Raw genomic sequence first — 55,071 nt, 5'->3', positions numbered from 1 at the left:
ACGAAGGGCCGCATCCAGACTTCTTCACCCGTATCGGGGTCGCGCGCAAACAACTGGCCGACCACGCCGAACTCATCGCCGGAGCTGCCGTGAATCAGCAGCACCTTGCCGGTGGTCTTGTCTTTGATCAGCACCGGGGCGCCGGTCATGGTGTAGCCGGCGGCGTGATCGCCGAACTTCTTGTTCCACACCACTTTGCCGGTGTTCTTGTCCAGGGCGACCAGCCGCGCATCGAGGGTGCCGAAGTAAATCTTGTCGCCAAAGATCGCCGCCCCGCGATTGACCACATCGCAGCACGGACGAATGTTGTCCGGCAGGCGATGGTTGTAGGTCCACAGGCGCTTGCCGGTCTTGGCATCCAGGGCGAACACCCGCGAATAGGAACCGGTGACGTAGACCACGCCATCGCTGACGATGGCCTGGGATTCCTGGCCGCGCTGCTTCTCATCGCCGAACGAATAGGACCAGGCCGGCGTCAGCTTGAACACGTTCTTGTCGTTGACCTGAGCCAACGGGCTCCAGCGTTGAGCGTTGGTGCCCATGCCGTATTGCAGCACGTCCTTGGTGGTCAGGTGATCGTTGGCAATGTCTTCCCACGTCACGTCGCGGGTGGGCGTGGCCGGTGCGGTTGCGGCGTGACTTGCAGCACTCAGGGACAGGCTGCCCACCAGCAGAAAAGCCTGCACGGCGATAGACAGAGGGGAAAGGGCGGGTAGCGATCTTATTGTCATGGTTGCGGTTCCCAGTGGAGGTTTTGGCCTGCACAGGGTGGTGCGCCCGGCCGGTTGCCGGATACGGAAAAAGTCCCGCTGTGGCCGGGAAGACTTCCCGAACGGCACCTGATTTGGGTGTGCGTCACAAGCCCTACTACCAAGGGACTAGAAGGCGACCACCAAAGCAGCATGGGGATTGCGCGAGGCCGGTACCAATATGGGTGCCATAGCCTCTTCAAAGAGGTTTTGCGTGCAATCTTGAGGGCATAACAATGACAACAAAACGCAACGCCTTGCTCGTTGCCGGACTGCTGGCCGGCTTTATCAGTGCAGGCTCCGTCTGGGCCCACGGCAACGTGGTACCGCAGGCGATCGCCACCCCAGGCCTGACCCCGATCAAAGATGCCGGCGTGCAGGTGGATGCCGACGGTTGGGCGGCGGTGAATCCGTATCGTGCCTCCCCGGAACATGAGAAAGCCGTGGAAATCGGCTCCTCGGCCTATAACCAGAACTGCGCCGCCTGTCATGGCCTGGAAGCCAAGTCTGGCGGCATCGCCCCCGATTTGCGCATGCTCGATGTTGGCGAAGCGGGGGATGAATGGTTCGTCGAACGCGTGCGTCACGGCGCTGTGCGGGATGGCCGGGTCTACATGCCGAAAATGGCGGATTACCTGAGCCAGGAAGCGTTATGGGCGGTGCGCACCTACCTGGACACCGTTCACGTCGAGGAGTAACTCCATGCGCCTGCTCGCTGTATTTTTCAGCGCTGTGTTGCTGTGCTGCCAGGTCGTGCAGGCGCAGGTCCGTACCTATGACGAAATGATCGCTGCCGGGGAGTTGAAAGTGGCGGTCTACAAGGACTTCGCCCCCTACAGTTTTGAAGACGCCGGCCAGCCGCGCGGGGTGGATGTCGAGCTCGCCGGAGCCTTGGCCAAAGCGCTGGGCGTGCGCCTGACGCTGATCTGGGCGCCCGCCGGCGAGAAGCTCGATGACGACCTGCGCGACTACATCTGGCGGGCCAGCCAGCTGCATGATCTGCAACTGGCCGACCTGATGATGCGCGTGCCGTATGACCGCGATTACGCGCAAAAACGCAACGAACTGGGTGAGCTGGAAAACGGCCATGTGGTGATGTTCGGGCCGTACCAGAACGAACAATGGCAGGTCGCCTATGATCGCCGCCGTCTCGACAAGGTAGGCAGCGTCGCCGTGTTCGAACACCATCCGATTGGCGTCGAAGTCGACAGCGTGCCGTCGTTCTACCTGACCTCGGTGTTTAACGGCATGCTCGCCGGCAAAACCCACCACTATCCCGGTGTACCGCAAGCCTTCGCCGCGATGAAGGCCGGTGAAGTCGATGCGGTGATGGCCATGCGTGGCGAGATCGACTGGCAAGTTCACCAAGCCAACGATCCACAAGTGGCGCTGGCGCAAAACGCTTACCCAAACATGGGCAAGCAACTCTGGGAGATCGGCATGGCGGTGCATGAAAGCAACCGGCAACTGGCCTATGCCGTGGAAGAGGCGCTGGAGGGCTTGATCCGTGAAGGGGCGGTCAACACCATTTACGGTCATTACGGCCTGCGCTATGACGTGCCCGAGATGTACCAACCGTGAACTGGCGAGCGAGTTGCCTGTTGCTCTGCTGGTTGCCCCTGGCGGCGCACGCTGCCGGTATCGAGCCGGGCAAAGACCCGGTGCCTTCGGTGATGTGGGCCTTCTACCACAAGCAGATGCTCGGCAATGCACCGTTCGTGTTCGATGACCGGGTCAAGCTGCTGGCGCCGCCGTTCGCCGAAGATGCCCGGCAAGTGCCATTGGAAATCGACGCCCGGGCGTTCAACGGCGAGGTGGTGAAAATCCTCGCTTGGGCGGAACTCAATCCGCTGCCGAAAATAGTCGATTTCCAACCGCTGGATCGCGTATTGCCGTGGCTGTCGATCCGCATCCGTATCGAACAAGCCACGCCGTTGCGCGCGGCGGTGCTGACCCGTGACGGCCTCTGGCATGTCGGCTCGACACTGATCGATGCGGCGGGCGGTGGTTGCACTGCGCCCAGCGTCGTGCGCACCGAGCCTGGCTGGGAAGAGCACATCGGCGAAGTACTGGGCGGTCGTTATCCACGCGGTGAGTTCAGCCGGGTGCGCTTGCAAGTGGCGCATCCGATGGACAACGGCATGGTCAGCGGCATCCCTGAATTCTTTATCAACCATGCTGAATTACGCGACGGGAATGATCAGCTGCTGGCCCGACTGGAGCTGTTTCCCGCCGTCAGCGAGAACCCCAACCTGGCCTTCGACATCGAAGGGGCAGGGCAGACGCGCCTGGTGCTGCGCGACAACAGCGGCAATCAATTCGATGCGGCCATACCCTGACCCCAAGGAGCGCGTGATGCGCTGGATGCTGCTGTTGTTCATGAGCCTGAGCCTGCCGGCCCTGGCGGACCTCGACTATGTGCTCAAGCCCCGGCAAATCGCCGAAGACACCTGGCTGCTCGAAGGCAGCACCGACAATTTCGCCAAGGCCAACGGCGGCAACATCGTCAATACCGCGTTCATCGTCACTGACCGCGGGGTGGTGGTGATCGATACCGGGCCGTCCAGGCGCTACGGCGAAGCGATGCGCAAAGCCATCGCCGCGACCACTGATAAACCGGTGATCGAGGTGTTGCTGACCCATCACCACCCGGACCATGTGCTGGGCAACCAGGCCTTCAGCGACGTGCCAATCGGTGCGTTGGCCGGCACCACCGAGCTGTTGCATCGGCAGGGTGACGCCATGGCCGAAAATATGTATCGACTGGTGGGGGACTGGATGCGCGGCACCGAAGTGCTGCTGCCGACCCGGACGCTGGAGCCTGGCGTATTGAATTTTGGGAATCACGATCTGCGCCTGCTGAGCCTGGGTGGGCACACCGGTGCGGATCTGGCTATTCTCGACCAGAGAACCGGCGTGCTGTTTGCCGGGGACCTGGTGTTTTATCAAAGGGCGCTGACCACGCCCAACAGTCCGGGGCTGTCGGTGTGGCTGGCGGACATCGCCACGCTACAAGGCCTGCCGTGGACGCTGATCGTGCCCGGCCATGGACCGGTGGCCACGGACACAAAACCGTTCGAGCAAATGCGCGACTACCTCACCTGGCTCGATCAGCTCATGCGCGACGGCGCCGCCAATGGCAGTGACATGAGCGAGATGATCCGCAGCCCCATTCCCGAGCGGTTTGCTGGCATCAGCCTGAGTCGCTATGAGCTGATTCGCAGCGTCAGCCATCTGTATCCGCGCTATGAGCGCGCGCAGATGACGCGAGTCGATTCCACCGCAAACAAATGACCCACACAACTTTTTTGTGGGAGCGAGCCTGCTCGCGAAAGCAGTGTGCCGATTGACAATAATGTTGCCTGACACGGCGCCTTCGCGAGCAGGCTCGCTCCCACAGGGGCCGGTGTCGACTTACATTACCGGTGTTCATTTGCTCCGACCCGCTACTAAGGAACTAGCAATCTCCACACTGCGGGCAATTGTTGCGAGGGCGGCGGCGCCCAAGAATCTGCACCAGACCGGGAAAATTTCCCGGGTATAACAAAAACCGCAGAGGCAGCCGTCATGACCCAACCCGCACGTCGCCAACCCTTCGTCTTGAGCCTGTTGCTCAGTGCCATGCTGTTGTCCGGCCAGGCATTGGCCGGCGTCACCGACCAGGACATTCTCCAGGACCCCAAGAACCCGGAGCAGATCGTCACCAACGGTCTGGGCGTCCAGGGTCAGCGCTACAGCCCGCTGGACACCCTCAACGTCAGTAACGTGAAGGACTTGCGCCCGGTCTGGGCGTTCTCCTTTGGCGGGGAAAAACAGCGCGGTCAGCAAGCACAGCCGATGATCAAGGACGGCGTGATGTACATGACCGGCTCCTACTCGCGGGTGTTCGCCGTGGATGCGCGCACCGGCAAGAAACTCTGGCAATACGATGCGCGCCTGCCCGATGACATCCGTCCTTGCTGTGACGTGATCAACCGCGGCGTCGCGCTGTACGGCGACCTGGTGTTCTTCGGCACCCTCGACGCCAAGCTTGTGGCCCTGAACAAGGACACCGGCAAAGTGGTCTGGAGCAAGAAAGTTGCCGACCACAAAGAAGGTTATTCGATCAGCGCCGCGCCGTTGGTGATCAACGGCAAACTGATCACGGGCGTGGCCGGTGGCGAATTCGGCGTGGTCGGCAAGATCGAAGCCTACGACCCGAAAAACGGCGATCTGCTGTGGACCCGACCTACCGTCGAAGGCCACATGGGTTACACCTACAAGGACGGCAAAGCGGTAGAGAACGGTATCTCCGGCGGTGAAGCCGGCAAGACCTGGCCCGGCGATCTCTGGAAAACCGGCGGCGCGGCGCCTTGGCTCGGCGGTTACTACGACCCGGAAACCAATCTGCTGCTGTTCGGCACCGGCAACCCGGCGCCATGGAACTCGCACCTGCGTCCTGGCGACAACCTCTACTCGTCGTCGCGCCTGGCGCTCAACCCGGACGACGGCACCATCAAATGGCACTTCCAGAGCACGCCTCACGACGGTTGGGACTATGACGGCGTGAACGAGCTGGTGTCGTTCAACTACACCGAAGGCGGCAAAGAAATCAAAGCCGCCGCCACCGCTGACCGTAACGGTTTCTTCTACGTGCTGGACCGCACCAACGGCAAATTCATCCGTGGCTTCCCGTTCGTGGACAAGATCACCTGGGCCACTGGCCTGGATAAAGAGGGCCGGCCGATCTACAACGAAGCCAGCCGCCCTGGCGCACCGGGCACCGAAGCCAAAGGCAGTTCGGTGTTCGTCGCCCCGGCGTTCCTCGGCGCGAAAAACTGGATGCCGATGGCCTACAACAAGGACACCGGACTGTTCTACGTGCCGTCCAACGAGTGGGGCATGGACATCTGGAACGAAGGCATCGCCTACAAGAAAGGCGCGGCGTTCCTCGGTGCAGGCTTCACCATCAAGCCGTTGAATGATGACTACATCGGTGTGCTGCGCGCCATCGATCCGAAGACCGGCAAGGAAGTCTGGCGCCACAAGAACTTCGCGCCGCTGTGGGGCGGGGTGCTGACCACCAAGGGCAACCTGGTGTTCACCGGTACGCCGGAAGGTTTCCTCCAGGCGTTCAACGCCAAGACCGGCGAGAAAGTCTGGGAATTCCAGACCGGCTCCGGCGTTCTCGGCTCGCCTGTGACCTGGGAAATGGACGGCGAACAATACGTTTCGGTGCTGTCCGGCTGGGGTGGCGCCGTGCCGTTGTGGGGCGGCGAAGTAGCCAAGCGCATCAAGGACTTCAACCAGGGCGGGATGCTCTGGACCTTCAAGCTGCCCAAAGACCTCGTCGTGGCCAAACACTAACCCTGAATCCACCGCATTGATCGTTCCCACGCTCTGCGTGGGAATGCAGCCCGGGACGCTCTGCGTCCCAAGAGCCGAACGCGGAGCGTCCGTTGAGGCATTCCCACGCGGAGCGTAGGAACGATCAAGAACCGAAGCGTTTTCTACGACCAAATAACGAGAGTCCCCCTGCCAACGGCGCATTCGTCTGGCACGCGGGGCTCTCTACTATCGGTTCATCGCCTGTTTGCCCGACAGGCATCGACCCAGACAGAGGCCCACCATGATCTACGCACAACCCGGAACACCCGGCGCCGTCGTTTCCTTCAAAGCGCGCTACGGCAATTTCATCGGCGGCGAGTTCGTTGCCCCGGTCAATGGCGAGTACTTCACCAACACCTCGCCGGTCACCGGTGAAGTCATCGCCGAATTCCCGCGTTCCAACGCCGCCGACATCGAAAAAGCCCTCGACGCTGCCCATGCGGCGGCGGATGCCTGGGGCAAGACCTCGGCCCAGGATCGCTCGTTGGTGCTGCTGAAAATTGCCGACCGTATCGAACAGAACCTGGAAATCCTCGCTGTCACCGAAACCTGGGACAACGGCAAGGCCGTGCGCGAGACCCTGAACGCCGACGTGCCGCTGGCCGCCGACCATTTCCGTTATTTCGCCGGCTGCATCCGCGCCCAAGAGGGCGGCGCCGCCGAGATCAATGAGCTGACCACCGCCTATCACTTCCACGAGCCGCTGGGCGTGGTCGGGCAGATCATCCCGTGGAACTTCCCGCTGCTGATGGCCGCCTGGAAACTCGCCCCGGCCCTGGCTGCCGGCAACTGCGTGGTGCTCAAACCCGCCGAACAGACGCCGCTGTCGATCATGGTCTTCGCCGAGCTGATCGCCGACTTGCTGCCCCCCGGCGTTTTGAACATCGTTCAGGGCTTCGGCCGTGAAGCGGGTGAGGCGCTGGCCACCAGCAAGCGCATCGCCAAGATTGCCTTCACCGGTTCCACGCCGATTGGCGCGCACATCATGAAATGCGCGGCCGAGAACATCATTCCGAGTACCGTCGAGCTGGGCGGCAAGTCGCCGAACATCTTCTTCGAAGACATCATGCAAGCCGAGCCGCAGTTCATCGAGAAGGCCGCTGAAGGCCTGGTGCTGGCGTTCTTCAACCAGGGTGAAGTCTGCACCTGTCCGTCCCGGGCCCTGGTGCAGGAGTCGATCTACGACGACTTCATGAAAGTGGTGATGACGAAGATCGTCAAGATCAAGCGCGGCAACCCGCTGGACACCGAAACCATGGTCGGCGCCCAGGCGTCCGAGCAGCAATACGACAAGATCCTCTCGTACCTGAAAATTGCCCAGGAGGAGGGTGCCGAACTGCTCACCGGCGGCGCGGCCGAGCGTCTGGAGGGCGACTTGTCCAGCGGCTATTACATCCAGCCGACCCTGCTCAAGGGCCACAACAAAATGCGCGTGTTCCAGGAAGAAATCTTTGGCCCGGTGGTGGGTATCACCACCTTCAAGGACGAAGCCGAAGCTCTGGCGATTGCCAACGACAGCGAGTTCGGTCTCGGCGCCGGCCTGTGGACCCGCGACATCAACCGCGCCTACCGCATGGGCCGGGCGATCAAGGCCGGGCGTGTCTGGACCAACTGCTACCACCTGTACCCGGCGCATGCGGCGTTCGGTGGCTACAAGAAGTCCGGTGTCGGCCGTGAAAACCACAAGATGATGCTCGACCATTATCAGCAGACCAAAAACCTGCTGGTGAGCTACGACATCAACCCGATGGGCTTTTTCTGATCCCCTAGGCACACCGTAATCCCCTGTGGGAGCGAGCCTGCTCGCGAAGGCGGCCTGACAGTCAACATCCATGTTGAATGTGCTGGCCTCTTTGCGAGCAGGCTCGCTCCCACATTGGTTTTTGTGTGCCTGAAGACCCCCTACCAACGCACGCCGCCACCTCGTTCGAAAGTAGCATTCGGTCGTCTCGTGCCCCGTGCATTAATGGCTTTACCGGAATGTCCCGGCACAAGAAGAGGATTGACCCATGTGGAATAAACCCGCGTTTACCGATCTGCGCATTGGTTTTGAAGTGACGATGTATTTCGCCAACCGTTGATTGTCCACCCGGCCAGCCGTCGCGTTGGCCGGGCCTGCCTTCTGGAGCCTCCCATGCACATCCGCGTTCTCGGTTCCGCCGCTGGTGGCGGTTTTCCGCAATGGAACTGCAACTGCCGCCAATGCGCCGGGATGCGCAATGGCAGCCTGCGGGCGCAACGGCGCACGCAGTCGTCGATTGCCCTGAGCGACAACGGTGTGGAGTGGGTGCTGTGCAATGCGTCACCGGACATTCGCGCGCAGCTTGAAGGTTTCCCGGAACTACAACCGGCCCGTCGCTTGCGCGATACGGCGATCGCCGCAGTCGTCCTGCTGGACAGCCAGATCGACCATTGCACTGGTCTGTTGAGCCTGCGCGAAGGCTGCCCGCATTCGGTCTGGTGCACCGAACGCGTGCATCAAGACCTGAGCAGTGGTTTTCCCTTATTCACCATGCTTGAGCACTGGAACGGCGGGTTGCACTGGCAACCGGTCGGGCTGGACGGTGAACCATTCCGCATCAAAGCCTGCGAACACCTGCAATTTCGCGCGATTCCGCTGGTGAGCAACGCGCCGCCGTACTCGCCCAATCGCGGCCATCCGCAACCGGGCGACACCATCGGTTTGTTTATCGAAGACCGGCGCAGCGGCGCCAGCGTGTTCTACGCCCCGGGCCTTGGGCAAATCGACGACGAGGTGCTGAGCTGGATGCAACGCGCCGATTGCCTGCTGCTGGACGGCACCCTGTGGCGCGACGACGAGATGCGCGTGTGTGAAGTCGGCCAGAGCCTGGGCAGTGAAATGGGGCATCTACCGCAAAGCGGTGCTGGCGGGATGCTTGAAGTGCTGGAAGGGTTTACCCGTCAACGCAAAGTGCTGATCCACATTAACAACACCAATCCGATCCTCGATGAAGACTCGGCTGAGCGCGCGTTGCTGGCGCGGCGGGGGATTGAGGTGGCTTTTGATGGCATGAGTATTGAGCTGTAGCTCATGGCCTCTTCGCGGGCGAGCCTCGCTCCTGCAAGTTTTGTGTCGTGCGCCACTTCTGCAGTCGGCGAAACCTTGCAGGAGTGAGGCTTGCCCGCGAAGGTGTCAGCCGTAACACCGAGAAATCCGGAGAACCGCAATGACTGACCAACCCATGTCCCCCGCCGAGTTCGAGCAAGCCCTGCGCGCCAAAGGCGCCTATTACCACATCCACCACCCGTTCCATCAAGCCATGTACGCCGGCCGTGCTACCCGCGAGCAGATTCAGGGCTGGGTCGCCAATCGCTTCTACTACCAGGTGAACATCCCGCTCAAGGATGCCGCGATCCTCGCCAACTGCCCGGACCGCGACGTGCGCCGTGAATGGCTGCAACGCATCCTCGACCACGATGGCGTCCCCGGCAGCGAAGGCGGCATTGAAGCCTGGCTGCGTCTGGGTGAAGCGGTGGGGTTGGACCGTGAGCAAATCCTTTCTCAGGAATTGGTGCTGCCTGGCGTGCGCTTCGCGGTGGACGCCTACGTCAATTTCGCCCGTCGCGCCTGTTGGCAGGAAGCGGCCAGCAGTTCGCTCACCGAACTGTTCGCGCCGCAGATCCATCAGTCCCGACTCGACGCCTGGCCCACCCATTACCCGTGGATCGACCCGGCCGGTTACGACTATTTCCGCACGCGCCTGAGCCAGGCGCGGCGCGATGTCGAGCATGGTTTGCGCATCACCCTGGCGCACTACGTCACGGTCGAAGGCCAGCAACGCATGTTGGAGATTCTGCAGTTCAAGCTCGACGTGCTGTGGAGCATGCTCGACGCGATGAGCATGGCCTATGAGCTGGGTCGGCCGCCGTATCACACCGTCACCAAGCAGAATGTCTGGCACCGGGGGATCGCCCTGTGAACCTGATCGAACAGCCACCCGGTCCGCCCTTGTGGTTATTGGCCGAGCTGACCTACCGCTGCCCGTTGCAGTGCCCGTATTGCTCCAACCCGCTGGATTTCGCCCAGCAAGGCGAGGAATTGAGTACCGAAGAATGGATTCGGGTGTTCCGCGAAGCCCGGGAGATGGGCGCGGCGCAACTGGGTTTTTCTGGCGGTGAACCATTGGTGCGACAGGACCTGGCCGAGCTGATCAAAGCGGCGCGGGACATGGGTTATTACACCAACCTCATCACCTCGGGCATCGGCCTGACCGAGCAGAAAGTCCGCGACTTCAAGGTCGCCGGGCTGGACCACATCCAGATCAGCTTTCAGGCCGCCGACGAACAGGTCAACAACATGCTCGCCGGCTCGCGCAAGGCCTTCGCCCAGAAGCTCGCCATGGCCCGAGCAGTCAAGGCCCAGGGTTACCCGATGGTGCTGAATTTCGTCACCCACCGGCACAACATCGACCAGATCGCGCAGATCATCGACCTGTGCCTGGAACTGGAAGCGGACTTCGTCGAGCTGGCCACCTGTCAGTTCTACGGCTGGGCCGAACTCAACCGCGTCGGCCTGTTGCCGACCCGCGAGCAATTGCAGCGTGCCGAGCGCATCACCAACGAATACCGCGAGCGGCTCGAGGCCCAAGGGCATCCCTGCAAGCTGATCTTCGTCACCCCGGACTACTACGAAGAGCGCCCCAAGACCTGCATGAACGGCTGGGCCAACCTGTTTCTCGACATCACCCCGGACGGCACGGCACTGCCTTGTCACAGCGCCCGCCAGTTACCGGTGGAGTTTCCCAACGTGCGCGAGCATAGCGTCTCGCACATCTGGACCGAATCCTTCGGCTTCAATCGCTTTCGTGGCGATGACTGGATGAAAGAGCCGTGCCGCTCCTGCGATGAGAAGCACAAGGATTTGGGCGGCTGTCGCTGCCAGGCGTTCATGCTGACCGGTGATGCCGAAAACGCTGACCCGGTGTGCAGCAAGTCGGCGCACCACGGGGTGATCCTCAAGGCCCGCGACGAAGCGGACGCGCCGGGGCAGGGCATGGAGCATCTTACGTTGCGTAACGAGAAAGCATCGCGGCTGATCTATCGCGGATAAACCAAGACGACACAAATCCCCTGTAGGCGTGAGCCTGCTCGCGAAGAGGCCTGCACATTCAACATCTACATTGCCTGACCCACCGCTTTCGCGAGCAGGCTCGCTCCCACAGGGGATTTACGGTGAATACAATATCGGCCTGCTTGCTACCCATTGGTCTGATTGCATTCGCGTCGGGATGGGTTAGTGTGGTTCTACCTTCAAAACAATAAAAACAGGCTTTCCAATGAGCCAGAGTCTCAGCCAGCTGCGTAAATTCGTTTCGCCTGAAATCATCTTCGGTGCCGGTTGCCGGCATAACGTCGGCAACTGCGCCAAAACCTTTGGTGCGCGCAAGGTGCTGGTGGTCAGCGACCCCGGTGTGATTGCCGCCGGTTGGGTGGCCGATGTCGAAGCCAGCCTGCAAGCCCAGGGCATCGACTACTTTCTCTATAGCGACGTGTCACCCAACCCGCGGGTCGAGGAAGTCATGCTCGGCGCCGAGTTGTACAAGGAAAACCACTGCGATGTGATCGTTGCGGTCGGCGGTGGCAGCCCGATGGATTGCGGCAAAGGCATCGGCATCGTCGTCGCCCACGGGCGCAACATCCTTGAATTTGAAGGCGTGGACACCATTCGTGTGCCCAGCCCGCCGTTGATCCTGATTCCGACCACCGCCGGCACCTCGGCCGATGTCTCGCAATTCGTGATCATTTCCAACCAGCAAGAACGCATGAAGTTCTCCATCGTCAGCAAGGCCGTGGTGCCGGACGTGTCGCTGATCGACCCGGAAACCACCCTGAGCATGGACCCGTTCCTGTCGGCCTGTACCGGCATTGATGCGCTGGTGCATGCCATCGAAGCGTTCGTCTCCACCGGCCACGGGCCACTGACCGACCCGCACGCCCTGGAAGCGATGCGCCTGATCAACGGCAACCTGGTGCAGATGATCGCCAACCCGGGCGACATCGCCCTGCGCGAAAAAATCATGCTGGGCAGCATGCAGGCCGGCCTGGCGTTCTCCAACGCGATTCTGGGCGCGGTGCACGCGATGTCCCACAGCCTCGGCGGCTTCCTCGATTTGCCCCACGGCTTGTGTAACGCGGTATTGGTGGAACACGTGGTGGCGTTCAACTACAGCTCGGCGCCGGATCGCTTCAAGGTGATCGCCGAGACCCTCGGCATCGATTGCCGTGGCCTCAATCACCGGCAGATCAGCGGACGGCTGGTCGAGCACCTGATCGCCCTGAAACACGCGATCGGCTTCCATGAAACCCTGGGGTTGCACGGGGTCAGCACCGCGGACATTCCGTTCCTGTCGCAACACGCCATGCACGACCCCTGCATCCTCACCAACCCGCGCGAATCCAGTCAGCGTGATGTCGAGGTCGTCTATGGCGAAGCCCTCTGACGAGCAGCAACGCGCGCTCGCCGGGCTACTGGGATTAGGCAGCCACTCGGCGCGCAAGAGCCATTACCCGGAACTCGCCGCACGGCTGGACGAGCTGGAAGCCGAGCGCAACCGCTACAAGTGGCTGTTCGAAAACGCCGTGCACGGGATCTTCCAGGCCAGCCTGCTGCAAGGCATGCGCGCCGCCAACCCGGCACTGGCACGAATGCTTGGCTATCAGGACCCGCAAGAAGTGTTGTTTTCGCTGGCGGACCTGGCGAGCAACCTGTTTGTCGGCGGTGCCCGGGAGCTGGAGAACATCGGCGAAATCCTCCGCCACCAAGGCAGCCTGCACGGTTATGAAACCCAATTGCGGCGCAAGGACGGCAGCAGCCTCGACGTGTTGATGAACCTGTTGCTCAAACCCGATCAGGAAGGGCTGGTAGAGGGCTTTGTCGCCGACATCACCGAACGCAAAATCGCCCAGCAGCGCCTGCAACAACTCAATGACGAATTGGAGCAGCGGGTGACCGCGCGCACCGACGAACTGCTCGAAGCCAATCGCAACCTGCAACAGCAGATCACCCAGCGTAAACAGATCGCAGAAGCGTTGCGCGACGCCCGGGACGCCGCCGAAGCCGCCAACCGCAGTAAGGACAAATACCTCGCTGCCGCCAGCCATGACTTGCTGCAACCGCTCAACGCCGCCCGTTTGCTGATCTCGACGTTACGCGAGCGCAAATTGCCGGATGTCGAACAGGTGCTGGTGGAGCGCACGCACCAGGCCCTGGAAGGCGCTGAAGATTTGCTCACCGATTTGCTCGATATTTCCCGGCTCGATCAGGCCGCCGTCAAGCCGGACGTCGCGTTGTACCGCCTCGACGAATTGCTCGCGCCGCTGGTCTCGGAGTTCCAGTCGGTGGCCGAGGCCGCCGGGTTGAACCTGCGGGTGCACATGGGCGACTACGCCATTCACACCGACTTGCGCTTGATGACCCGCATCCTGCGCAACTTTCTCAGCAACGCCTGCCGATATACCGATGAGGGCTGCATTCTGCTGGGGGCCAGACGGCGCGGCAACATGCTGCGCCTGGAAGTGTGGGACACCGGGCGCGGGATCGCGGCGGACCGGCTGGACTCGATCTTCCTGGAATTCAATCAACTGGACGTCGGGCGCGCCGCTGACCGTAAGGGCGTGGGGCTCGGACTGGCGATTGTCGAGCGTATCGCCAAGATCCTCGGCTATAAAATCGGCGTACATTCGCGCCCGGGACGCGGTTCGATGTTCAGCATTGACGTGCCGATTTCCCATGAGATTCCGCTACCGATCAGTCTGGCCGCGCCGCAGCCGGGTACGGGTAACCCGTTGCCGGGCCGGCGCCTGCTGGTGCTGGACAACGAAGTGAGCATTCTGGAGAGCATGAGCGCGTTGCTCGGGCAGTGGGGGTGCGAGGTGGTCATTGCCACGGATGAACACTCAGCGCTGGCGGCCTTGCAGGGGCGGGCGCCGGAACTGATTCTGGCGGACTACCACCTCGATCACGGGGTGGTGGGCTGTGATGTGGTGCGGCACTTGCGCGAGCATTTCAACCGGACGATTCCAGCGGTGATCATCACCGCCGACCGCACCGACCAATGTCGGCGCTCGTTGCAGCGACTCGACGCGCCGCTGCTGAACAAGCCGGTGAAACCCGGCAAGCTGCGTGCAGTGCTCAGTCAGATGTTGGGCTGATCAAGCCGGCGATAGTGCAGGCTGAAACCCAGTTCGGTGGATTGACCTTGCTCCAGCAGACGCAGCCCCGGCCGACCCGGCAAGTGGTGGGCGTTGACCGGATGGCTGACCGGTTCGATGCAGAAAAAACCCAGGCCCACCGGGCAGTAGAGCAGGTAGTTATCGCTGCCGGTGGCCTGGCATTCCAGTTCATAACCGAGCTCGGGTTGCTGGATCAGGCAATGACCGTCCCATTCGCAGAAACCGTTGTCGACCAGCGTGTCCGGCAGGGTTTTGAGCTGATGAAAGTCCCACTCGTCGGGCACGTCCATCCGTTCGGTCGGCAGTTTCGATTGATCGCATAACCAGACTTTTTCCGCTTGGGCCTGTAGTCGCGTGCCGGCGGTGCGCGGAAAGTACGGGTGCAGGCCGAGCCCATGCCACGCGGGGTGTTTGGCCAAGTGGGTGACGTGCAGATCGATACTCAATCGGCCCTCTTTCAGATGAAACCGCTGCCGGGCGCGATAGGCGAAGGGGGCAATGCTGTTGAGTTGCAGGACGACTTCGTCATGGGTCTGCGACATCACCTGCCACGGTTGTTGCCAGGCGCTGCCGTGAATCGGTAACGGATCGGTGAGGCTGTTGGGCGTCAAGGCGAGCCAGCCTTCGGGGCAGTCAAAACCTCCTTCGGCGATGCGGTTAGACCAGGGGACCAGGGGATAGCAACCCAGTTTGCCCGGCAGGCCGGTGTTCAGCGCATGGGCGTCGTTGTGGCGCAGCAGCGGTTGCCCGGTACTGCGAACGGTCCAGTTGACAACGCTGCCGCCGAGTTCGGGGGCGAGGGTGAGGTGGGTGAGTTCGTCTTTGAGTTCGAGAATTTCTGGCGTCATGTTGACCCGCGATATTCAGGTTTTTCGGTAATGGGTGAACAGGCTGTTTGTAGGCGCCAGGCTTGCCGGCGAAGGCGCACTCAGGGACGCTTTCGCCGGCAAGCCTGGCTCCTGCAGAAAAGGTTTTACAACACCAAATTTGGCAACCACAGCGACAGCGCCGGAATGTAGGTCACGGCCAAAAGCACCAGGAACAGCACGGCATAGAACGGCAGCAGTGCCTTCACGGTTTTTTCGATACTGACTTTGCCCACGGCCGACCCCACAAACAATACCGCGCCCACCGGCGGCGTGATCAATCCGATCCCCAGGTTCACCAGCATGATCATGCCGAACTGCACCGGGTCAACGCCAATGCCCAGAATCACCGGCATCAGGATCGGCGTCAGGATCAGGATCAGCGGCGCCATGTCCATCACGGTGCCGAGCAACAGCAGCATGACGTTGATGCACATCAGAATCACGTAACGGTTGTCCGACAGGGTCAGGAACATCGTGGTGATCTTCGACGGAATCTGCATCAGCGTCATGATGTAGCCGAAGCTCGCAGCGAAGCCGATCAGGATCATCACGATCGAAATCGTCCGCACGGTGCGGTGCATCAGCTTCGGCAGTTCACTCCACTTGTAGTCGCGGTAGATGAACATGGTCACGAAGAACGACCACAGCACCGCAATCGCCGCCGATTCGGTGGCGGTGAAAATACCCGAGAGAATCCCGCCGAGGATGATGACCATCGCCATCAGGCCCCACATGGCTTCGCCGCAGATTTTCAGCGCCTGCTTCAAGGGGATGACTTCGCCCTTGGGGTAGTTGCGCTTTTTCGCGAAGATCAGGCACAGCACCATCAGGCACGCGCTCATCAGCAGGCCCGGGACGACGCCGGCCATGAACAGCGACGCAATCGACACCGTGCCGCCAGCGGCCAGTGAGTAGAGCACCGAGTTGTGGCTGGGCGGGGTCAGTAGCGCTTGCACCGAGCCGCTGACCGTGACGGCCGTGGCAAACTCCCGCGGGTAGCCGCGGCGTTCCATCTCAGGAATCAGCACCGAGCCGACCGAGGCGGTGTCCGCCACCGAAGATCCGGAGATTGCGCCGAAGAAGGTCGACGCCATGATGTTGACCAGCGACAAGCCGCCACGGACAAACCCGACCAGCACACCGGCAAAGGCCACCAGCCTGCGGGACATGCCGCCCTCGGCCATGATCGCGCCGGCCAGTACAAAGAACGGAATCGCCAGCAACGAGAATTTGTTCACGCCGCCGGCGACCTGAATCATCAGCGCCTGGAACGGGATGTCGATCCACCACGCACCGATCAGGGCGGAAAGCCCCAGTGCGTAAGCGACCGGCATGCCGATCAGGATCAGTGCAATAAAACTGCCCAACAGAATCAACGCGTCCATTCAGGCAGCCCCTTCGCTTTCTTCAACCAGGTCGAAACGCACGACCCGACGGTTGCTCTGGTCACCGAGCAAGAGTTTTTCCAGGACAAAGATCAGCGTCAGCAAGCCGCCAATCGGGATCGGCATGTAGGTAATGCCCACGCGCAGCGTCGGCATGGCGCTCATGAACTGGTTCCAGGTCGACAGGCAGAGCTTGGTGCCCCAGATAGTCATGAACAGGCAAATAGTCGCCATCAGCAGTTGCGAGACAATCGCCATCGCATTGCGCACTCCGGGGGGCATGCGGTCGGTGAGCATGGCCACGGCCATGTGCGCGCCGGCGCGGTAGCTGGCAGCGGCGCCGATGAAGGTGAAGACCATCATCAGCAAGATGGCGGTGGGCTCCGGCCAGCTTGAGCCGGTGCCGAGGACGTAACGGGCAAAGACGCCCCAGGGAATGATCAGGGAAATGGTCAGGACCGACAGACCGGCTACCCAGATGCAGGTCATGTAAATTTTGTCGTTGATGCGTAGCAGTAGATTCTTCATCGGGTTTCACCGTAACCGGGCGCGCACTGACATATACCCACGTCAATGGCGCCGGGCCTTTCATGAGGGCAAGGAGGGTTACTGAACGGCTTCGATGCGCTTGATCAGGTCGGCATAAGGTGCGCCGTATTTTTCGCGGATCGAGGCGGTTGCCTCATAGAAAGGTTTCTTGTCGACGGTGATGAACTTGACCCCGGCGGCCTTGAGTTTTTCTTCACTGCTGGCCGTCTTCGCATCCCACAAGATGCGTTCTTGCGCCTGTGCGGCTTTGGCGGCTTTCTTCACCAGCGTCTGCTGCTCGGGGGTGAGTTTTTCCCAGGTGATTTTCGACATCACGATAGGCTCGGGCAGGATCAGGTGGCCGGTCAGGCTGTAGAACTTGGCGTTTTGATAGTGGTTGTGCTCAAGCAGCGTTGGCGGGTTGTTTTCTGCGCCATCGATCACACCGGTCTGCAAGGCACTGAAGATTTCGCCAGTGTCCATCGCGATACCGTTACCGCCCATGGCGTTGATGGTTTCGATGAACATGGGATTGCCCATTACGCGGATCTTCATGCCTTTGAGATCTTCGGGGTTGTTGACCGGTTTTTTGGTGTAGATGTTGCGAGTACCGCCATCCATCCACGCCAGGGCAACCAGGCCAAACTCGGAATCGGTGATTTTGGCCAGGATCTCGTCGCCGACTTCACCGTCAATGACCTTGCGCATGTGCGCCTGGTCGCGGAACACGAACGGCATGTTGAACACATTCACGTCCGGCACCACCGGCCCGACGATACCGAGGCTGACCCGCGCCATCTGAATGGCGCCGACCTGGGCTTGTTCAACCACTTCTTTTTCCGAGCCGAGCACACCGCCGGCGAACATCTTGAAGGTCAGGGCGCCGTTGCTGTCGGCCACCAGAGTTTTACCCAGTTGCTCCTCGGCCACCACGGTCGGATAACCAGTGGGGTGGATGTCGGCGAACTTGATTTCCAGCGCCTGAGCGGCACTGCTGAGGGTGAAGGCCAAAGGGAGTGCAGCGGCGAGCAAGGTGCGTTTGAAGTCCATGGGGGTGTCTCCAGTTTGTTATTTTTTTTGTATTCAAGGCGCAAGGGTGTAGCAGAAGCGGTTAAAGCAGATCGTTGAACAGCGGTTCCGGTAAGCCTTTGACGCCGGGATTGAGCGCAAACACGCCGCCGGCCAGTGAGTGCGGGTCATCGTCGTCACCGGGGCGGATCGAGGTCACGAACAGCGTGTCCAGTCGACTGCCACCGAAGGCGCACATGGTGGGTTTTTTCACGGGCACGGCGAGGGAACGGTCCAGTCGACCGTCCGGGGTGAAGCGGTGAATCAGCCCGGCGTCGTTGGCGCAGATCCAGTAGCCGCCTTCAGCATCAACGGCGGCGCCGTCGGGGCGTCCGGGGAATTGATTCATGTCGACGAACAACCGCCGATTGGATGGCGTGCCGCTGTCGATGTCGTAATCGAAGGCCCAGATCTGCTGGACCAGGGGATGGGAATCAGACAGGTACATCGTCCGGCCGTCCGGGCTGAAGCCCAGGCCGTTGGGCACAATGAACCCACCGAGTTGCGCTTCGAGCGGTCCGCGTTGCCCGGCGCTGTAGCGATACAACGTACCATCGGCGGCGTTGGCGCCCATGTTCAGCACCATGCTGCCGGCCCAGAAACGGCCCTGACGATCACAGCGACCGTCGTTCAGGCGCATGTCGACGCGGGCGTGATCGACGTGGGCCAGCAGTTCGCTGTCGAGGCTGCCGTCGTTGTGCGGCTGCAAATGGAAGAAGCCGCTTTCCATCCCGGCCACCCAACCGCCATCGCGGTGACGGGCGATGCAGGCGAGCATTTGTGGGGTTTTCCAGGCATTGACATGACCGCTGTCGGCGCTCCAGCGCTGCAATCCACCGGCAGGAATATCCACCCAGTACAGGGCGTTTTCCTCGGGGACCCAGACCGGGCTTTCTCCTACCGCGTTACGGGCATCAACAATCAATTCGGCTTGCATGGCAACTCATTCCCTTGGATTTTTGTTGTGGGGATCAAGTGAAGTCAGCGGCTTCAGTCACCGAACGGGCCGGACGCCACAAACGCGCCACCCTGGTAAACCATGCCCGGGTCGTCCGCCGCAGGCATCGGCTGCGCTTCGACTTTTTCGCGGAACACTTCAGAGCTGTCCTGCGGTGCATAGCCCAAGGCGGTCGCGAAACGGTTGTCCCACCAGACGTTCTTGTTGTCGGACATGCCGTACACCACGGTGTGCCCGACGTTCGGCGCGTACAGCGCGCGTTCGAGCAAGTGGGTCAGGTCGCCGAAACTCAGCCAGGTGCTCATCATTCGGCGGTTCTGCGGTTCCGGGAACGAGGAGCCGATGCGGATGCTGACGGTCTCGATGCCGTAGCGATCGAAATAGAAACTGGCCATGTCTTCGCCGTAGGACTTGGACAAGCCGTAATAGCTGTCCGGGCGGCGAGGGCAGTGGGCGTCGATGATTTCGCCTTGCTTGTAGAAGCCGATGACGTGGTTGGAACTGGCGAAAATCACCCGTTTCACGCCATGGCGGCGTGCGGCTTCGTAGATGTGGAAGACGCCACAGATGTTGGCACCGAGGATCTCTTCAAACGAGTGCTCCGTCGAGACGCCGCCAAAGTGCAGGATCGCGTCCACCCCTTCGACCAGTTGGTGGACGGCCTGCTTGTCCGCCAGGTCGCATTTAACGACTTCTTCGCGGTCATCGGTGGCGGGGGACATGTCGGCGATGTCCGACAGGCGAATGACGTTGGCATAAGGGCGCAGGCTTTCGCGAAGCACTTTACCGAGGCCACCGGCGGCACCGGTCAGCAACAGGCGATTGAAAGGGGCTGTGGAAGTGGTGGTCATGGGAGTCCCTTGGGGCGCTATTATTGTTGTAGGTTGTCGTATGACTTTGTTGAAGTATCGTAAGGCTTTCCGAGTCTTGTCAACGCGACTTTGGTTGAAAATGACGGAGGGTCATTTCACACATCCCTGTGATAAGAGGATCTTCTGACCACAGGATTGATGTGAGCCTGCAAGGGATGTCTGCCTTACAGCAACGAAATCGGGTAGCTGATGAAAATGCGGTTTTCATCGAATTCGTTGGTGCTGAAGCTCTTGCGGATGGTCGCGTTGCGCCATTTGACGTTGAGGTTCTTCAGCGGGCCGCTTTGCACGGTGTAGGCCAGTTCCGACTCGCGGCCCCACTCCTTGCCATCGGTGATCGTCCCGGTGTGCACGTTATCGCCGCTGATGTAGCGGTTCATCATCGTCAGGCCAGGGACGCCGAGGGCGACGAAGTTATAGTCGTGACGCAACTGCCAGGATTTTTCCTTGGCGTTGTCGTAGCTGGAGTTGTAGCTGTCGTTGGCCAGGGTGCCGCCGCTGGTGCCGTTGACCCGCATCCAGACATCGTCGCCGCTGAGTTTTTGCAGGCCGACGTAGAAGGTGTTGCCGCCATATTTGGCCGAGAGCATGGCGAATGCGGTTTTGTTGTCGAGGTCGCCAGCGAAAGCGCTGCCGTCTTCCTTGCCGATGAAGTAACCGAGGTTGGCGCCCAGGGTCCAGTCGCCGATGGGCTGGCTGTGGCTCAGGTTGAAATATTGCTGCTGGTAAATGTCGCTGAGTTCCGAGTACCAGACGCCGACCTGGGTGCGCTTGTCGTTGAACGCGTATTCGCCGCCGCCGAAGTTGAAGCGGTCCGAGGTGAATGCGGCCTTGGTGTTCATGGACATGTCTTCCATGCTCGCATCGTTGCGCGGGCTGTTCTGGCGGAACTGGCCGCCGTAGAGCGTCAGGCCGCTGATCTCGGTGGACGTCACCTGGCCGCCACGGAAGGTTTGCGGCAGCGAGCGGCCGTCGTCGGAGCGCAGGATCGGCAGCACCGGCATCCATTCCCCGACCTTCACTTCGGTTTTGGAGATTTTGCCTTTGAGGGCCACGCCCATGCGGCCGAAATTGTCGGCCGGGCGGCCGTCGTCGTGGATCGGCAGCAGCTGGGTGCCGCCTGTGCCTTTGCCGCCGTCGAGTTTTTGCGAGTACAAGCCCAGCACATCCACACCGAAACCGACCGGGCCCGGGGTGAATCCGGACCTGGCGTCGAGGATGAAGTTTTGCGTCCATTCCTCAGCCTTGCCCTGGGGATAGGCCGGGTTGGTGTAATTGCGATTGATGTAGGCGTTACGCAGGTTCAACGTGGCTTTGGCGTCATCAACGAAACCTTCTGCATAGCTGGTCATCGGCAAGGCGAAGGCCAGGCCGCTGCAACCGATCAGGCTCAGGGTGGTGCGGCATACAAAGGTCGGGCGAGGGGTGCTGGCGAAGGAATTGCGGACGAGTTTGCTCACAGTGACGCTCCCTTGTTTCTTGTTGTTTTTATTTTTTGTCATACGTCGTCGTACAACATTGGGGCGATTATTTGCGGGGCGTTCAGGGATTGTCAATCAGAAGTTATACGATGACTTGCGCCGGTGTGCTCGAATCCCTGTGGGATCCGGTTCGGCTCACGATTATCGGGGGCAAGGAGCCGAGGAAGCACCGCCGCTGCCTCGGAGGCCGGTCGAAAGGAGCGCCAGTTTACCTGCGAGTGAAGTTTCGTTTTTCCCTTGTCGCCGCGAGGTAGAGCGGATGCTAGTCTTGGCCAACGCTGTTGTCAGGGAGCCCTCATGGGCAATCACAAGATCGAGATTCGTCGCAGTAACGTCGAGAAGATTTTGCTGGGGGCCGAAAAGGTCTTCGCCGAAAAAGGCTTCGGCGGCACCGCCATGGCCGACATTGCCGCCGAAGTGCAACTGCCGCGCTCCAACCTGCATTACTACTTCAGCACCAAAAGCGAGCTGTACAGCGCCGTGCTGTTGGGTTTGCTGGAAGTGTGGAAGCAGGACGCGCTGTGCTTCGAGATGTTCGACGATCCGCGCGTGGTGCTCAGCAGCTACATCCGCGCCAAGATGAACCACTCGCGCAGCCGGCCTTATGGGTCAAAAGTCTGGGCCAATGAAATCATCCACGGCGCCCCCACCCTGGGCGTGGCGCTGGACGCGAGCCTGTACGACTGGGCCAAGATGAAAGAAGCGAAAATCCGCCAGTGGGTGGACGACAAACGCATCCTGCCGGTGGAGCCTTCAAGCCTGCTGTACATGATCTGGGCGTCGACCCAGCATTACGCGGACTTTGATCATCAGGTGAATATCCTCAACGACCATCAGCCACTGTCGGACATGCAGTTCGAACGGGCGGTGCAGACGGTGACGAGTGTGATTTTGCGGGGGATCGGGTTGGAGCCTTGAGGTTTGCGGTGCAGCTGACAGCCTCTTCGCGGGCAAGCCTCGCGCCTACAGGGCCAGCGTCGATTAATTAATCGTGGATCGACACAAAACCTGTAGGAGCGAGGCTTGCCCGCGAAGACGCAGGCGAAGGCTCAGGCGACGCAGATCTCAAACGGCAACATGGTAGGGATTTCGTGGGTCATGATTCCAATCCAGAAACGGCTTGCCGTTCTCCATCGGCACCATCTCGATGCAATCCTCCACCGGGCAGGTGATCTGGCACAGGTTGCAGCCGACGCACTCATCATCAATCACTTCATACTTATGCGTTCCGTCCGCTTGCTTCAAACTGGCCACCGCCTGGTGCGAGGTATCTTCGCAAGCAATGTGGCAGCGTCCGCAGCCAATGCACGCGTCCTGATCAATCTTCGCAATCACTTGATAGTTGATGTCCAGGTACTTCCAGTCCGTGGTATTGCCCACTGCGCGACCGGAAAACTCCGGGATGCTGGCGTAACCCTGACTGTCCATCCAGCGTGACAGACCGTCCTTCATCTCCTCGACAATCCGGAAGCCATGCAGCATCGCCGCGGTGCACACCTGGACCGAGCCGCTGCCCAGGGCGATGAATTCCGCGGCATCACGCCAGCTGCCAATGCCGCCAATGCCGGAGATCGGCAAACCCTGAGTCTGCGGATCACGAGCGATTTCGGCGACCATGTTCAGCGCAATCGGCTTCACTGCCGAACCGCAATAACCACCGTGGGTGCTTTGGCTGCCCACGGCGGGATTGGCGACCATGCGCTCCAGATTGACGCTGGTGATCGAGTTGATGGTGTTGATCAGCGACACCGCATCGGCCCCGCCGCGATGGGCCGCACGGGCGGCGACGCGAATGTCGGTGATGTTCGGCGTGAGCTTGACGATCACCGGCAGCGAGCAATAGGTCTTGCACCAACGGGTGACCTGCTCGACGTACTCCGGCACCTGGCCGACCGCCGCGCCCATGCCGCGTTCCGGCATGCCGTGGGGACAACCGAAGTTCAATTCGATGCCGTCGGCGCCGGTGGCTTCCACCAGCGGCAGGATGAACTTCCACGACTCTTCGACGCAGGGCACCATCAGCGACACGATCAGCGCGCGGTCCGGCCAGTCCTTTTTGACCTGGGTGATTTCCCGCAGGTTGATCTCCAGCGAGCGGTCGGTGATCAGCTCGATATTGTTGAAGCCCACCACTTCACGGTTGGCACCGAAGAGCGCGGAGTAACGCGATGACACGTTCACCGCTGCCGGGTCTTCACCCAGGGTTTTCCAGACCACGCCGCCCCAGCCAGCCTCAAAGGCACGAACAACGTTGTAGGCCTTGTCGGTCGGCGGCGCGGAGGCCAGCCAGAACGGATTCGGCGATTTGATGCCGGCGAAGACAATCGAAAGATCGGCCATTTACGCAGCCTCCACGTTGAGCATCAGTTGAGCGTTGATGGCCTCGGCCGCCCGTTTGCCATGCTGCACGGCTTGCACGGTGAGGTCCTGATCGAGGCTGGTGCAGTCGCCACCGGCATACACGCCGGGAATGCTGGTACGCAGCTGTTCATCGACCTGGATTCGATCACCCTGGCGTTTGAGTTCGCGTGCCAGCGGATCGGCGAGGGCGCTGGCGTCGAAGGCCTGGCCGATGGCTTTGAAGATCGCGTCGGCGGCCAGCTCGAAGGTTTCGCCGGTGGTTTGCAGACGACCGTCCACCAGGTGCGTGCGGGCGAAGCGCATGCCGCGCACGTTGCCTTGGTCATCGAGCAGCACTTCTTCGGGTTGCGCCCACGTCAATAAGCGCACCTGATTGGCCTTGGCGATGTCCTGCTCGTGACCGGTGGCGCCCATTTCCTCGACACCACGGCGGTACACCAGATTCACGTCGTGAGCGCCGAGGCGGGCCATTTGCACGGCCATGTCGATGGCCGTATTGCCGGCGCCGAGGACGATGCAATGATCGGCCAGCGGCAGTTGGCTCAGGTCATCGGCCTGACGCAGTTCGCGGATGTAATCGGTGGCAGCGAGCAGGCCGGGTGCGTCTTCATGAGGCAAACCGAGTTGCTTGCTGGCGGCCAGGCCGAGGCCAAGGAACACCGCGTCGAATTGCTGATGCAGTTCGCTGAGGGTCAGGTTTTCGCCGAGTTTCTGGCCGTGACGGATTTCGATGCCGCCAATCTGCAGCAGGAACTCAAGCTCCTTCTGCGCATAGTCATCCACCAGTTTGTACTTGGCGATCCCGTATTCGTTGAGGCCGCCAGCCTTTTCCCGTGCTTCGAAAATCACCACGTCGTGGCCATGCATCGCACTGCGGTGAGCGCAGGACAACCCGGCCGGGCCGGCACCGACCACAGCGATGCGTTTGCCGGTGGTGGCGGCGCGCTGGAAGGGGTGTTCGCTGAAGTGCGCGTTGTCGACGGCGTAACGTTGCAACAGGCCGATCAATACCGGTGCGCACTCGTGGTCGTTGTTGCGCACGCAGGCTTGCTGGCAGAGGATTTCCGTCGGGCACACCCGTGCGCAGCTGCCGCCGAGGATGTTCGCGGAGAGGATTTTCTGCGCGGCGCCCTGGACGTTGTCCTGATGGATGTTGCGGATGAATGACGGGATATCGATCTCGCTCGGGCAGGCATTCACGCACGGCGCGTCATAGCAATACAGGCAGCGCGAAGCTTCCAGATGCGCCTGACGGTCGTTGAGTGGCGGTGCCAGGTCGGTGAAATGGCCGGCGAGGGCGGCCGCATTCTCATAGGGATGCGGGAGGTGGTTCAGGGACTTGATCACGGTGTTGGCCTCACGGTTATTGAGGTACTGCCTCTGATGGGCATTGGTTTTGTGTTGTCGCGGCCGGCCTCTTTGCGGGCTAGCCTCGCTCCTGTTTTTTGGATTGCGTGCCACTGTAGGAGCGAGGCTTGCCCGCGAAGGCCGAAGGTCTCGATTTTCAGCGTTTCACGGCAGTCGGCTTATTCTGCTCAGCCCGCTTGCTCAGCAAGTCAAACACCGCCGGATACGCCGGCCGTTCGACATACCGCCCGGCACCACGCTCAGCGCGCAGATCACCATCGGCCCACACCACTCGGCCCTGGCTCACGGTATGGCTCGGCACACCGCGCACGGTCTTGCCTTCGAAGATGTTGAAGTCGACCTGCTGGTGGTGAGTCTTCGCCGAAATGGTCCGCGTGCCCTCCGGATCCCACAGCACCAGGTCCGCATCAGCGCCCACGCGGATCGCACCTTTACGCGGGTAGAGGTTGAAGATCTTCGCGGTGTTGGTGGAGGTCAGCGCCACGAAGTGCTGCATCGACAAACGGCCGGTGTTGACCCCCTCATCCCAGAGCACAGCCATGCGGTCTTCGATACCGGCAGTGCCATTGGGGATTTTGCTGAAGTCATCTCGCCCGGCGGCTTTTTGTTCGGCACAGAAGCAGCAGTGGTCGGTGGCGGTGGTGTGCAGGTTGCCTGATTGCAAACCGTGCCAAAGCGCTTCCTGGTGGCCGCGAGGACGGAAGGGCGGGCTCATCACGTAACCGGCGGCGGTCTGCCAGTCCGGGTGTTGGTAGACGCTGTCGTCCAGCAGCAGATGCCCGGCCAACACTTCGCCGTAGACCTGCTGGCCCTTGCTGCGGGCGTAGGTGATTTCGTCCAGCGCTTCCTTGGTCGAGACATGCACCAGGTACAGCGGCGTGCCCAGGGTTTCAGCAATGCGGATTGCCCTGCTCGCGGCTTCGCCTTCCACTTGAGAAGGTCGCGACAGTGGATGCGCTTCGGGACCGGTGATGCCCTGGGCCATCAACTTGCGTTGCAGGTGATAGACCAGCTCACCGTTTTCCGCGTGCACGGTCGGAACCGCGCCCAACTCCAGGCAGCGCTCGAAACTCGCTACCAGGGTGTCGTCAGCGGCCATGATCGCGTTCTTGTACGCCATGAAATGCTTGAAGCTGTTGACCCCATGCTGGCTGACCAGCTCCGCCATTTCCTCGCGCACCTGTTCGCTCCACCAGGTAATGGCGACATGGAAACCGTAATCCGACGCCGACTTCTCGGCCCAGCCGCGCCACTGATGAAACGCCTCCATCAAGGATTGCTGTGGGTTGGGAATCACGAAGTCGATAATCGACGTGGTGCCACCGGCAAGGCCTGCCGCAGTGCCACTGAAAAAGTCTTCACTGGCCACGGTGCCCATGAAGGGCAGTTGCATGTGCGTGTGCGGGTCGATGCCGCCGGGCATCAGGTATTGGCCGCTGCCGTCGAGCACTTCGGCGCCGGCCGGAACATCAAGATTGTCGCCGATGGCTTTTATCACGCCGTCGGCGCAATAGACGTCGGCGCGATAACTTTCATCATGGGTAATAACGGTGGCGCCACGGATCAACAGAGACATTCCGAGTTCCTCGCAGGCAATGACCGACTTATGTCGGTTCTAAATGTTTTATATGAAGCCGGCGCAAACAGGTGTATTCCTGTCAGCGCTGTCAGGAATAGAAACTAGTCTGAGTTTATGGAATGAGCAAGAATATTTTTTATAAGCTTATTGCTGTTTTAACATATTGATAAATAACGATTAAATTGTGAAATCACCAAAATGGTGTGGTCCTGAACCATTTTGACGCACTTGACAGGTTCTCAAAATGAACGAGATTTCTTATGTGAAATCAGCTGCTTGAGGATGGTCTATGGTTGATGCGCAACTTTGAAAAAAAAGACCCATGCACCAGATTGAGCCCTGACGGTTCGGACAACTTGCCCGGCATTCGGCCTGAGTGAACAGGCAAGTAACCGAGGGACTATTTGGACGGTATATAAAAACTGATAAACATCAGTTGGTTGCGAAGTTTTTGTGGAACTGCCCGATGCGCAAACGGGGTGCCCGGCACGCTTATTGATGCCAACAGCCCCTGATGAGCAAAAAATAATTCAAAGAACAGTGGAGCGGCCATGCAACAGATCAGATCGCAAGTGACCGAGCGCGACGGCTTGTTTGAGCTCGAAGCCGGCAGCGACGTCCTCGACAGTCCCCGTTACAACCACGACATGGCGCCGACCAAGGTGCGTGAACGAACCTGGAACAAATGGCACATTACCGCCCTGTGGGTTGGCATGGCGATTTGCGTGCCGACCTACACCCTCGGCGGCGTACTCACTGCTTATTTCGGTCTGAGTGTCGGCGAAGCACTGCTGGCGATTCTGTTCGCCAATATCATCGTATTGATCCCGCTGACCCTGAACGCCTTCCCCGGTACCAAGTACGGCATTCCGTTTCCGGTGCTGCTGCGTTCGTCCTTCGGCATCCTCGGCTCCAACGTTCCTTGCCTGATTCGGGCGCTGGTGGCGTGCGGCTGGTTCGGCATTCAGACAATGTTTGGCGGACTGGCCATTCACCTGTTTCTCGGCTCGGTGTTCGATGGCTGGAAAGCCCTCGGCGGCACCGGCGAGGTGATTGGCTTCATGGTGTTCTGGGCCTTGAACCTGTGGGTGGTGATTCGCGGTGCGGACTCGATCAAATGGCTGGAAACCCTCTCCGCACCGCTGTTGGTGCTGGTGGGCGCAGGCCTGCTGGTGTGGGCCATGCCGAACGTGTCGATGACCGAACTGATGGCGATCCCGCCCAAGCGCCCGGAAGGGGCCAGCGTGGTCAGTTACTTTGCCGCCGGGCTGACCGCGATGGTCGGGTTCTGGGCCACGTTGTCCCTGAACATTCCGGACTTCAGTCGTTATGCGAAAAGCCAGAAGGACCAGATCATCGGGCAAATCATCGGACTGCCCCTGACCATGTTCCTGTTCGCCTCGCTGGGCGTGGTAATGACGGCGGCCTCGGTCAAACTGGTGGGCGTCAGCGTCTCCGATCCGGTCACCCTGATCGGTCACATTCAGAGCCCGGTCTGGGTCGCGGTAGCCATGGCGCTGATCATCATTGCCACGTTGTCCACCAACACGGCGGCCAACATCGTGTCGCCGACCAACGATTTCCAGAACGTCGCGCCCAAGCTCATCAACCGCACGAAGGCGGTGATCCTCACTGGCCTGGTCGGCCTGGCGCTGATGGCCCATGAGCTGTTGAAGAAGCTTGGATTGATCGTTTCGGATCTGAGCCTGGAGACGGTTTACTCCAATTGGTTGCTGGGCTATTCGAGCCTGTTGGGGCCGATCGCCGGGATCATGGTGGTGGACTATTTCCTGATCAAGAAACAGCAACTGGACCTGGCCGGTCTGTATCGCGATGACGTGTACCCGGCGTGGAACTGGTTCGGGTTTATCGCCTTTGGCGTGCCGGTGGCGTTGACGCTGCTGTCCCTGGGCAGCGATGCGTTCAGCTGGTTCTACAGTTATGGCTGGTTTACCGGCTCGGCGCTGGGGGGGCTGATTTATTACGGGTTGTGCTCGATGCGGCCTAGCGCGTCAATCGCGAAATCTGCGGTGTGAGCACTGGCCTCTTCGTGGGCAAGCCTCGCTCCTACAGGTTCGCGTATTCCTTGCAGGAGCGAAGTTGCTAGCGAAGACGGCCTCAAAAACACCAAACAAATATTCATAAGAACTGCCTGAGGAGATCACCATGAACGCTGCTGTAGACGTTCTGCAGTCCACCCATCAGCACATCAACCGCGACCGCTTGTGGCAGTCGCTCATGGACCTGGCCAAACTCGGCGCCACGGTCAAGGGTGGCGTCTGTCGCCTCGCCCTGACCGACCTCGACCGTCAGGCCCGGGACATTTTCGTCAACTGGTGCGAGGAGGCCGGATGCACCGTCAGCGTCGACGCCGTCGGCAACATCTTCGCCCGCCGCCCCGGCCGCAACCCGAACCTGCCCCCGGTGATGACCGGCAGCCACATCGACACCCAACCCACGGGCGGCAAGTTCGATGGCTGCTTCGGTGTGCTGGCTGGCGTCGAGGTGCTGCGCACCCTCAACGACCTCGGCGTGGAAACCGAAGCGCCGCTGGAAGTGGTGGTCTGGACCAACGAAGAAGGCTCGCGCTTCGCCCCGTGCATGATGGGCTCCGGCGTGTTTGCGGAAAAATTCACCCTCGAAGAAACCCTGGCCAAGGTCGATGCCGATGGCGTCACCGTTGGCGAAGCGTTGAATGCCATTGGTTACGCCGGCCCACGCACGGTCAGCGGCCATGCCGTCGGTGCCTATTTCGAGGCGCACATCGAGCAAGGCCCGATCCTCGAAGACGAACACAAAACCATCGGCATTGTCATGGGCGCCCTCGGCCAGAAATGGTTCGACCTGAAACTGCGCGGCGTCGAAGCCCACGCCGGCCCGACGCCAATGCACCTGCGCAAGGACGCCTTGGTCGGCGCTGCCGTGATTGTCGGCGCAGTGAACCGCGCCGCTCTCGGCCATCAACCTCACGCCTGCGGCACCGTCGGATGCCTGCAAGCCTATCCCGGCTCACGCAATGTCATCCCCGGCGAAGTGCGCATGACCCTGGATTTCCGTCATCTGGAACCGGCGCGCCTGGACTCGATGATCGCCGAAGTCCGTGAAGTCATCGAAACCACCTGCGAGGAGCACGGCCTGACCTTCGAACTGACACCCACCGCCGACTTCCCGCCGCTCTACTTCGACAAGGGTTGCGTCGAAGCAGTACGCGGGGCTGCGCAGGGTCTGGGGCTGTCGCACATGGACATCGTCAGCGGAGCAGGGCACGACGCGATCTTCCTCGCTGAACTCGGCCCGGCCGGGATGATCTTCGTGCCGTGCGAAGGCGGCATCAGCCACAACGAAATCGAAAATGCCGCGCCGGATGATCTGGCGGCAGGGTGTGCGGTGTTGTTGCGGGCGATGCTGGCCGCGTCGGCGGCGATTGCCAGCGGCCAGCTGGCGGCCTGAAGCGCGAACATGATCGTAGACTTTGGCAGCGCCTGCGCCGCTGGAGCCTACGATCTACTGTGATTCGGTTACACGTCTGCCCGGATACGAGAAACCCCGGGTAGATCGGATCTACCCGGGGTTTCCTGTTTCAAACGGCCCAAAGCCGTTAATCAATAGCGCTGATACTTCGAACCAAACTCAGGGCGGTTTTCCGCGACGTAGAGTTTGCTGGCCTGACTGTCTTTGTGATCAACGCCGACAGTGTTCACGTTCAATGTTGCCGGTTGGCTGACTTTGGCTGCCGCAACGACTTGCGAGGTGGCATGTGGGGCGGCGATGGCGGATGTAGCGCCAAGAACCGACAGGGCGAAACCAAGACCAATGATGCTTTTCATGATGTTGCTCCAGTAGAGTGGGGAGAAGATGTGGCCACTGTAGTGCTGGAGCGTCCCGATGAGAAAACACCCTTGCGCATAGTTGATATCGAGCGCGTTGATCCACTGTCAGCGGGGGGGTGCTGGGCCAACGCTGCCTGAGTCGTTCGAGACGTCCGTCGCGTCTCATTTCATCCAGCGCCTGTTGCCAGCGCGCCATCACCACCACGCCGCCTGGGGCCGGCTCGCTTCCACATTTGATCTCTGGCGGTTTGCAGAGTTTGATCAGTAACGCTGATATTTGGAGCCGAACTCAGGGCGATTCTCCGCGACGACAACCCCCCCTTGTACGGCATTCTTCGGGCTGATCGACGCGACACGTTCGCGCAGTTCTTGCAGGCGATCCGCGCCACCTTCAGCCACACGCTCACGAAGCTCTTGCAGGCGATCAGCGCCGCCTTCGGCAACGCGGTTCTCGATCAGGCGATCGGAGCCACCTTCAGCAACACGGTTGTTTTGCAGGTTTTCAGAGCCATATTCTGCGACGCGATTCTGTTGCAACCGGTCCGAGCCACCTTCCACCAACAGTTGCTGGATCTGGCTGTGGGACGCAGCGCTGACGGTATTGGCCGACGCCAGGTTCGACAGGCCGAGGCCGCCAACCAATGCCAGACCGAGTACCAGGGACGAGACTTTCGAGAAGTTGAACATGGGTGATTCTCCGTGCGCTTGAATGTGTGTGGGTCGGTAGCTGCTGCTATCCGGTGAACACAGTTAAACGCCCGGGTGTATCGGTGATGTGTGCTTGAACGCGCTGAAATCGGCTTATACGTATCCGTTCGGGGTTCTTATACAGACGGATACAAAACCCTTGCCCCAAGCTGCGACAAGGGTTGTGCCGCGAGGGTGAGCTCGGCGCACAGGCCGCCGCCTTCGCATGGCGTTGAACGCCTTGGCGGCATGGGCGACTTCGGTCGGGCCTTTTTCGTCCAGATGCACCGCGTGGGTGTTCGGATCCAGGGTGTCCACTGCCTGGGCGAGGCGGGTGAGGGGGCGGATGGCGACCCTGACCGCCAGCCAGGTGCAGATCAATAAGAGGGTCAGTTGCACCAGCAGCACCAGCAGCACCATCGGCAGCCACGAGGACAACGGCATCACCGATGGCCGGACGTCGATGGTCAGCGGGCTGCCGTCGGCGAGTTTCAGGTGTGCCTGGAAGTGCTGTTGCGCACCTTGGATGCGAGTAAACGCCAAGGCATATTGCGCACCGACAGCGTCCGTGGCCAATGCAGGTAGCGTTTCATGATTCGGCGCCGAGCAATTCCACGGGATAGGAGAACACGTAGCCTTCGCTGCGCACGGTTTTGATGTAGGTCGACTCCCGGGAGTCATCCATCAGCCGTTGGCGCAGACGGCTCACCAGCAAGTCGATGGAGCGGTCGAACAGGTCGGCGTCGCGGCCCTGGGTGAGGTTGAGCAACTGGTCGCGACTGAGCACGCGCTGCGGGTGATCGAGGAATACCCGGAGCAAGCGGTACTCGGCGCCACTGAGTGCAACCATCGTGTCGTCTTCGTCCAGCAAGTGGCGGGCGGTGGTGTCCAGGCGCCAGCGGCCGAAGCCCAGCAACCGGCCGCTTTCGGTGATGAGCAGGTTGGGCGGCAGCATCCGGGTGCGGCGCAGTACGGCGTTGATCCGCGCCAGCAGTTCGCGGGCGGAGAACGGTTTGGTCAGGTAATCGTCCGCGCCCATTTCCAGGCCGAGGATGCGGTCGGTTTCGTCGTTGCGGGCGGTGAGCATCAGGATCGGCGTGGCCTTGTGTTTGCCTGAGCGCAGCTCGCGGCACAGCAGCAGGCCGTCATCGCCGGGCATCATGATGTCGAGCACGATCAGGTCTACGGTGTTGGTTTCAAGAAAGCTGCGCATCTGCCGGCCATCGGCAACCACGGTGGTGCGCAGGCCGTTCTTTTTCAGGTAATTACCGACCAGTTCACGGATCTCGCGATCGTCATCGACGATCAGGATGTGGTTCACGTGTTCCATTGCTCAAACCTCTTGTTATTCGCACGTCGCGCATTCTAGGGAGCCACGCCGCACCTGCCTGCCGGCCTTTGTATCTCACTGTATCTGGAGATGACTTTGATACAGGGGCATACAAGTCGGTTTTTTTCAGGGGCGGGTGTATTGAACTGTATCGGCTGCCCTGTGTGACACCTTACGCCTTAGTAGTCCCGGTTTTACGACACATGGAAGATACCTCCGGCCGTTTAAATGGGGATATCAAGAAGGTGATTTCCACTGTAGAAGACGGCGGGGAAAATTGCGGGATTGTGAATGCGCGGATGACGTATCTGGATTTGAGCGGTACGCAGAAGGTATGGGATTACAGCAAGTTTGCGGCGTGTGGCAATCAGGGCGGCTGATCTTGGCGGCCTTCGGGCCGAACAGATTCCCCGGATTTACCCGTTCAACCTGTAGGAGCGAGCCTGCTCGCGATAGCGGTCGTACAGGCAACAGCACAGTTGGATGTACCGGCCTCATCGCGAGCAACCTTGCTCTCACAAGGCCGACTCGCGATGTTACAGCTCACATAAGCTTTGTTATGCAACCACCTGATAGCACGGAACATAAGCCGCGCCACCCGGCAGTTTCATCCGGTGCTGCGCAACGAAGGCCTTGAGCAATTGATCAAGCGGATGCATGACCGCCGCATCGCCACGGATCTGGTAAGGGCCGTGTTCTTCGATCAGGCGGATGCCCTTGTCCTTGACGTTGCCGGCGACGATGCCGGAGAACGCGCGGCGCAGGTTTGCCGCCAGTTCGTGGGGTGGCAGGTCGCGGCTGAGTTTGAGGTTGGCCATGTTTTCGTGGGTCGGGTCGAACGGGCGCTGGAAGCCTTCGTCGATTTTCAGCAGCCAGTTGAAATGGAACGCGTCATTGCGCTCGCGGCGGAACTGTTTGACCGCTTTGAGGCCTTGGGTCATCTGGCGCGCGACTTCGGCCGGGTCGTCGATGATGATTTCGTAGTGTTGTTTCGCGGCGTCACCCAGCGTTGCGCCGACAAACGCGTCGAGTTGCTCCAGATACGGCGCCGCATGTTTCGGCCCGGTGAGCACCACGGGGAAGGGCAGGCCTGCGTTGTCCGGGTGCATGAGGATGCCGAGCAGGTACAGGAACTCTTCGGCTGTGCCGGCGCCGCCCGGGAAAATGATGATGCCATGGCCCACGCGCACGAAGGCTTCCAGGCGTTTCTCGATGTCCGGCAGGATCACCAGTTCGTTGACGATCGGGTTCGGCGCTTCGGCGGCGATGATGCCGGGCTCGGTCAAACCGAGGTAGCGGCCACCGTGGATGCGTTGCTTGGCGTGGGCAATGGTCGCGCCTTTCATCGGGCCTTTCATCACGCCGGGGCCGCAACCGGTGCAGATGTCGAGGCTGCGCAGGCCCAGTTCATGGCCGACTTTCTTGGTGTATTTGTATTCTTCGGTGTTGATCGAGTGGCCACCCCAGCACACCACGATCTTCGGCTCGACACCGGGGCGCAGGGTGCGGGCGTTGCGCAGCAGGTGGAAGACGTAGTCGCTGATGCCCTGGGAGGTGCTCAGGTCGATGCGCTGGGCGTCGAGCTCGTTTTCGGTGTAGACGATGTCACGCAGGGCGCTGAACAGCATTTCCCGGGTGCTGGCGATCATTTCGCCGTCGACGAAGGCGTCAGCGGGGGCATTCAGCAGTTCCAGGCGGACGCCGCGGTCCTGCTGGTGGATGCGGATTTCGAAATCTTTGTAGGCTTCAAGGATGGTCTTGGCGTTATCAACATGGGCGCCGGTATTGAGGATGGCCAGGGCGCACTGGCGGAATAAGGTGTAGGTGCTGCCGGATCCGGCTTCGCTCAGTTGCTGTACTTCACGTTGAGAAAGGGTTTCCAGGCTGCCTTTAGGGCTGACGGAGGCGTTGATTACTTGTCGTTGGGTCATTCAATGATCCTTAAAACGATGCCGTTCAAACAGGCAAATGGCATCCGAATAGTGTGTATCCAAGAAAGAAGATGGCACGAACTGCGCTGTATCGCCATGTTCCCCGTTTGACGATGAAAAGATGAAGAGGCGCCCAGCATAGCTAAATCCTGCACAGGGGCGATAATGCCCCGCAGTCTTTTCGCTCACCGAGCCTTTTACCATTGATGCAAGGAACCCCGTCACGATGTTCGAAATCCAGCCGATGAACGCCGAACTCTTTCGAAAGCAGACGCGGCGCAGCACGGTCATTATTGCGCTGATATTTCTGGCGCTGGCGATGGTGCTGTCCACTGCGGCGGTGGCGTTGTTTGGCGAGCCGGGGGGCGACAATCTGCGATTTAACGTCGGCGGCGTGTTTGTCGCGGTGCTGCTGATGGTGGCGCTGATGCGTGGCATGTTCTGGTCTCAGGCCTGGATGGCGCCGGCGGTGTACGGCTGGCAGCTCAAGCGCAGCCTGATGAGCATCACCAATGTGATGCATCAAGTGACGGCGGCGGTGGAGGCGGGTGATCCGACGGCCATGAAACTGCTGCGTTTCTACCATCTGGGCTTGAGCCAGATGCACGAACTGGACGGCAACTCCAGCGACCATGGGCAATTGAGCCGGGAAGTGGAGCAACACAAGGCGCGGATGGAAGCGCTGGGCCTCGATACCGAACAGACACAACTGAACCCGGCCTGGCTTGAAGCAGTGAAGCAGACACCGACGTAAATCCCGTGGGGTCGCATCCTCACCCCACACAAACCCGTCACAACGCGAGCAAATCGCCTATCTTGTTTCTGGTGGAGCATAGCGGTCCGAGTGTCAGGCACGACTGGATGGCGCTAAAAGGGCGAACGGGAAAAGTCGCCATGTCATAACGAGTCAGGGAGCGTCATGGGGCATCCGTCCATCAACGACCGAATTGAACACAGCCGGCCCGTCGCGCCTTGGGGGGCCGAGCAAATCGAGTCCCGGCGCAGGGTCCGCTACGCGGTTGTCCTGCTCGTGGCGGTGTGCCTGTCCTTGACGGCCATTGTGATCTGGGAAGCCTGGAACTCGCGCCAGTACCATTTGCATGACAAAGAAGTGGCAATGTCCAACCTTGCCCAGACCCTGACGTCGCAAGCGCAGTCGTCAATCAAACAGGCCGATACGCTGCTGTTTGCCTTGGTGGACCGCGTCGAAAACGAGGGCGTGGCCTCAGCGCAGCTGCCCAGATTCAGACGTTTGCTCGCCGCCCAACGCAGTGAGCTGACCCAGCTCCATGGTCTGTTCGTATTTGACGAAAAAGGGGGGTGGATCGCCAATTCCAACGGTGCGGATATACCCGGTGCGAACAATTCCGACCGTGAATACTTCATCTACCATCGTGATCATACTGACCGGGGACCTCATATCGGACCGTCGATCAAGAGTCGATCGACCCGCGAATGGATCATGACCGTGTCACGCAGGATCAATCATCCAGATGGCAGTTTCGCCGGTGTGGCGCTGGCAACGATCTACCTCGACCATTTTCTCGCGCTGTACGACAGCATCGACATGGGCCAAAACGGCGTGATCAACCTGATCGCCGACGATGGCAGCATCGTCGTTCGCCGGCCATTCAACGAAGCCGACGTCGGCACCAGCGTCGCCAAGGGGCCGCTGTTCATGCAGCTGTTGCCCAAGGGCAATTCCGGCACGGCCACCGTCAAGTCATATGTTGATGGTGTGGAGCGAGTGGTGGGGTTTCGGCGGGTTGATGGTTATCCGCTGATCGTCTTTGCCGGCCTGGACAAGCGAGACGTCCTGGCCGGCTGGCGCGAGGAGTCCATCCTCAGCGCTGGCATCGTGCTGTTGCTTTTGGTGTTTCTGGGAGGGCTCGGCTATCGCCTCATTCGCTTCATGAAGCAGCAGAATCATTTTCAGAGCGTGCTGCTTGATGCCCGGGAAAAGCTCATCGAGGTCAACCGCAGCCTTGAACTGCTGGCGCTCGAAGACGCACTCACCGGGCTCTCCAACCGGCGTCAGTTCGATCTGTTCATCCTCGCGGAAATGGGCCGGGCCCGGCGCACGGTGACCCACCTCGCCATGCTGATGATCGATGTCGATCACTTCAAGAGCTTCAATGATCGTTATGGGCACGTGGCGGGTGATGACTGTCTGCGCAAAATCAGCGCGATTATCAAGGACAACATCAAACGCCCCGGCGATCTGGCCGCCCGCTATGGCGGCGAGGAGTTCACGGTGGTGCTGCCCGGCACCGACTATGTGGGGGCGTTTCTGGTCGCCGAAAAAATTCGTCGCGGGGTGCAGCAGGCCGGCATCGTACACAGCGAATGCCCTGAGGGTATGGTGACGGTCAGCGTGGGGGTTTGCGCCTACAACCCGGCCTCGCAGGATCAGCCCGACGACCTGGTCACCGCTGCGGACAAAGCGTTGTACGTGGCCAAGGCCAGTGGGCGGAACATGAGCGTCATCGCCAACTGACTTCAAACGAAGCGGTCACTGCCCTGGACCGCAGGACACGGTAGAAGGCGCTTTGCCCAGGCCCGCGACAGGCTGCCGGTTTCGCGGATGGCTTGAAGCAACGTCAGGTCTTCAATCGACAGCATTTTCGATTCTCGGCGGGTATTTCAGGCTGCCCGGCGTAACTTCCACAACCTGATCAGCCGAAGATAGACCATGACGTTGATCACCAGCACCACGCTGCCCAGCGCCAGTTGAATCGCCGGTGTCAGCCCTGCGGGGTAAATGACCGGCCACACGTAGTGTTCGATGAAGCCACCGCCGTAACCGGTTTGCCCAGCGGCTTGGCGCATGACGTTTTCCCATTGAGTCAGGGGACACATCAGGTGGAAGACTTCCACACTCACGCCCCACACAACAGCGGGCAGGTGCCACCAGATCAGCGGTCGCCATTTGAGCACCAGCAGCCCGCCGAATAGCACGAACAGAATGAACAGCAAATGAAACAGCACCAGCCCATCGGCGGCGATCCGGTAAAGCATGTCGACTCCCTGACGCGTTAGGCGAATGGCTCCATGGTACTCGGGTTCTGTTCCTTGCTGCTGCCCAGAGCCATTCGGCAAGTGCTGCCCGCAAGTGCGCAAGATTGTTCAAGCCATCGAACGCAACTGCTGGCACAGTCTGGCGTCTTCCCCTGGTTGTAGAGCTTTATGTCGAACTCACTCATGCCGCGCAGTGCCTTTCTTCGCGGCGCTGTAGCGATCATGCCGTTGTCCCTGGCGACCGCGCCCTGGGGCCTGCTGGCCGGGTCCATGGCCATCGAGGCCAATCTCACGCCGCTGCAAGGTCAAGGGTTGTCGAGCATCGTGTTTGCCGGTGCCGCGCAATTGGTCGCCATCGGCATGCTTAAGGGCGGTGCCGGGATCTTTTCGATTTTGCTGACCACGCTGTTACTGACCTCCCAGCATTTGCTGTACGGAATGAGTATGCGTTCGGTGATTTCACCGCTGCCGGGTCGCTGGCGCGTGGGGCTGGGGTTTTTGCTCACTGACGAGCTGTTCGCCCTGACCAGCCAGCATGACAAACAGCAGTTCAATCGCTGGTACGCCCTGGGCGTTGGCCTGACGTTTTACATCGCCTGGAACCTGTTCACGCTGGCCGGCATCGTCCTCGGCAGCAGCATTCCCGGCCTCGAACACCTGGGGCTGGACTTCTCCATCGCTGCGACCTTCATTGCCCTGATCACCCCGGTGGTACGCAACGTTCCGACGGTGGTCTGCGTCGCGGTTTCGCTGTTTTGTTCCGTGTTGTTCAGCTACTGGCAATGGGGCTCGGCGCTGGTGCTGTCGGGGTTGGCGGGCATGACTGCAGGCTTCATCTGCAACAAATTCCATGGGGGGCGCACATGATGGTCTGGGCTGTAATTATCGGGATGGGCGTGCTCGTCTTCCTGAACCGCTACGTATTCCTCGAACCACGACTGCCGCTGCGCTTGAGCAGTAATGCCCGGCAGTTCCTCGGTTTTGCCGTGCCGGGGATGTTGACCGCGATCTGCGGACCGATTGTGTTCATGCCGGACAAACAGCTGAATCTGCAGTGGGACAACCCGTACCTGATCAGTTCGCTGGTGGCAGTGGGATTGGTGCTGTACACCCGCAATACCTTGCTCAGCATGCTTTTGAGCATGGGGTTTTTCTTTTTGCTGCGCTGGTGGCTTTGAGTCGCGCTTCGGAAACTGTTCTACGCTTAAAGGGAATTCCTTCAGGAAGCGAGGCGCGTATGGCCAATGAACCAAAACGTCCTGATCTGGATGAAGATGAGGATGAACCGACTCAAGAAGAGCTTGAGCGACAGAGGCGTTCGACACCGGACTGGAAGCACCCCGACGATGGTAAAGAACTGTCAGATCGTGACCAAGAGCGTCCGCTGAAGCCCTGACGGGTCCGCATCCCCCACCGCTGATCTTCAGTCAAGCAAGCGCCCTCGCCACAAAAGCAGGTGTGTCTGAAGTACTTTGCTTGATTGAACAGTCATTCGCGATCAAGCGGGGCGGGTAAGGCCGTCAGATCGCCTCATTCCAACGTATCTGCGTGATACCCAGTTGTTGAGCGCTCAAACGCGCCGTTTCGGGGGAGGCGTGTGCGGCGATCTTTCCGTCGGATTGCGGAAAGGCATGCGCCGAGGCTGAACGAATTGCGTCAACATCGGAGAACTGTTCAGCCAGTTTGAAAAAGTGCTGACGAACGCCATCGAGCAAATAATGCACGGCATAGGGAACGAGTTCGCTCATGTATTCCTCCTTAAATTCGCCAGGGCTTTGATTCAGGCATCGAACGGGCAATTCGCAAAGTCTGGGGTGCAATCCTTGTGCGGATAAGAGCTGAAAAAAAGAGGCCTCGATGGGCCTCTTCTTCAGAGTGCAACAATGTCCGGTTCGTTCAGTCTTGTGCTGAACTCAGCAGCGCCTCACTTCAAATATCGTCCAGTGACGGAAAATCCGGGTGGGAGGCCCGGTAGCCCAACGTCTTGTCGATCCAGGCATTCAATTCGTTGACCATGACCGGCGGCTTGCCAGAGTAGGCTGCGAGGGTTGAGCGCAGGATGTCGTTGATATTGGGGATGGAACGCAGGTTTCGGGTCTTTATGTATTGCCCGATAAAGCAGTCAAGTTGATAGCGTTCTGTCAGCGACAGGTACACGCACTCCAGACCGCCGACTTGATTAATGACAAGATCTTCGCGCAACTTAGTTCTCTGCAGGCTCGTTGGATTTAGGGATTTCCTTGTTTATTGACTCTTTGGTCAATTAGGTGCTGCCAGGGGAAATGCGGCGCGCATGCTATCTGTAGCACTACTAAATGTATGTACAACAATTCAATTGTCAGACAAGCGGTTAATGCATCGTTTTGCCGCATTCCTTTTAGTGTTTCTTGGATGAAACAGTCCGTGTAACGTTTATGCCGTTCGGCTATTCAGAAACCGGAAATGGATCCAATTCAAGTCAGCTTATTAACCAACATTGCACTCTGGTTCCTGACATTTCCCACTGCCTTATCGACCCTGTACCACTCGAACACTTCACTGACTTCGCCTTGCATGAGCACCATCTGCTCGGCACGCTCTTTAGGCGTAGCCGGGTCCAGCCATTCATGTGCCAGTTGCACAGACAACACCACTGGTCGCCGGTCATGAATGTCGAGCATGCCGCCAGCGCTGTCCGCCGTGATGATGACGAAACCGTCGTCGCCGCGCGGCTCGCTGCCACCGTGAGGGAACTGGCCGATCGCCGCGCAGTAGATCGGCGCCCGATCCCGTCGACGAATCAGCCACGGCTGCCGCGTCGTTTTGCCGGCATCCACCCATTCGAACCAGTTGTCGATCGGCACAATCGCACGGTGCGGCCAGATCGCCCGGAAGAACGGGCCATGAGCGACTTTCTCGACCCGGGCATTGATTGGCGCCGACCGGTCCTTCGCCCAGTGCGGCCGCCATCCCCAGCGCACCGAATCGGCGTGCAACCCGTCAGGCTCAAGGTGCAGGAGGGCGAGTTGAGTGGTGGGCGCAGCGTTGTAGCGGGCCAGCGGTTCATTACCGACATGGTTGATCAGCGCGTCGGGAAGGCTCAGCACCGCGACAAAGTCGTGAATGCCACGGTACTGCGAGAGTCGTCCGCACATCGGTTAATCCTCAGGCTTGAGCTTTTAGTGTAGGAGCACGGGTACCGTCCTTCGCGAGGATGCTGTGGTTGAACGGCCAATTCCTGACGAATGTAGCTCTGGCGATGGTTCCAGGAGTCGTTGGCGCGGTAAGCCACGAGGGTGAGCGCTGGAACCAAACACTGTGTACCCTGATCCAACCTCGGCCTGCAGCGACCTGCGGGCTGACAAGGGATCAATGGGCGAAGGGTTTTTGCCGTTTTAACGTGATGACCATTACGGTATGGCCCAAGGCAAACCATGAAACAGTTGTTCAAGGCTCTCACTACGCTAGCCATTGCTGTCGGGCTCGCTGGCTGCATCGCTTCACCGATCGAGCTGACCCCGCAGACCGAACAGCGTCTGCGCGCGCAGCCACCGATCCGCTTTGTGCTGACCTTCGACGACGGTCCCAGCGCATCAAGTTTCTGGAACCCGAGCATGACGGTGCTCGACAGCCTCGCGCAGAACCCGGTGCAACCGGGGATCAAAGCGGTGTTCTTCGTGCAGACCGGCGCGCCACGGGCCGGCGACAGCGACATCGGGCGCGGGGTCATGCACCGGGAGCAGGCTGAAGGGCATGTGCTGGGTTTCCACACGGCGACCCACTCGCACACCAATCACCGCTCGCTGAGCCCGCAAGAGCTGGAGCAATCATTGAGCAAGGGCAGTGCTGACATTGCCGCAATCACCGGCGCACCGCCCACCCTGGTGCGTCCGCCGTTCTGGAACTACGACACACGTGTGTTCGCCGCCTATCAGCGACATGGCCTGCACCTGTTGCTGACCGACCTGAGCGCCAACGACGGCAAGATCTGGGGCTTCAACGCCAGCCCGCGGCGACGGGCCAACATGTTGCGGCAACTGTCCGAAGTGCGTGAGCGCATTGCACTGGGCGAATTGCCGACGGTGGACGGTGTGATTCCGGTGGTGGTGACCTTCCACGACCTGAATCGCTACACCGCCCGGCATGCCCGCGAATACCTGCAAATCCTCCTCGACAGCGCCCGTGCCACGGGGGTGACGGTGGCGCAGAAGCCGTTTTACGACGACAGGGCGGCGCTGCAACGGGCGGCTTTGGCGCGCACCGTCAGAAGCGGTTCAGAGGCAGTGAAGTTGCCGGGGATCTGGAATTGGTTGTGGGACGGGGATTCTCATTAGAACTTCAGCAAAATGAGAAACAGCTAACACTTAATGTCAGGCCGGCGGGCGCAGATGGGCGAAAATGGATCTATCCTCAGCGGGTCGAATCCGATGAGCCGCCAAGGAGGCGTCAGTCATGGTTTCTATTTCAGTCCTTTGCAACATTGTAGAGTCCGGTTTTAAGCCGCTTTCCTGCGAGTGCACAGTGAATCCCAATGGATTGTTGCGGATCAAAGTGTACGACCGGGCCACCGGGCGCATCGATTTGCTCATTCCCTGTGTAACGCCCGCCAGGCTGACCACCGTTCGCGCGATCTCCGACCTTATTGGCGAATTACGCACCGAACTGCGTGCCGGGCGCCGGGCCTTCGCCGGTTAGCGGGGCAGCAGTTCATCAATCATTTTCAAGCAATGATTCAACCCCGGCGTCACATCGCCCACGCGCCGACTGAGAATGATCGGTGACGTCGCGTTGTCTTCCAGCAACGGGGTGAAACCAATGTCGTCGCGGTGCAGCAACTGCACCGACGCGGGCACCAGTGTGACCCCGATACCGGCCCCTACCAGACCGATTGCTGTTTGCAGTTCGTTGGTCCATTGCGCCACGTGGATGCTCACGCCGTAGGATTCGAACAGCGCAATAACGTGGTCGGCGTAGCTGGGGCGTGGATTGCCGGGGTACAGCACAAAAGGCTCTTTCGCCAGTTGGCGCAGACTGATCGGCCCGGCCAGCAGCGGGTGGCCGGCAGGCAGGGCGGCGACCAGCCGGTCTTCGGTCAATACCGTCTGGATGATCGCCGGGTCGTCGATGCGGATCCGCCCGAAACCGATGTCTATGCGCCCGGCCTTGAGCGCCTGCACCTGTTGCAGCGTGGTCATTTCCGAAAGCCCGAGCTCAAGCTCCAGAGGCTCGCCACTGCGCAAGCGACGAATCAGTTCCGGCAGCACGCCATACAGCGTCGATGGCGCAAAACCGATGCCCAGCCAGGTCTTTTCCCCCAGGCCGATGCGCTTGGTGTTGTCGCAGACCTTGGCCAGCTGTTCGAGCAAGGCGGTGGAGTGTTCATGGAAGAAGCGCCCGGCGTCGGTCAGCTTCAGCGGACGGCCACGCTCGAGCAATAACACCCCGAGTTCATCTTCCAGTTGCTGGATCTGTCGGCTCAACGGGGGCTGGGCAATGTGCAGCAGTTCGGCGGCGCGGGTGAAATTGAGGGTTTGAGCCAACACCTGAAAATACCGCAGGTGACGCAATTCCATGGTGCCTCCAGGCATTGAGCGGCTGAATACCTTTAAGGTATCGATCCAGACCAATTCTATATTGGCCGTCGGCAAAAAGCCGTATGAGAATCCATTTCAGAACTTAAAGAACCTGACGGGTATCGACATGCGTGCAACTGCCATTGAATCGATCGAGACGATCATCGTCGATCTGCCGACCATTCGCCCGCACAAACTGGCCATGCACACCATGCAGAACCAGACTCTGGTGATCATCCGCGTGCGCTGCGCCGATGGCATCGAAGGCATTGGTGAGTCCACCACCATCGGTGGCCTGGCCTATGGCAATGAAAGCCCGGACAGCATCAAGACCAATATCGACAAACACTTCGCGCCACTGCTGATCGGTGAGAACAGCGGCAACATCAATGCGGCGATGTTGCGCCTGGAGCGCAGCATTCGAGGTAACACGTTTGCCAAATCAGGTATCGAAAGCGCCTTGCTCGACGCCCAGGGCAAACGCCTTGGCCTGCCGGTCAGTGAGTTGCTGGGCGGTCGCGTTCGTGATGCGCTGCCGGTGGCCTGGACCCTGGCCAGCGGCGACACCGACAAGGACATCGCCGAAGCGGAAAAAATGCTCGACCTGCGGCGCCACCGGATCTTCAAACTGAAAATCGGTGCCGGAGAAGTCAATCATGACCTGGCCCACGTTATTGCCATCAAGAAAGCCCTGGGCGATCGCGCCAGCGTGCGGGTCGATGTCAATCAGGCCTGGGACGAGGCGGTCGCACTGCGCGCCTGCCGGATACTGGGCAGCAACGGCATCGACTTGATCGAACAGCCGATCTCACGCACCAACCGCGCGGGCATGGTGCGACTGAACGCCATGAGCCCGGCGCCGATCATGGCCGATGAATCGATCGAGTGCGTGGAAGACGCTTTCAATCTGGCACGCGAAGGGGCCGCTTCGGTGTTCGCCCTGAAAATCGCCAAGAACGGCGGGCCACGGGCCGTGCTGCGGACCGCCGCCATCGCCGAAGCTGCCGGTATCGGTCTGTACGGCGGCACTATGCTTGAAGGAGGGGTCGGCACGCTGGCCTCGGCCCATGCCTTTATCACCCTGAATAAACTGGCCTGGGACACCGAGCTGTTCGGCCCGTTGCTGCTGACGGAAGACGTGCTCAGCGAGCCGCTGGTCTATCGCGACTTTGCGCTGCACGTGCCGCAAACACCAGGCCTTGGCCTGAGCCTGGATGAGGAACGCCTGGCGTTTTTCCGGCGCGACAAAACATCCACTTCCGTTCATCAAGCCTGAGGAGAGCATCATGCTATTTCACGTAAAAATGACCGTGAATCTGCCGGTCGACATCAACCCGGATCTCGCCACCCAGCTCAAGTCCGATGAAAAAGCCCTGGCCCAGCGCCTGCAAGAGCAAGGCAAATGGCGGCACCTGTGGCGCATCGCCGGGCACTATGCCAATTACAGCGTTTTCGACGTCGACAGCGTTCAGGAACTGCACGACCTGCTGATGCAATTGCCGCTGTTTCCGTACATGGCGATCGAGGTCGATGCGATGTGCCGGCATCCTTCTTCCATTCGCGAGGATGACCGCTGAACCCAGCCTGTTCAGTTCGCTACGCCCATAATTACAAGATGAGGAACCCCAAAAAATGAACGTCAAGATTTCCCACACTGCCAGTGCCCAGAAGTTTCTCGAAGACGCCAGCGGCTTGCTCAACGACGCTGGCGACCCGCGGGTCAAAGCCTTGGTTTACCGTATTTTGCGTGATTCGGTAAACATCATCGAAGACCTCGCCGTGACCCCGGAAGAGTTCTGGAAAGCGGTCAATTACCTCAACGTGCTGGGCGCGCGCCAGGAGGCCGGTTTGCTGGTGGCCGGCCTCGGCCTGGAACACTACCTGGACTTGCTGATGGACGCCGAAGACGAGCAGGCGGGGAAGGCGGGCGGTACGCCGCGGACCATCGAAGGCCCGTTGTATGTGGCGGGCGCGCCGTTGTCCGAGGCTGAGGCACGACTGGACGATGGCGTTGATCCGGGCGTGGTTCTGTTCATGCAGGGCCAGGTACGCAACACCGCTGGCGAACCTTTGGCCGGCGCAGTGGTGGATGTCTGGCACGCCAACACGGGCGGCACTTATTCCTACTTCGATACCACGCAATCGGAATTCAACCTGCGCCGCCGCATCGTCACCGATGCCGAGGGCCGCTACCGTTTCCGCAGCATCGTGCCGTCGGGCTACGGTTGCCCGCCGGACGGTCCGACCCAGCAATTGCTCGATCAACTGGGCCGTCATGGCCAGCGTCCGGCGCACATTCACTTCTTTATCTCCGCGCCGGACCATCGTCACCTGACCACCCAGATCAACCTCGATGGCGATCAGTACCTGCATGACGATTTTGCCTACGCCACCCGCGACGAGCTGATCGCCCACATCACCTTCAGCGACGACCCGCAGCGCGCGGCAGCCCATGGTGTCAGCGGCCGGTTTGCCGAGATCGACTTCGATTTTACCTTGCAGACCTCCGCGCAACCTGACGAACAGCAGCGCCACGAACGGGTTCGCGCGCTCGAGGATTGATTGCCTCGATCGTCGAATCTTTGTGGGAACGAGCCTGTTTGCGAATGCGGGGTGTCCGTCAACGTTGATGTTGAGACTGATGGCCCTATCGCGAACAGGTTCGCTCCCACATTGACCAAGTTACATCAGGGCGAACGCGGTCAACTGTGGGAGCGAGCCAGCTCGCGATAGGGCCAGAACCTTCCACAGGTCAGCCCACTGACACACCGCTGCAAATATGGCCTTAGAATGACCCGACGCAATCGATAACAACAACGAGAGTAACCCGATGATGCAGGCGCAACTGTTGAGTCCGCGCAGCAGAGTATTCGACCACGCCGACCCTTACGCGGTGTCGGGTTACGTCAATCAGCATGTCGGCAATCATTGCATCCTCATGCCCAGGGCCGGCCGTCCACTGGCCAGCCTCGATCATCGCAAATTCGCCAGCCTTGACCTGTGCCGCATCAGCTACGGCGCCAGCGTGCGGGTGACCTCGGGCGCGCTGGAAACGATCTATCACCTGCAAGTGCTACTGCGCGGCAACTGCCTGTGGCGCGGTCACGGTCAGGAGCATTACTTTGCGCCGGGTGAATTGCTGCTGATCAACCCCGACGACCCGGTGGACTTGACGTACTCCGACGATTGCGAAAAATTCATCCTCAAAGTACCTACCCGGCTGTTCGAGTCGGTGTGTGAGGAGCAGCGCTGGCGCTATCCGGGGCAGGGCGTGCGGTTTCTGGAGAATCGTTATCAGCTTGATGAGCTGGAAGGCTTTGTCGGCCTGCTGGCGATGATTTGCCAGGAAGCAGAGGCCATCCAGCAGATTCCCCGGGTTCAGGAACACTACGCGCAGATCATCGTCAGCAAGATGCTCAGCCTGATGAAAACCAACGTCATCCGCAGCAGCCTTGGCTCGCCGGCGACGACGTTCGAGGGGATTGCCGATTACATCGCGCGCAACCTCAAGCAGGACATCGACAGTGAAGAACTGGCGCGTCAGGCGCGGATGAGCCTGCGTTCGCTGTATGGTTTGTTCGAACGCAACGCCGGGACTTCGCCGCAAAACTACATTCGGCAGAAGAAACTCGAACGCATCAACCAGTGCCTGAGCGACCCGACCTGCAACGTGCGAAACGTCACGGAAGTGGCTATGGATTACGGCTTCCTGCACCTGGGGCGGTTCTCCGACAACTACCGCAAACAGTTCGGCGAGTTACCGTCCGACACCCTCAAGCGCCGGCACTGACCCCAGGCGACATGCAACTTGTGGCGAGGGAGCTTGCTCCCGCCGGGCTGCGAAACAGCCCCAAAACCTGCGACCGCGATTATTCTGCAAAACCGGGGGGCACAGGTTTGCGACTGCTGCGCAGTGGAGCGGGAGCAAGCTCCCTCGCCACAGGTTCCTGTCGGTCCTGATGGGTGGGCATCAATGATTCACCGCACGTTGCAGTAAACGGATACAGGTCTGCACCCATCGGATAGTCCCGCGCATCCCCCCGTCCTAGCATGGCCCTGCCTGAATAAAAACAATGGAGGCGGCGGCCATGTCCCTGCGACCCGAATACCTTCACTCCCTGCTTGAAGATGACAAAGAACAGGGTATCTACCGCTGCAAGCGCGAGATGTTCACTGATCCACGGCTGTTCGACCTGGAGATGAAACACATCTTCGAAGGCAACTGGCTGTACCTGGCGCACGAAAGCCAGATCCCCAACATCAACGATTTCTACACCACCACCATGGGGCGCCAGTCGATCTTCATCGCGCGCAACAAGGAAGGTGTGCTCAACGCCTTCATCAACGCCTGCAGCCATCGCGGCGCGACGCTGTGCCGGCACAAGACCGGCAACAAGAGCTCCTACACCTGCCCATTCCACGGCTGGACCTTCAACAACTCCGGCAAACTGCTCAAGGTCAAAGACCCGGCGGCTGCGGGTTACCCGGCGAGCTTCAACTGCGAAGGCTCCCACGACCTGACCAAAGTCGCGAGATTCGAGTCGTACCGCGGCTTCCTGTTCGGCAGCCTCAACGCCGATGTGGTGCCGCTGGTCGAGCACCTGGGCGAGTCGGCAAAGATCATCGACATGATCGTCGACCAGTCCGCCGATGGCCTCGAAGTGCTGCGCGGTTCCTCAAGTTATATCTATGAAGGCAACTGGAAACTCACCGCCGAAAACGGCGCCGATGGCTACCACGTCAGCTCCGTGCACTGGAACTACGCCGCTACCCAGAACCAGCGCAAACAGCGTGAAGCCGGTGACAGCAATCCGACCATGAGCGCCGGGACCTGGGCCAAGCAGGGCGGGGGTTTCTACTCGTTCGACAAGGGCCACATGCTGCTCTGGACCCGCTGGTCCAACCCCGAGGATCGCCCGCTCTACGAACGCCGCGACAAGCTGTCCCGGGACTTCGGCCAGGCCCGTGCCGACTGGATGATCGAGAATTCGCGCAACCTGTGCCTGTACCCGAACGTCTACCTGATGGACCAGTTCAGCTCGCAGATCCGCATCGCCCGCCCGATCTCGGTCGACCGCACGGAAATCACCATCTATTGCATCGCCCCCAAAGGCGAAAGCGACCACGCCCGTTCGAGCCGGATTCGTCAGTACGAGGATTTCTTCAACGTCAGCGGCATGGCCACCCCGGATGATCTGGAAGAGTTTCGCTCGTGCCAGACCAGCTATCAGGGCAGCGTCACGACGTGGAATGACATGTCCCGCGGTGCCGAACACTGGGTCGAGGGCGCCGATGAGGCGGCCAGGGAAATCGACCTGCATCCCTTGCTCAGCGGCGTGCGCACCGAAGACGAAGGCCTGTTCGTGCTGCAACACAAATACTGGCAGCAAACCATGCTCAAGGCTCTGGCTGCCGAACAGCCCGAATTGATTGCTGTGGAGGCCGTGCAATGACCCTCACTTATGATGCAGTGCGCGATTTCCTCTACCGCGAAGCACGCTACCTCGACGACAAGCAATGGGACGACTGGCTGGAGATGTACGCCGCCGATGCCTCGTTCTGGATGCCTTCCTGGGACGACAACGACGAGTTGACCGAAGACCCGCAGCGGGAAATCTCGCTGATCTGGTACGGCAACCGCACCGGCCTGGAAGACCGCATCTTCCGCATCAAGACCGAGCGCTCCAGCGCCAGTGTTCCGGACACCCGCACATCGCACAACATCAGCAACATCGAACTGCTTGAGCAGGCCGACGGCCTGTGCAAGGTGCGCTTCAACTGGCACACCCTGAGCTTTCGCTACAAGACCGTCGACAGCTATTTCGGCAGCAGTTTCTACACCCTTGATGTGCGCGGTGAAAACCTGCTGATCAAGGCCAAGAAAGTGATCCTGAAGAACGATTACGTTCGCCAGGTCATCGATGTTTACCACCTCTGAGGCGGCCGTCATGACTCATTCCATTGCATTCAATTTCGAAGACGGCGTCACCCGGTTCATCGACGCCAACGTGGGCGAAACCGTGGCCGATGCCGCGTACCGTCAAGGCATCAATATTCCGCTCGATTGCCGCGACGGCGCGTGCGGCACCTGCAAGTGTTTCGCCGAGGCCGGTCGTTATGACTTGGGCGAGGAATACATCGAAGACGCGCTCAGCGCCGATGAAGCGCAGCAGGGTTTTGTCCTGACCTGCCAGATGCGCGCCCAGAGCGATTGCGTGGTGCGCGTGCCGACTTCATCGCAGGTTTGCCGTACCCATCAGGCCAGTTACGACGCCACCATCAGCGCCGTGCGGCAGTTGTCCGACAGCACCATCGCGCTGTCGATCAAGGGCGAAGCGCTGAGCAAACTGGCGTTTCTGCCGGGTCAGTATGTGAACCTGGGAGTTCCCGGCAGCGAGCAGACCCGCGCTTACTCCTTCAGCTCGTTGCAGCGTGACGGCGAAGTGAGTTTCCTGATCCGCAACGTGCCCGGCGGCTTGATGAGCAGCTTCCTCACCGGCATGGCCAAGGCCGGCGATAGCATGTGTCTGGCCGGGCCGTTGGGCAGCTTTTATCTGCGCGACATTCGCCGGCCGTTGTTGCTGCTGGCGGGTGGAACCGGTCTGGCGCCGTTCACCGCGATGCTGGAGAAAATAGCCGAGCAGGGCAGCGAGCATCCGCTGCATCTGATCTATGGCGTGACCAACGATTTTGACTTGGTGGAAATGGACCGGCTCGAAGCGTTTGCCGCGCGCATCCCGAATTTCAGCTTCAGTGCCTGCGTCGCCAACCCCGACAGCCAGCATCCGCTCAAAGGCTACGTGACCCAGCATATCGAGCCACGACATTTGAACGAGGGCGACGTCGACATCTACCTGTGCGGCCCGCCGCCGATGGTCGAAGCGGTCAGTCAATTCATTCGCGAGCAAGGCGTCGCGCCTGCGAACTTCTATTACGAGAAATTCGCTGCCAGCGCGGCTTGAGTCCAGCCGTAGCGTGATCACTGATTCCACAGGTCAGTGTTTTGTCTGGGACGTTTTCACTGCATGGCATCCTTCGTCACGAGGTCCACATGAACAGATTTCACGAAAAAGTCGCGCTGATCACCGGCGCGGCGCAAGGCATTGGTCGGCGGGTGGCGGAGCGCATGGCCGCTGAGGGTGCGCGATTGATTCTGGTTGATCGCTCGGACCTGGTGTTCGAGGTGCAGCAACAATTGGGGCAGGGCAGCCAGGTGCTTGCCCTGACCGCCGACCTTGAGCAATACAGCGAATGCAGCCGCGTGATGCGCACCGCCGTCGAGCGCTTTGGGCGTCTGGATGTGCTGGTCAACAACGTAGGCGGCACGATCTGGGCGAAGCCTTTCGAACACTACGAAGAGCAGCAGATCGAAGCCGAAGTCCGTCGTTCGTTGTTTCCGACCTTGTGGTGCTGCCATGCCGCGCTGCCGTTCATGCTTGAACAGGGCAGCGGCGCGATCGTCAATGTTTCATCCATCGCTACCCGCAGCATCAATCGTGTGCCGTATGGCGCGGCGAAGGGCGGTGTCAATGCGCTGACTGCTTGCCTGGCGTTTGAAACCGCCGGTCGCGGAGTCCGGGTCAATGCCACCGCGCCCGGCGGCACCGAAGCACCGCCGCGGGTCATCCCGCGAAACAGCGCAGAGCAGAGCGCCGAAGAGAAAGTCTGGTATCAGCAACTTGTCGGCCAGACGCTCGACAGCAGTTTGATGAAGCGCTACGGCACGCTGGATGAGCAGGCTGGCGCTATTCTGTTTCTGGCCAGCGACGAGGCTTCGTACATCACCGGCATGGTCATGCCGGTGGGCGGCGGCGATCAGGGCTGAGGCGGCTGCGCAAACTTACAAGCGACGCTGGAAGGCTTTGACGATCTTGAGCGTGGCGTCGCTTGTGTTCAGATTCTGGACTGAGTCCAGCGGAAACCACATGCAATCGAAGATTTCATTTTGGGGCCGGGCTTCGTCCGAGTTTAGGACCGACGCCTCGAACACATGGTGGCGGGTGCTGCTCGTTTCCAGTTCCATCAAGTACAACAAGCCGTCGACTCCAAGCCCGGTTTCTTCCTGGAGTTCGCGCATGGCGGCGCACGCAGTGGTTTCGCCGCGCTCGACTTTTCCTCCGGGCAAGGTCCAGCGACACCTGGGTTTGCGCACCAGGAGAACATGCCGATCCTGCTCGCAAATGACTGTTGCCCGTACTTTCATGTGTTACTAAACCGCCGCTTGTCATAAAACAGTCATGAAAATGCAATATTCAGGCCCATGCCTCTGTTTCAAAGGGTTGGAGTGAGGGAAGCGGTAGAAAGTGCAAAGGAATGTCGAAAACCTGACACGACGTCTGGTCGGCACTTGGGCAAAGGGCGGGTGTAAGGTAGCCAAGTCAATCGTGGCTTATCACTGCCGAAAAGGAGGTGACTATGAGCGTTCCGATGCTGAATAAAATGCACATGAACGGTTATGACGTACTCAGCGTAAACAACGGCCCCTGGCGGGTGTGCACCAAAGGCGACCGTCTCGGGGCTTTTGGCAGCAAAGAGGAGGCACTGGCGTTTGCGGCAGCGCTTCCTGCCTACAGAGCAAGAGCGGTTCGATCGACGCCAAGCCAGAAATCAGAATGAGCGCAAGTTTGAAGCCCTGGGATGCCGGGGCTTTTTTTGTCTTGAAATCAGGAGTTGGAAGATTTTAAACGTGACATTTGGATGATAGGGTGGCCGCTTTTAATTCAAGGAAGAAAGCATGTTGAAAGGTCGCTTCACTGCTCTGGCATTGTTATCTGCTGTTTACCTTGCTGGTGTTGGTCAGGTTCTAGCCCAGACGCAAGGCGAAATCCACACCAATCAAAAGGTCTGCGATGTTTTTCGTACATTGGCCGGATCGATCATGCAGTCTCGGCAAAATAACGAAACGAAAGAAAGCCTGCTGGCCGTGAAGTCGGGTAATCCTGATCATGACAAGTTGGGTGCCATGTTGATCAACGAAGCGTACAACCAGCCCGTCCTCGATTCTCCAGAACTCAAAAGCCAAGCCATTAACAGGTTCGCGGATAAATGGCGGGACACTTGTAATAAACCCGCTTCCAGCTAGCTTGCCACCCCATGTTGGCTAGTAACCATGCTTGGCGACCAGCGGCTGGTCCCGATAAACGTATGAATCAATGCTGCAGCCACCCGTCGCTGCCAGCATGACATCTAGCGCGAATAGAGGCGTGTTCATGACAACGCTCCCGTTATTGGGCTTTCGCCCGGCTGATGATTTTGGCTTTCACTTCATCGGCATAGCCCATCAGTCGCTGTTCATCACCCTGAAATAACTCGCACAGCCTTTTAGTTGCTTGCGCATCGACATCATTGCCGGCCAGGCGTAGCTGCTCTGCGATGCGCAAGAGCTCCACTGCCGACCACCTCAGGTCCGACGCAACTCCTTGCAGATCACGCCGAAGTTCGTTTTCATTTTCGTTGAGCCACATGATGACCTCCTGCTGATACCCCGCTACAAAAGAGTAGTCCCAATTAACGGGCGGGGCGTTTGCTCGCCTGCTGCTCAGGGGATGGAAGGTGCGCCGCTTGTCGGGAGAGTGAGCGCGAACGAACCCGCGTGATGTCGTACTGAAGTGGCGAATGTTCGCTAGGGCGAGGCAACTTCAAATGACCAGCACCGATGATTTCAGATTCCATGCGCATGAGCTGATGGTTGACCTGGACGCAGCAACTGCGGAGATGATGAAGCTGATTTCGGCCCATCAGTTAAGTGGGCCGGAGTGGGAGCGGGTCACTCAATGGCAGCATGAAGCGTATGAGCGATGGATGACGTATTTGAACAAACGGTCTTATCCCGATCACAACGTAACGCCCTGAGGGCTGATTCTATAGATGGATGTCTGGTTCGCTACGCGCTACATTTCCCGTTTTTCAGGATAAGGAAGCGTCATGCGGATGTTGATTGGGGGAATAGCGATGGCGATGCTGGCGGGTTGTTCATTGCCGGCATCCCTGGTTCCAGGTGAGCCTAACGTCAGCAAGTACAGTAACAAGGCTCCCAAAGAATACGCCGCGTGTCTTTTGCCACTATGGCAGCAGGAAGTCCCCAAGACGACTCAGACCGGTATTTCCAATGGCTACCGGATCAACGCGCCCAGCATTATTACGGCTGACGAGATTCTGGACATCGTGAAATACAAGGACGGCAGTCGAGTCTCGCTGTATCAGGGCCCGCCATGGGCCAAGTCGGGCGCGATGCGCAAGGCCGTTCGTAGCTGCTTGTAAGACTCAATGCATGTGAGTTTCGGTTGTAAGCGCCGTATGTCGGAACTGAGGAACGGTCATTCGCTGGATAACATCCAAGTGAAAACTGTCCCTGGGAGTTTGGCGATGAATGATGATCAAAAGAAGCAAGCCCTGGCGGCCTGGTACAAGCTTCTGAAAGAACCGGAAATTCACATGGATGTTGAGGAACAGTACGACGAGTTGCTCAAGGCCGCCGACGAGATGGAACGTACCGGGCTGATCAGCGGCGTGGAATGGCGCAAGTTGGTGAAAGAGGCGAGCACTGCATTTGCAACGGCAACAGAGGGCGTGGACGGCGGCACCTCTGCGGCCGCACACGGTCATTTACGGTAACTCCTCCCAACTCACCTGCCTCAAGCCATTTTCCTGTGCATGGCTTCGTAGCGCATCAAAGTCTTGCTGATCGTGATTGTCCCCATACGAAAGCCCGATCCCCGAATGCAGGCAGGCGTAGTACCAAGCGTCTGCCTCAGACATATGGGAGTCGGGTTGAATAAAAATATGCCGAGTCTTGTTGAAGCCATACGTGATTTGAAAATATCGAGGGCGGTTCATCCGAATCTCCAGGTGCTGCCACTACGACATTAATGGCGTAGTGCCAGTTCCTTCTCTTTTTCGGACTTTTGTCTGCTTCAATAAATGAGCATTGTTTTGCCCTCATTCAGTCTTGCGCGTGCTCAGGGCACGTTGACGCGGGGGGAGCGCTCAGACAGCGTGCATTGAAGACATTCGTTATTGAGCTGCAAACATTCTTCCTCGGCTTCTGTCCGTGTCGGATAGGTTGTGGGCAGCCTGCGCTTTTCTTCATTGTCATAGAGGTTGAACCCTATGGGGGCGGTTTTGCAGTAGAAGCGCGTTCCGTTGCGCGTTGACCCCGTTTCCGTGGGAATGGCGGGAACCACAACGAATCTTGGAATCATCCTCGCGTACTCCTTCTGAATTCACCTTAATGGATAGCGGCTACTAGCCACTACCGCAAGGGAGCATTTGAAGTATCCGATGAAGAGGCCGGTTTGCTGAGCGGTTGCTGGCAGGGAAGTCATCAGGAACTGGAGCGACGGCGATCGACGCCAGACGGGTTGCCGGTGTTTATCAGCCTTCGCTCTGTCAGGATGTTATGAAGTGCCTGGCGGGCGTCAGCGTCCAGCTGGTGCTCTCTTTCCTTGAGTTCAAGGAGGATGGGTGTGGACCAGGTGCGATAGGTTTTCTCGGTTTTGTGAATAGACGTCATTTATCCTCCTTGATCACGCGCCCGCTGGGGTATCAGGGTCACTCGATTCGGTAGAAACCCTAGTCGAGGAAACGGCTCTGCGCCAGTGAATCGCACTGCAATGGTGCGTCTGTTGGCGCATGACAGATCAAATGGGTCTCTGAGATCTCGATTGCCGCTCGCTTGATGAAGAAAAGCAGAATTTTTGGAAGAGGGGGTTGACCACGTATTTCAATGCTGTACTATTCGCCTCCCGCTAACGAGCATATCGATGTTTGTTCCAGCGTAAGTAGTTGATTTGGCTAGTAAAATCAGAAACTTTTTAGGTTGCAATTTGAAAAGGGTGCTGTAGAATGCGCACCTCGGTTGAGACGAAAGATCTTAACCAACCGCTCTTTAACAACTGAATCAAGCAATTCGTGTGGGTGCTTGTGGAGTCAGACTGATAGTCAAC

The 55,071-nt window shown here is 59.7% G+C and carries 60 protein-coding genes and 2 pseudogenes (1 of these 62 only partly in view); 36 read left to right on the top strand and 26 right to left on the bottom strand.

From position 1 onward, the window contains the following. Window positions 1–731: the 5' portion of a quinoprotein ethanol dehydrogenase gene (exaA, locus tag FHL16_RS22255; protein WP_077749293.1), read on the bottom strand. It extends 1,162 nt beyond the left edge of the window; the window shows 731 of its 1,893 coding nt (coding positions 1–731); its start codon is at window positions 729–731; the stop codon falls past the left edge of the window. Between the two features lie 254 nt (window positions 732–985). Between exaA and pedF the strand changes: the two genes are divergently transcribed. The 12 genes from pedF (at window position 986) to FHL16_RS22190 (ending at window position 14,288) form a co-directional block, all read left to right on the top strand. Then, complete coding sequence (pedF, locus tag FHL16_RS22250; protein ID WP_077749292.1) at window positions 986–1,447, top strand: cytochrome c-550 PedF; 462 nt, start codon at window positions 986–988, stop codon at window positions 1,445–1,447. 4 nt (window positions 1,448–1,451) lie between these two features. Further along, window positions 1,452–2,330 (top strand): substrate-binding periplasmic protein, encoded by an 879-nt coding sequence (locus tag FHL16_RS22245; protein WP_077749291.1) that lies wholly within the window; start codon window positions 1,452–1,454, stop codon window positions 2,328–2,330. After that, window positions 2,327–3,088 carry a quinoprotein dehydrogenase-associated SoxYZ-like carrier gene (locus tag FHL16_RS22240; RefSeq protein ID WP_077749290.1) on the top strand — a complete coding sequence of 254 codons (762 nt, stop codon included), beginning with the start codon at window positions 2,327–2,329 and terminating at the stop codon, window positions 3,086–3,088. Before FHL16_RS22245 ends, FHL16_RS22240 begins: the two co-directional genes overlap by 4 nt. Window positions 3,089–3,104: 16 nt before the next feature. Further along, entirely contained in the window at window positions 3,105–4,043 is a 939-nt protein-coding gene (locus FHL16_RS22235; RefSeq protein WP_077749289.1) for a quinoprotein relay system zinc metallohydrolase 1, read from the top strand. Window positions 4,044–4,316: 273 nt separating this feature from the next. Then, window positions 4,317–6,095, top strand: a complete 1,779-nt coding sequence (locus FHL16_RS22225) for a PQQ-dependent methanol/ethanol family dehydrogenase (protein WP_077749288.1) — start codon at window positions 4,317–4,319, stop codon at window positions 6,093–6,095. A gap of 262 nt (window positions 6,096–6,357) precedes the next feature. Next, window positions 6,358–7,878, top strand: a complete 1,521-nt coding sequence (gene exaC / locus FHL16_RS22220; RefSeq protein WP_077749287.1) for an acetaldehyde dehydrogenase ExaC — start codon at window positions 6,358–6,360, stop codon at window positions 7,876–7,878. Between the two features lie 247 nt (window positions 7,879–8,125). After that, the gene (gene pqqA, locus FHL16_RS22215; RefSeq protein ID WP_010455123.1) at window positions 8,126–8,197 is read left to right on the top strand and encodes a pyrroloquinoline quinone precursor peptide PqqA; all 72 of its coding nucleotides are present in this window, start codon (window positions 8,126–8,128) and stop codon (window positions 8,195–8,197) included. 53 nt (window positions 8,198–8,250) lie between these two features. Continuing rightward, the gene (gene pqqB, locus FHL16_RS22210) at window positions 8,251–9,165 is read left to right on the top strand and encodes a pyrroloquinoline quinone biosynthesis protein PqqB (protein WP_077749286.1); all 915 of its coding nucleotides are present in this window, start codon (window positions 8,251–8,253) and stop codon (window positions 9,163–9,165) included. A gap of 139 nt (window positions 9,166–9,304) precedes the next feature. Then, window positions 9,305–10,057 carry a pyrroloquinoline-quinone synthase PqqC gene (pqqC, locus tag FHL16_RS22205; RefSeq protein ID WP_077749285.1) on the top strand — a complete coding sequence of 251 codons (753 nt, stop codon included), beginning with the start codon at window positions 9,305–9,307 and terminating at the stop codon, window positions 10,055–10,057. Next, complete coding sequence (gene pqqE / locus FHL16_RS22200; RefSeq protein WP_010455116.1) at window positions 10,054–11,187, top strand: pyrroloquinoline quinone biosynthesis protein PqqE; 1,134 nt, start codon at window positions 10,054–10,056, stop codon at window positions 11,185–11,187. The genes pqqC and pqqE overlap by 4 nt, the downstream gene beginning before the upstream one ends. Before the next feature lie 226 nt (window positions 11,188–11,413). Further along, window positions 11,414–12,577, top strand: a complete 1,164-nt coding sequence (gene ercA / locus FHL16_RS22195) for an alcohol dehydrogenase-like regulatory protein ErcA (protein WP_010455114.1) — start codon at window positions 11,414–11,416, stop codon at window positions 12,575–12,577. Further along, on the top strand, window positions 12,561–14,288 hold the full coding sequence (locus FHL16_RS22190; RefSeq protein WP_010455112.1) for a hybrid sensor histidine kinase/response regulator: 1,728 nt from the start codon (window positions 12,561–12,563) through the stop codon (window positions 14,286–14,288). Before ercA ends, FHL16_RS22190 begins: the two co-directional genes overlap by 17 nt. Here FHL16_RS22190 and FHL16_RS22185 read toward each other — a convergent pair. The 7 genes from FHL16_RS22185 to FHL16_RS22155 all read right to left on the bottom strand — a co-directional run bounded on the left by FHL16_RS22185 (window position 14,273) and on the right by FHL16_RS22155 (window position 21,449). Next, window positions 14,273–15,157: an aldose 1-epimerase gene (locus tag FHL16_RS22185; protein ID WP_077749284.1), complete on the bottom strand. Its 885-nt coding sequence runs from the start codon at window positions 15,155–15,157 to the stop codon at window positions 14,273–14,275. The genes FHL16_RS22190 and FHL16_RS22185 overlap by 16 nt on opposite strands. A 125-nt stretch (window positions 15,158–15,282) precedes the next feature. Beyond that, window positions 15,283–16,563, bottom strand: coding sequence for a TRAP transporter large permease (locus tag FHL16_RS22180; RefSeq protein ID WP_010455107.1), 1,281 nt, complete (start codon window positions 16,561–16,563; stop codon window positions 15,283–15,285). Next, entirely contained in the window at window positions 16,564–17,091 is a 528-nt protein-coding gene (locus FHL16_RS22175; protein WP_010455106.1) for a TRAP transporter small permease, read from the bottom strand. Window positions 17,092–17,169: 78 nt separating this feature from the next. Beyond that, window positions 17,170–18,141, bottom strand: a complete 972-nt coding sequence (locus FHL16_RS22170) for a TRAP transporter substrate-binding protein (RefSeq protein WP_010455104.1) — start codon at window positions 18,139–18,141, stop codon at window positions 17,170–17,172. 61 nt (window positions 18,142–18,202) lie between these two features. Next, a complete protein-coding gene (locus FHL16_RS22165) occupies window positions 18,203–19,096 on the bottom strand; it encodes an SMP-30/gluconolactonase/LRE family protein (RefSeq protein WP_077749283.1) in 894 nt (297 codons plus the stop codon). 53 nt (window positions 19,097–19,149) lie between these two features. Beyond that, on the bottom strand, window positions 19,150–19,968 hold the full coding sequence (locus FHL16_RS22160; protein WP_010455099.1) for an NAD-dependent epimerase/dehydratase family protein: 819 nt from the start codon (window positions 19,966–19,968) through the stop codon (window positions 19,150–19,152). A gap of 185 nt (window positions 19,969–20,153) precedes the next feature. After that, complete coding sequence (locus tag FHL16_RS22155; RefSeq protein WP_010455098.1) at window positions 20,154–21,449, bottom strand: OprD family porin; 1,296 nt, start codon at window positions 21,447–21,449, stop codon at window positions 20,154–20,156. 318 nt (window positions 21,450–21,767) lie between these two features. On the opposite strand from FHL16_RS22155, the gene FHL16_RS22150 reads away from it, so the two are divergent. Next, entirely contained in the window at window positions 21,768–22,388 is a 621-nt protein-coding gene (locus FHL16_RS22150; protein ID WP_010455096.1) for a TetR/AcrR family transcriptional regulator, read from the top strand. A 147-nt stretch (window positions 22,389–22,535) separates the two neighbouring features. Here the strand turns inward: FHL16_RS22150 and preA are convergent, their stop codons facing one another. The 3 genes from preA to hydA all read right to left on the bottom strand — a co-directional run bounded on the left by preA (window position 22,536) and on the right by hydA (window position 26,775). After that, a complete protein-coding gene (gene preA, locus FHL16_RS22145) occupies window positions 22,536–23,810 on the bottom strand; it encodes an NAD-dependent dihydropyrimidine dehydrogenase subunit PreA (RefSeq protein WP_010455094.1) in 1,275 nt (424 codons plus the stop codon). Continuing rightward, window positions 23,811–25,178 carry an NAD(P)-dependent oxidoreductase gene (locus FHL16_RS22140; RefSeq protein ID WP_077749282.1) on the bottom strand — a complete coding sequence of 456 codons (1,368 nt, stop codon included), beginning with the start codon at window positions 25,176–25,178 and terminating at the stop codon, window positions 23,811–23,813. Between the two features lie 157 nt (window positions 25,179–25,335). Further along, window positions 25,336–26,775: a dihydropyrimidinase gene (gene hydA / locus FHL16_RS22135; RefSeq protein WP_010455090.1), complete on the bottom strand. Its 1,440-nt coding sequence runs from the start codon at window positions 26,773–26,775 to the stop codon at window positions 25,336–25,338. A 554-nt stretch (window positions 26,776–27,329) separates the two neighbouring features. Between hydA and FHL16_RS22130 the strand changes: the two genes are divergently transcribed. Next, window positions 27,330–28,814 (top strand): NCS1 family nucleobase:cation symporter-1, encoded by a 1,485-nt coding sequence (locus FHL16_RS22130; RefSeq protein ID WP_077749281.1) that lies wholly within the window; start codon window positions 27,330–27,332, stop codon window positions 28,812–28,814. Window positions 28,815–28,944: 130 nt separating this feature from the next. Then, window positions 28,945–30,228: a Zn-dependent hydrolase gene (locus tag FHL16_RS22125; RefSeq protein WP_077749280.1), complete on the top strand. Its 1,284-nt coding sequence runs from the start codon at window positions 28,945–28,947 to the stop codon at window positions 30,226–30,228. A gap of 152 nt (window positions 30,229–30,380) precedes the next feature. On the opposite strand, the gene FHL16_RS22120 is transcribed toward FHL16_RS22125, so the two are convergent. From FHL16_RS22120 to FHL16_RS22100, 4 genes and pseudogenes are all read right to left on the bottom strand, one after another. After that, window positions 30,381–30,605 carry a hypothetical protein gene (locus FHL16_RS22120; protein ID WP_010455083.1) on the bottom strand — a complete coding sequence of 75 codons (225 nt, stop codon included), beginning with the start codon at window positions 30,603–30,605 and terminating at the stop codon, window positions 30,381–30,383. Window positions 30,606–30,869: 264 nt separating this feature from the next. Next, a complete protein-coding gene (locus FHL16_RS22110) occupies window positions 30,870–31,295 on the bottom strand; it encodes a hypothetical protein (protein ID WP_077749279.1) in 426 nt (141 codons plus the stop codon). A gap of 216 nt (window positions 31,296–31,511) precedes the next feature. Continuing rightward, window positions 31,512–31,862: pseudogene (locus FHL16_RS34525) on the bottom strand (HAMP domain-containing protein); the annotation flags it as partial. 22 nt (window positions 31,863–31,884) lie between these two features. After that, on the bottom strand, window positions 31,885–32,625 hold the full coding sequence (locus FHL16_RS22100) for a response regulator (RefSeq protein ID WP_077749277.1): 741 nt from the start codon (window positions 32,623–32,625) through the stop codon (window positions 31,885–31,887). 203 nt (window positions 32,626–32,828) lie between these two features. Here FHL16_RS22100 and FHL16_RS22095 point away from each other — a divergent pair, with 203 nt between their 5' ends. Beyond that, window positions 32,829–33,005, top strand: coding sequence for a DUF2790 domain-containing protein (locus tag FHL16_RS22095; protein WP_077749276.1), 177 nt, complete (start codon window positions 32,829–32,831; stop codon window positions 33,003–33,005). Between the two features lie 177 nt (window positions 33,006–33,182). On the opposite strand, the gene ppnN is transcribed toward FHL16_RS22095, so the two are convergent. Next, entirely contained in the window at window positions 33,183–34,556 is a 1,374-nt protein-coding gene (ppnN, locus tag FHL16_RS22090) for a nucleotide 5'-monophosphate nucleosidase PpnN (protein ID WP_010455076.1), read from the bottom strand. Window positions 34,557–34,782: 226 nt separating this feature from the next. Between ppnN and FHL16_RS22085 the strand changes: the two genes are divergently transcribed. Both FHL16_RS22085 and FHL16_RS22080 read left to right on the top strand, forming a co-directional pair. Continuing rightward, entirely contained in the window at window positions 34,783–35,310 is a 528-nt protein-coding gene (locus FHL16_RS22085; protein WP_077749275.1) for a DUF3087 domain-containing protein, read from the top strand. 165 nt (window positions 35,311–35,475) lie between these two features. Beyond that, complete coding sequence (locus FHL16_RS22080; protein ID WP_077749274.1) at window positions 35,476–37,053, top strand: sensor domain-containing diguanylate cyclase; 1,578 nt, start codon at window positions 35,476–35,478, stop codon at window positions 37,051–37,053. A 33-nt stretch (window positions 37,054–37,086) separates the two neighbouring features. Here the strand turns inward: FHL16_RS22080 and FHL16_RS34820 are convergent. After that, window positions 37,087–37,178 (bottom strand): annotated as a pseudogene (locus tag FHL16_RS34820) (LysR family transcriptional regulator); the annotation flags it as partial. A gap of 21 nt (window positions 37,179–37,199) precedes the next feature. Then, window positions 37,200–37,574, bottom strand: a complete 375-nt coding sequence (locus tag FHL16_RS22070; protein WP_077749273.1) for a DUF2784 domain-containing protein — start codon at window positions 37,572–37,574, stop codon at window positions 37,200–37,202. 168 nt (window positions 37,575–37,742) lie between these two features. On the opposite strand from FHL16_RS22070, the gene FHL16_RS22065 reads away from it, so the two are divergent. Genes FHL16_RS22065 through FHL16_RS34090 form a run of 3 tightly spaced genes read left to right on the top strand, consistent with a single transcriptional unit; the run spans window position 37,743 to window position 38,970 of the window. After that, window positions 37,743–38,441: an AzlC family ABC transporter permease gene (locus tag FHL16_RS22065; RefSeq protein WP_042932778.1), complete on the top strand. Its 699-nt coding sequence runs from the start codon at window positions 37,743–37,745 to the stop codon at window positions 38,439–38,441. Next, complete coding sequence (locus FHL16_RS22060) at window positions 38,441–38,752, top strand: AzlD domain-containing protein (protein WP_010455066.1); 312 nt, start codon at window positions 38,441–38,443, stop codon at window positions 38,750–38,752. The genes FHL16_RS22065 and FHL16_RS22060 overlap by 1 nt, the downstream gene beginning before the upstream one ends. 59 nt (window positions 38,753–38,811) lie before the next feature. Next, a complete protein-coding gene (locus FHL16_RS34090; protein WP_167362281.1) occupies window positions 38,812–38,970 on the top strand; it encodes a hypothetical protein in 159 nt (52 codons plus the stop codon). A 124-nt stretch (window positions 38,971–39,094) separates the two neighbouring features. Here FHL16_RS34090 and FHL16_RS22055 read toward each other — a convergent pair whose 3' ends face one another. From FHL16_RS22055 to FHL16_RS22045, 3 genes are all read right to left on the bottom strand, one after another. Continuing rightward, window positions 39,095–39,322: a DUF6555 family protein gene (locus FHL16_RS22055; RefSeq protein ID WP_077749272.1), complete on the bottom strand. Its 228-nt coding sequence runs from the start codon at window positions 39,320–39,322 to the stop codon at window positions 39,095–39,097. Window positions 39,323–39,503: 181 nt separating this feature from the next. Beyond that, window positions 39,504–39,776 carry a hypothetical protein gene (locus tag FHL16_RS22050; RefSeq protein WP_077749271.1) on the bottom strand — a complete coding sequence of 91 codons (273 nt, stop codon included), beginning with the start codon at window positions 39,774–39,776 and terminating at the stop codon, window positions 39,504–39,506. Between the two features lie 251 nt (window positions 39,777–40,027). Then, the gene (locus FHL16_RS22045; protein ID WP_077749270.1) at window positions 40,028–40,708 is read right to left on the bottom strand and encodes an SOS response-associated peptidase; all 681 of its coding nucleotides are present in this window, start codon (window positions 40,706–40,708) and stop codon (window positions 40,028–40,030) included. Between the two features lie 279 nt (window positions 40,709–40,987). Here FHL16_RS22045 and FHL16_RS22040 point away from each other — a divergent pair, with 279 nt between their 5' ends. Next, the gene (locus FHL16_RS22040) at window positions 40,988–41,887 is read left to right on the top strand and encodes a polysaccharide deacetylase family protein (protein WP_010455058.1); all 900 of its coding nucleotides are present in this window, start codon (window positions 40,988–40,990) and stop codon (window positions 41,885–41,887) included. 118 nt (window positions 41,888–42,005) lie between these two features. Beyond that, the gene (locus FHL16_RS22035; RefSeq protein ID WP_010455056.1) at window positions 42,006–42,248 is read left to right on the top strand and encodes a DUF1652 domain-containing protein; all 243 of its coding nucleotides are present in this window, start codon (window positions 42,006–42,008) and stop codon (window positions 42,246–42,248) included. Here the strand turns inward: FHL16_RS22035 and FHL16_RS22030 are convergent. After that, window positions 42,245–43,126, bottom strand: a complete 882-nt coding sequence (locus FHL16_RS22030; RefSeq protein WP_077749269.1) for a LysR family transcriptional regulator — start codon at window positions 43,124–43,126, stop codon at window positions 42,245–42,247. The genes FHL16_RS22035 and FHL16_RS22030 overlap by 4 nt on opposite strands. Window positions 43,127–43,253: 127 nt before the next feature. On the opposite strand from FHL16_RS22030, the gene FHL16_RS22025 reads away from it, so the two are divergent. From FHL16_RS22025 to FHL16_RS21990, 8 genes are all read left to right on the top strand, one after another. After that, on the top strand, window positions 43,254–44,402 hold the full coding sequence (locus tag FHL16_RS22025; protein WP_177346248.1) for a muconate cycloisomerase family protein: 1,149 nt from the start codon (window positions 43,254–43,256) through the stop codon (window positions 44,400–44,402). Window positions 44,403–44,412: 10 nt separating this feature from the next. Beyond that, a complete protein-coding gene (gene catC / locus FHL16_RS22020) occupies window positions 44,413–44,703 on the top strand; it encodes a muconolactone Delta-isomerase (protein ID WP_010455050.1) in 291 nt (96 codons plus the stop codon). A 55-nt stretch (window positions 44,704–44,758) separates the two neighbouring features. After that, window positions 44,759–45,688, top strand: a complete 930-nt coding sequence (gene catA / locus FHL16_RS22015) for a catechol 1,2-dioxygenase (RefSeq protein ID WP_077749268.1) — start codon at window positions 44,759–44,761, stop codon at window positions 45,686–45,688. 268 nt (window positions 45,689–45,956) lie between these two features. Next, on the top strand, window positions 45,957–46,916 hold the full coding sequence (locus FHL16_RS22010) for an AraC family transcriptional regulator (RefSeq protein WP_077749267.1): 960 nt from the start codon (window positions 45,957–45,959) through the stop codon (window positions 46,914–46,916). A 298-nt stretch (window positions 46,917–47,214) separates the two neighbouring features. Then, entirely contained in the window at window positions 47,215–48,579 is a 1,365-nt protein-coding gene (benA, locus tag FHL16_RS22005; RefSeq protein WP_077749266.1) for a benzoate 1,2-dioxygenase large subunit, read from the top strand. Then, the gene (gene benB, locus FHL16_RS22000; RefSeq protein ID WP_077749265.1) at window positions 48,576–49,064 is read left to right on the top strand and encodes a benzoate 1,2-dioxygenase small subunit; all 489 of its coding nucleotides are present in this window, start codon (window positions 48,576–48,578) and stop codon (window positions 49,062–49,064) included. The genes benA and benB overlap by 4 nt, the downstream gene beginning before the upstream one ends. 10 nt (window positions 49,065–49,074) lie before the next feature. Further along, window positions 49,075–50,088, top strand: coding sequence for a benzoate 1,2-dioxygenase electron transfer component BenC (benC, locus tag FHL16_RS21995; protein ID WP_077749264.1), 1,014 nt, complete (start codon window positions 49,075–49,077; stop codon window positions 50,086–50,088). Between the two features lie 89 nt (window positions 50,089–50,177). Next, window positions 50,178–50,951: a 1,6-dihydroxycyclohexa-2,4-diene-1-carboxylate dehydrogenase gene (locus FHL16_RS21990; RefSeq protein WP_010455044.1), complete on the top strand. Its 774-nt coding sequence runs from the start codon at window positions 50,178–50,180 to the stop codon at window positions 50,949–50,951. A 15-nt stretch (window positions 50,952–50,966) separates the two neighbouring features. Here FHL16_RS21990 and FHL16_RS21985 read toward each other — a convergent pair whose 3' ends face one another. After that, window positions 50,967–51,329, bottom strand: coding sequence for an NUDIX hydrolase (locus FHL16_RS21985; RefSeq protein ID WP_077749263.1), 363 nt, complete (start codon window positions 51,327–51,329; stop codon window positions 50,967–50,969). A 212-nt stretch (window positions 51,330–51,541) separates the two neighbouring features. On the opposite strand from FHL16_RS21985, the gene FHL16_RS21980 reads away from it, so the two are divergent. Next, window positions 51,542–51,742: a hypothetical protein gene (locus FHL16_RS21980; RefSeq protein WP_010455040.1), complete on the top strand. Its 201-nt coding sequence runs from the start codon at window positions 51,542–51,544 to the stop codon at window positions 51,740–51,742. A 118-nt stretch (window positions 51,743–51,860) separates the two neighbouring features. Then, window positions 51,861–52,208, top strand: coding sequence for a hypothetical protein (locus FHL16_RS21975; protein ID WP_077749262.1), 348 nt, complete (start codon window positions 51,861–51,863; stop codon window positions 52,206–52,208). Window positions 52,209–52,350: 142 nt separating this feature from the next. On the opposite strand, the gene FHL16_RS21970 is transcribed toward FHL16_RS21975, so the two are convergent. Next, the gene (locus FHL16_RS21970) at window positions 52,351–52,590 is read right to left on the bottom strand and encodes a hypothetical protein (protein WP_077749261.1); all 240 of its coding nucleotides are present in this window, start codon (window positions 52,588–52,590) and stop codon (window positions 52,351–52,353) included. 178 nt (window positions 52,591–52,768) lie between these two features. On the opposite strand from FHL16_RS21970, the gene FHL16_RS21965 reads away from it, so the two are divergent. The 3 genes from FHL16_RS21965 to FHL16_RS21955 all read left to right on the top strand — a co-directional run bounded on the left by FHL16_RS21965 (window position 52,769) and on the right by FHL16_RS21955 (window position 53,740). After that, window positions 52,769–52,978, top strand: a complete 210-nt coding sequence (locus FHL16_RS21965) for a hypothetical protein (protein WP_042933086.1) — start codon at window positions 52,769–52,771, stop codon at window positions 52,976–52,978. Between the two features lie 72 nt (window positions 52,979–53,050). Beyond that, on the top strand, window positions 53,051–53,386 hold the full coding sequence (locus tag FHL16_RS21960) for a hypothetical protein (protein WP_042932783.1): 336 nt from the start codon (window positions 53,051–53,053) through the stop codon (window positions 53,384–53,386). A 105-nt stretch (window positions 53,387–53,491) separates the two neighbouring features. Continuing rightward, window positions 53,492–53,740, top strand: a complete 249-nt coding sequence (locus tag FHL16_RS21955) for a hypothetical protein (RefSeq protein ID WP_010455032.1) — start codon at window positions 53,492–53,494, stop codon at window positions 53,738–53,740. Here FHL16_RS21955 and FHL16_RS34815 read toward each other — a convergent pair. Next, the gene (locus FHL16_RS34815) at window positions 53,732–53,962 is read right to left on the bottom strand and encodes a DUF6555 family protein (RefSeq protein WP_077749260.1); all 231 of its coding nucleotides are present in this window, start codon (window positions 53,960–53,962) and stop codon (window positions 53,732–53,734) included. The two genes, FHL16_RS21955 and FHL16_RS34815, sit on opposite strands and share 9 nt — an antisense overlap. Before the next feature lie 487 nt (window positions 53,963–54,449). After that, window positions 54,450–54,638: a hypothetical protein gene (locus FHL16_RS21940; RefSeq protein ID WP_010455030.1), complete on the bottom strand. Its 189-nt coding sequence runs from the start codon at window positions 54,636–54,638 to the stop codon at window positions 54,450–54,452. Window positions 54,639–55,071: the final 433 nt, after the last annotated feature.

Origin of the sequence: Pseudomonas sp. FSL W5-0299 (assembly GCF_005930655.1) — a bacterium.
GTDB lineage: Bacteria > Pseudomonadota > Gammaproteobacteria > Pseudomonadales > Pseudomonadaceae > Aquipseudomonas > Aquipseudomonas mandelii.
The sequence above is the reverse complement of the archived record's forward strand: the minus strand, read 5'-3'. Positions and strand labels throughout refer to the sequence as shown.

Bases quoted from the DNA above. Each gene is read 5' to 3' on its own strand.
- pedF (WP_077749292.1), top strand. From the start codon at position 986: ATGACAACAAAACGCAACGCCTTGCTCGTTGCCGGACTGCTGGCCGGC.
- FHL16_RS22245 (WP_077749291.1), top strand. From the start codon at position 1,452: ATGCGCCTGCTCGCTGTATTTTTCAGCGCTGTGTTGCTGTGCTGCCAG.
- FHL16_RS22235 (WP_077749289.1), top strand. From the start codon at position 3,105: ATGCGCTGGATGCTGCTGTTGTTCATGAGCCTGAGCCTGCCGGCCCTG.
- FHL16_RS22225 (WP_077749288.1), top strand. From the start codon at position 4,317: ATGACCCAACCCGCACGTCGCCAACCCTTCGTCTTGAGCCTGTTGCTC.
- exaC (WP_077749287.1), top strand. From the start codon at position 6,358: ATGATCTACGCACAACCCGGAACACCCGGCGCCGTCGTTTCCTTCAAA.
- pqqB (WP_077749286.1), top strand. From the start codon at position 8,251: ATGCACATCCGCGTTCTCGGTTCCGCCGCTGGTGGCGGTTTTCCGCAA.
- pqqC (WP_077749285.1), top strand. From the start codon at position 9,305: ATGACTGACCAACCCATGTCCCCCGCCGAGTTCGAGCAAGCCCTGCGC.
- ercA (WP_010455114.1), top strand. From the start codon at position 11,414: ATGAGCCAGAGTCTCAGCCAGCTGCGTAAATTCGTTTCGCCTGAAATC.
- FHL16_RS22190 (WP_010455112.1), top strand. From the start codon at position 12,561: ATGGCGAAGCCCTCTGACGAGCAGCAACGCGCGCTCGCCGGGCTACTG.
- FHL16_RS22185 (WP_077749284.1), bottom strand. From the start codon at position 15,157: ATGACGCCAGAAATTCTCGAACTCAAAGACGAACTCACCCACCTCACC.
- FHL16_RS22180 (WP_010455107.1), bottom strand. From the start codon at position 16,563: ATGGACGCGTTGATTCTGTTGGGCAGTTTTATTGCACTGATCCTGATC.
- FHL16_RS22175 (WP_010455106.1), bottom strand. From the start codon at position 17,091: ATGAAGAATCTACTGCTACGCATCAACGACAAAATTTACATGACCTGC.
- FHL16_RS22170 (WP_010455104.1), bottom strand. From the start codon at position 18,141: ATGGACTTCAAACGCACCTTGCTCGCCGCTGCACTCCCTTTGGCCTTC.
- FHL16_RS22165 (WP_077749283.1), bottom strand. From the start codon at position 19,096: ATGCAAGCCGAATTGATTGTTGATGCCCGTAACGCGGTAGGAGAAAGC.
- FHL16_RS22160 (WP_010455099.1), bottom strand. From the start codon at position 19,968: ATGACCACCACTTCCACAGCCCCTTTCAATCGCCTGTTGCTGACCGGT.
- FHL16_RS22150 (WP_010455096.1), top strand. From the start codon at position 21,768: ATGGGCAATCACAAGATCGAGATTCGTCGCAGTAACGTCGAGAAGATT.
- preA (WP_010455094.1), bottom strand. From the start codon at position 23,810: ATGGCCGATCTTTCGATTGTCTTCGCCGGCATCAAATCGCCGAATCCG.
- hydA (WP_010455090.1), bottom strand. From the start codon at position 26,775: ATGTCTCTGTTGATCCGTGGCGCCACCGTTATTACCCATGATGAAAGT.
- FHL16_RS22130 (WP_077749281.1), top strand. From the start codon at position 27,330: ATGCAACAGATCAGATCGCAAGTGACCGAGCGCGACGGCTTGTTTGAG.
- FHL16_RS22125 (WP_077749280.1), top strand. From the start codon at position 28,945: ATGAACGCTGCTGTAGACGTTCTGCAGTCCACCCATCAGCACATCAAC.
- FHL16_RS22120 (WP_010455083.1), bottom strand. From the start codon at position 30,605: ATGAAAAGCATCATTGGTCTTGGTTTCGCCCTGTCGGTTCTTGGCGCT.
- FHL16_RS22110 (WP_077749279.1), bottom strand. From the start codon at position 31,295: ATGTTCAACTTCTCGAAAGTCTCGTCCCTGGTACTCGGTCTGGCATTG.
- FHL16_RS22100 (WP_077749277.1), bottom strand. From the start codon at position 32,625: ATGGAACACGTGAACCACATCCTGATCGTCGATGACGATCGCGAGATC.
- FHL16_RS22095 (WP_077749276.1), top strand. From the start codon at position 32,829: ATGGAAGATACCTCCGGCCGTTTAAATGGGGATATCAAGAAGGTGATT.
- ppnN (WP_010455076.1), bottom strand. From the start codon at position 34,556: ATGACCCAACGACAAGTAATCAACGCCTCCGTCAGCCCTAAAGGCAGC.
- FHL16_RS22085 (WP_077749275.1), top strand. From the start codon at position 34,783: ATGTTCGAAATCCAGCCGATGAACGCCGAACTCTTTCGAAAGCAGACG.
- FHL16_RS22080 (WP_077749274.1), top strand. From the start codon at position 35,476: ATGGGGCATCCGTCCATCAACGACCGAATTGAACACAGCCGGCCCGTC.
- FHL16_RS22070 (WP_077749273.1), bottom strand. From the start codon at position 37,574: ATGCTTTACCGGATCGCCGCCGATGGGCTGGTGCTGTTTCATTTGCTG.
- FHL16_RS22065 (WP_042932778.1), top strand. From the start codon at position 37,743: ATGTCGAACTCACTCATGCCGCGCAGTGCCTTTCTTCGCGGCGCTGTA.
- FHL16_RS22060 (WP_010455066.1), top strand. From the start codon at position 38,441: ATGGTCTGGGCTGTAATTATCGGGATGGGCGTGCTCGTCTTCCTGAAC.
- FHL16_RS34090 (WP_167362281.1), top strand. From the start codon at position 38,812: ATGGCCAATGAACCAAAACGTCCTGATCTGGATGAAGATGAGGATGAA.
- FHL16_RS22055 (WP_077749272.1), bottom strand. From the start codon at position 39,322: ATGAGCGAACTCGTTCCCTATGCCGTGCATTATTTGCTCGATGGCGTT.
- FHL16_RS22045 (WP_077749270.1), bottom strand. From the start codon at position 40,708: ATGTGCGGACGACTCTCGCAGTACCGTGGCATTCACGACTTTGTCGCG.
- FHL16_RS22040 (WP_010455058.1), top strand. From the start codon at position 40,988: ATGAAACAGTTGTTCAAGGCTCTCACTACGCTAGCCATTGCTGTCGGG.
- FHL16_RS22035 (WP_010455056.1), top strand. From the start codon at position 42,006: ATGGTTTCTATTTCAGTCCTTTGCAACATTGTAGAGTCCGGTTTTAAG.
- FHL16_RS22030 (WP_077749269.1), bottom strand. From the start codon at position 43,126: ATGGAATTGCGTCACCTGCGGTATTTTCAGGTGTTGGCTCAAACCCTC.
- FHL16_RS22025 (WP_177346248.1), top strand. From the start codon at position 43,254: ATGCGTGCAACTGCCATTGAATCGATCGAGACGATCATCGTCGATCTG.
- catC (WP_010455050.1), top strand. From the start codon at position 44,413: ATGCTATTTCACGTAAAAATGACCGTGAATCTGCCGGTCGACATCAAC.
- catA (WP_077749268.1), top strand. From the start codon at position 44,759: ATGAACGTCAAGATTTCCCACACTGCCAGTGCCCAGAAGTTTCTCGAA.
- FHL16_RS22010 (WP_077749267.1), top strand. From the start codon at position 45,957: ATGATGCAGGCGCAACTGTTGAGTCCGCGCAGCAGAGTATTCGACCAC.
- benA (WP_077749266.1), top strand. From the start codon at position 47,215: ATGTCCCTGCGACCCGAATACCTTCACTCCCTGCTTGAAGATGACAAA.
- benB (WP_077749265.1), top strand. From the start codon at position 48,576: ATGACCCTCACTTATGATGCAGTGCGCGATTTCCTCTACCGCGAAGCA.
- benC (WP_077749264.1), top strand. From the start codon at position 49,075: ATGACTCATTCCATTGCATTCAATTTCGAAGACGGCGTCACCCGGTTC.
- FHL16_RS21990 (WP_010455044.1), top strand. From the start codon at position 50,178: ATGAACAGATTTCACGAAAAAGTCGCGCTGATCACCGGCGCGGCGCAA.
- FHL16_RS21985 (WP_077749263.1), bottom strand. From the start codon at position 51,329: ATGAAAGTACGGGCAACAGTCATTTGCGAGCAGGATCGGCATGTTCTC.
- FHL16_RS21980 (WP_010455040.1), top strand. From the start codon at position 51,542: ATGAGCGTTCCGATGCTGAATAAAATGCACATGAACGGTTATGACGTA.
- FHL16_RS21975 (WP_077749262.1), top strand. From the start codon at position 51,861: ATGTTGAAAGGTCGCTTCACTGCTCTGGCATTGTTATCTGCTGTTTAC.
- FHL16_RS21970 (WP_077749261.1), bottom strand. From the start codon at position 52,590: ATGTGGCTCAACGAAAATGAAAACGAACTTCGGCGTGATCTGCAAGGA.
- FHL16_RS21965 (WP_042933086.1), top strand. From the start codon at position 52,769: ATGACCAGCACCGATGATTTCAGATTCCATGCGCATGAGCTGATGGTT.
- FHL16_RS21960 (WP_042932783.1), top strand. From the start codon at position 53,051: ATGCGGATGTTGATTGGGGGAATAGCGATGGCGATGCTGGCGGGTTGT.
- FHL16_RS21955 (WP_010455032.1), top strand. From the start codon at position 53,492: ATGAATGATGATCAAAAGAAGCAAGCCCTGGCGGCCTGGTACAAGCTT.
- FHL16_RS34815 (WP_077749260.1), bottom strand. From the start codon at position 53,962: ATGAACCGCCCTCGATATTTTCAAATCACGTATGGCTTCAACAAGACT.
- FHL16_RS21940 (WP_010455030.1), bottom strand. From the start codon at position 54,638: ATGACGTCTATTCACAAAACCGAGAAAACCTATCGCACCTGGTCCACA.